Annotated in this window: 56 protein-coding genes (2 of these 56 cut by a window edge); 11 read left to right on the top strand and 45 right to left on the bottom strand. The window is 66.6% G+C overall.

From position 1 onward, the window contains the following. Positions 1–650, top strand: the end of a protein-coding gene (locus QTI66_RS08835; protein ID WP_286558983.1) for a spermine/spermidine synthase domain-containing protein. The gene continues 2,059 nt to the left of window position 1, outside the view; only the last 650 of its 2,709 coding nucleotides appear in the window; the start codon falls outside the window, past its left edge; it ends in the stop codon at positions 648–650. Positions 651–672: 22 nt separating this feature from the next. Here the strand turns inward: QTI66_RS08835 and QTI66_RS08830 are convergent, their stop codons facing one another. After that, a complete protein-coding gene (locus QTI66_RS08830; protein WP_286558982.1) occupies positions 673–1,812 on the bottom strand; it encodes a 3-deoxy-7-phosphoheptulonate synthase in 1,140 nt (379 codons plus the stop codon). Positions 1,813–1,967: 155 nt separating this feature from the next. On the opposite strand from QTI66_RS08830, the gene QTI66_RS08825 reads away from it, so the two are divergent. Further along, positions 1,968–2,888, top strand: coding sequence for an ornithine cyclodeaminase family protein (locus QTI66_RS08825; RefSeq protein WP_286558980.1), 921 nt, complete (start codon positions 1,968–1,970; stop codon positions 2,886–2,888). Between the two features lie 57 nt (positions 2,889–2,945). Here QTI66_RS08825 and QTI66_RS08820 read toward each other — a convergent pair whose 3' ends face one another. Next, positions 2,946–3,572 carry a LysE family translocator gene (locus QTI66_RS08820; RefSeq protein ID WP_286558978.1) on the bottom strand — a complete coding sequence of 209 codons (627 nt, stop codon included), beginning with the start codon at positions 3,570–3,572 and terminating at the stop codon, positions 2,946–2,948. Continuing rightward, positions 3,565–4,722, bottom strand: a complete 1,158-nt coding sequence (gene ydiK, locus QTI66_RS08815) for an AI-2E family transporter YdiK (protein WP_286558977.1) — start codon at positions 4,720–4,722, stop codon at positions 3,565–3,567. Before ydiK ends, QTI66_RS08820 begins: the two co-directional genes overlap by 8 nt. A 59-nt stretch (positions 4,723–4,781) precedes the next feature. Between ydiK and QTI66_RS08810 the strand changes: the two genes are divergently transcribed. After that, positions 4,782–5,429 carry a class I SAM-dependent methyltransferase gene (locus tag QTI66_RS08810; protein WP_286558975.1) on the top strand — a complete coding sequence of 216 codons (648 nt, stop codon included), beginning with the start codon at positions 4,782–4,784 and terminating at the stop codon, positions 5,427–5,429. Between the two features lie 59 nt (positions 5,430–5,488). Here the strand turns inward: QTI66_RS08810 and QTI66_RS08805 are convergent, their stop codons facing one another. The 10 genes from QTI66_RS08805 to QTI66_RS08760 form a co-directional block, all read right to left on the bottom strand. Next, positions 5,489–6,085, bottom strand: a complete 597-nt coding sequence (locus QTI66_RS08805; protein WP_286558974.1) for a GNAT family N-acetyltransferase — start codon at positions 6,083–6,085, stop codon at positions 5,489–5,491. Between the two features lie 161 nt (positions 6,086–6,246). Beyond that, positions 6,247–6,651, bottom strand: coding sequence for an HNH endonuclease (locus QTI66_RS08800; protein ID WP_286558973.1), 405 nt, complete (start codon positions 6,649–6,651; stop codon positions 6,247–6,249). Positions 6,652–6,905: 254 nt separating this feature from the next. After that, on the bottom strand, positions 6,906–7,214 hold the full coding sequence (locus tag QTI66_RS08795) for a DUF1330 domain-containing protein (protein ID WP_286558972.1): 309 nt from the start codon (positions 7,212–7,214) through the stop codon (positions 6,906–6,908). 51 nt (positions 7,215–7,265) lie between these two features. Next, positions 7,266–7,829 carry a GNAT family N-acetyltransferase gene (locus QTI66_RS08790; protein ID WP_286558971.1) on the bottom strand — a complete coding sequence of 188 codons (564 nt, stop codon included), beginning with the start codon at positions 7,827–7,829 and terminating at the stop codon, positions 7,266–7,268. Beyond that, positions 7,826–8,377, bottom strand: coding sequence for a hypothetical protein (locus QTI66_RS08785; protein WP_286558970.1), 552 nt, complete (start codon positions 8,375–8,377; stop codon positions 7,826–7,828). Before QTI66_RS08785 ends, QTI66_RS08790 begins: the two co-directional genes overlap by 4 nt. Further along, positions 8,374–9,015, bottom strand: coding sequence for a styrene oxide isomerase (locus tag QTI66_RS08780; RefSeq protein ID WP_286558969.1), 642 nt, complete (start codon positions 9,013–9,015; stop codon positions 8,374–8,376). Before QTI66_RS08780 ends, QTI66_RS08785 begins: the two co-directional genes overlap by 4 nt. Before the next feature lie 147 nt (positions 9,016–9,162). Next, on the bottom strand, positions 9,163–9,858 hold the full coding sequence (locus QTI66_RS08775) for an aspartate/glutamate racemase family protein (protein ID WP_286558967.1): 696 nt from the start codon (positions 9,856–9,858) through the stop codon (positions 9,163–9,165). Between the two features lie 67 nt (positions 9,859–9,925). Continuing rightward, positions 9,926–11,161, bottom strand: coding sequence for a multidrug efflux MFS transporter (locus tag QTI66_RS08770; protein ID WP_286558966.1), 1,236 nt, complete (start codon positions 11,159–11,161; stop codon positions 9,926–9,928). A gap of 92 nt (positions 11,162–11,253) precedes the next feature. Then, positions 11,254–13,110 (bottom strand): potassium transporter Kup, encoded by a 1,857-nt coding sequence (locus tag QTI66_RS08765; protein WP_286559064.1) that lies wholly within the window; start codon positions 13,108–13,110, stop codon positions 11,254–11,256. Between the two features lie 204 nt (positions 13,111–13,314). Further along, positions 13,315–13,512 (bottom strand): CsbD family protein, encoded by a 198-nt coding sequence (locus QTI66_RS08760; RefSeq protein ID WP_286558965.1) that lies wholly within the window; start codon positions 13,510–13,512, stop codon positions 13,315–13,317. A 156-nt stretch (positions 13,513–13,668) separates the two neighbouring features. Between QTI66_RS08760 and QTI66_RS08755 the strand changes: the two genes are divergently transcribed. Beyond that, complete coding sequence (locus QTI66_RS08755) at positions 13,669–14,169, top strand: hypothetical protein (protein ID WP_286558963.1); 501 nt, start codon at positions 13,669–13,671, stop codon at positions 14,167–14,169. Here QTI66_RS08755 and QTI66_RS08750 read toward each other — a convergent pair. From QTI66_RS08750 to QTI66_RS08650, 21 genes are all read right to left on the bottom strand, one after another. Then, positions 14,162–14,962, bottom strand: a complete 801-nt coding sequence (locus QTI66_RS08750; RefSeq protein ID WP_286558961.1) for a glycosyltransferase family 2 protein — start codon at positions 14,960–14,962, stop codon at positions 14,162–14,164. The genes QTI66_RS08755 and QTI66_RS08750 overlap by 8 nt on opposite strands. Next, positions 14,959–17,853 carry a glycosyltransferase family protein gene (locus QTI66_RS08745; protein WP_286558959.1) on the bottom strand — a complete coding sequence of 965 codons (2,895 nt, stop codon included), beginning with the start codon at positions 17,851–17,853 and terminating at the stop codon, positions 14,959–14,961. Before QTI66_RS08745 ends, QTI66_RS08750 begins: the two co-directional genes overlap by 4 nt. An 81-nt stretch (positions 17,854–17,934) precedes the next feature. Continuing rightward, entirely contained in the window at positions 17,935–21,405 is a 3,471-nt protein-coding gene (locus tag QTI66_RS08740; RefSeq protein WP_286558957.1) for a DUF6519 domain-containing protein, read from the bottom strand. A gap of 15 nt (positions 21,406–21,420) precedes the next feature. Further along, the gene (locus tag QTI66_RS08735; RefSeq protein WP_286558956.1) at positions 21,421–23,724 is read right to left on the bottom strand and encodes a hypothetical protein; all 2,304 of its coding nucleotides are present in this window, start codon (positions 23,722–23,724) and stop codon (positions 21,421–21,423) included. After that, positions 23,721–26,684, bottom strand: a complete 2,964-nt coding sequence (locus QTI66_RS08730; RefSeq protein WP_286558954.1) for a baseplate J/gp47 family protein — start codon at positions 26,682–26,684, stop codon at positions 23,721–23,723. Before QTI66_RS08730 ends, QTI66_RS08735 begins: the two co-directional genes overlap by 4 nt. Before the next feature lie 12 nt (positions 26,685–26,696). Then, positions 26,697–29,192 carry a putative baseplate assembly protein gene (locus QTI66_RS08725; protein WP_286558953.1) on the bottom strand — a complete coding sequence of 832 codons (2,496 nt, stop codon included), beginning with the start codon at positions 29,190–29,192 and terminating at the stop codon, positions 26,697–26,699. Between the two features lie 82 nt (positions 29,193–29,274). Then, on the bottom strand, positions 29,275–29,643 hold the full coding sequence (locus QTI66_RS08720) for a GPW/gp25 family protein (RefSeq protein ID WP_286558952.1): 369 nt from the start codon (positions 29,641–29,643) through the stop codon (positions 29,275–29,277). Between the two features lie 5 nt (positions 29,644–29,648). Then, positions 29,649–29,969 (bottom strand): hypothetical protein, encoded by a 321-nt coding sequence (locus QTI66_RS08715; protein ID WP_286558950.1) that lies wholly within the window; start codon positions 29,967–29,969, stop codon positions 29,649–29,651. Between the two features lie 13 nt (positions 29,970–29,982). Beyond that, the gene (locus QTI66_RS08710) at positions 29,983–30,492 is read right to left on the bottom strand and encodes a phage baseplate assembly protein V (RefSeq protein WP_286558948.1); all 510 of its coding nucleotides are present in this window, start codon (positions 30,490–30,492) and stop codon (positions 29,983–29,985) included. Positions 30,493–30,577: 85 nt separating this feature from the next. Further along, positions 30,578–31,720, bottom strand: coding sequence for a hypothetical protein (locus QTI66_RS08705; protein ID WP_286558946.1), 1,143 nt, complete (start codon positions 31,718–31,720; stop codon positions 30,578–30,580). Continuing rightward, positions 31,710–32,072, bottom strand: coding sequence for a LysM domain-containing protein (locus QTI66_RS08700; protein ID WP_286558944.1), 363 nt, complete (start codon positions 32,070–32,072; stop codon positions 31,710–31,712). Before QTI66_RS08700 ends, QTI66_RS08705 begins: the two co-directional genes overlap by 11 nt. Next, positions 32,072–32,728, bottom strand: coding sequence for a hypothetical protein (locus tag QTI66_RS08695; RefSeq protein ID WP_286558943.1), 657 nt, complete (start codon positions 32,726–32,728; stop codon positions 32,072–32,074). Before QTI66_RS08695 ends, QTI66_RS08700 begins: the two co-directional genes overlap by 1 nt. 18 nt (positions 32,729–32,746) lie before the next feature. Next, positions 32,747–32,974 (bottom strand): hypothetical protein, encoded by a 228-nt coding sequence (locus QTI66_RS08690; RefSeq protein WP_286558941.1) that lies wholly within the window; start codon positions 32,972–32,974, stop codon positions 32,747–32,749. Positions 32,975–32,994: 20 nt separating this feature from the next. Further along, positions 32,995–33,900: a hypothetical protein gene (locus tag QTI66_RS08685; RefSeq protein WP_286558939.1), complete on the bottom strand. Its 906-nt coding sequence runs from the start codon at positions 33,898–33,900 to the stop codon at positions 32,995–32,997. A 34-nt stretch (positions 33,901–33,934) separates the two neighbouring features. Then, complete coding sequence (locus tag QTI66_RS08680; RefSeq protein ID WP_286558938.1) at positions 33,935–34,207, bottom strand: hypothetical protein; 273 nt, start codon at positions 34,205–34,207, stop codon at positions 33,935–33,937. Further along, positions 34,198–36,132 (bottom strand): ATP-binding protein, encoded by a 1,935-nt coding sequence (locus QTI66_RS08675; RefSeq protein ID WP_286558935.1) that lies wholly within the window; start codon positions 36,130–36,132, stop codon positions 34,198–34,200. Before QTI66_RS08675 ends, QTI66_RS08680 begins: the two co-directional genes overlap by 10 nt. Continuing rightward, the gene (locus QTI66_RS08670; RefSeq protein WP_286558933.1) at positions 36,129–37,457 is read right to left on the bottom strand and encodes a Pvc16 family protein; all 1,329 of its coding nucleotides are present in this window, start codon (positions 37,455–37,457) and stop codon (positions 36,129–36,131) included. Before QTI66_RS08670 ends, QTI66_RS08675 begins: the two co-directional genes overlap by 4 nt. Continuing rightward, entirely contained in the window at positions 37,454–38,227 is a 774-nt protein-coding gene (locus tag QTI66_RS08665; RefSeq protein WP_286558931.1) for a hypothetical protein, read from the bottom strand. The genes QTI66_RS08670 and QTI66_RS08665 overlap by 4 nt, the downstream gene beginning before the upstream one ends. Then, entirely contained in the window at positions 38,224–38,937 is a 714-nt protein-coding gene (locus QTI66_RS08660; protein ID WP_286558929.1) for a hypothetical protein, read from the bottom strand. The genes QTI66_RS08665 and QTI66_RS08660 overlap by 4 nt, the downstream gene beginning before the upstream one ends. 12 nt (positions 38,938–38,949) lie before the next feature. Continuing rightward, positions 38,950–39,477 carry a phage tail protein gene (locus tag QTI66_RS08655; RefSeq protein ID WP_286558928.1) on the bottom strand — a complete coding sequence of 176 codons (528 nt, stop codon included), beginning with the start codon at positions 39,475–39,477 and terminating at the stop codon, positions 38,950–38,952. Positions 39,478–39,512: 35 nt separating this feature from the next. Then, positions 39,513–41,147: a phage tail sheath family protein gene (locus QTI66_RS08650; RefSeq protein ID WP_286558927.1), complete on the bottom strand. Its 1,635-nt coding sequence runs from the start codon at positions 41,145–41,147 to the stop codon at positions 39,513–39,515. Between the two features lie 269 nt (positions 41,148–41,416). Between QTI66_RS08650 and QTI66_RS08645 the strand changes: the two genes are divergently transcribed. Next, positions 41,417–42,088, top strand: a complete 672-nt coding sequence (locus QTI66_RS08645; protein WP_286558926.1) for a nitroreductase — start codon at positions 41,417–41,419, stop codon at positions 42,086–42,088. A gap of 3 nt (positions 42,089–42,091) precedes the next feature. Here the strand turns inward: QTI66_RS08645 and dmeF are convergent, their stop codons facing one another. The 7 genes from dmeF to QTI66_RS08610 form a co-directional block, all read right to left on the bottom strand. Beyond that, complete coding sequence (gene dmeF / locus QTI66_RS08640; protein WP_286558925.1) at positions 42,092–43,066, bottom strand: CDF family Co(II)/Ni(II) efflux transporter DmeF; 975 nt, start codon at positions 43,064–43,066, stop codon at positions 42,092–42,094. Positions 43,067–43,147: 81 nt separating this feature from the next. Beyond that, a complete protein-coding gene (locus QTI66_RS08635; RefSeq protein ID WP_286558924.1) occupies positions 43,148–43,567 on the bottom strand; it encodes a VOC family protein in 420 nt (139 codons plus the stop codon). 59 nt (positions 43,568–43,626) lie between these two features. Beyond that, positions 43,627–43,938, bottom strand: coding sequence for a hypothetical protein (locus tag QTI66_RS08630; protein ID WP_286558923.1), 312 nt, complete (start codon positions 43,936–43,938; stop codon positions 43,627–43,629). A 167-nt stretch (positions 43,939–44,105) separates the two neighbouring features. Beyond that, positions 44,106–44,735, bottom strand: coding sequence for a GNAT family N-acetyltransferase (locus QTI66_RS08625; RefSeq protein ID WP_353506184.1), 630 nt, complete (start codon positions 44,733–44,735; stop codon positions 44,106–44,108). Between the two features lie 56 nt (positions 44,736–44,791). Further along, a complete protein-coding gene (locus tag QTI66_RS08620) occupies positions 44,792–45,706 on the bottom strand; it encodes a DMT family transporter (RefSeq protein ID WP_286558921.1) in 915 nt (304 codons plus the stop codon). A gap of 50 nt (positions 45,707–45,756) precedes the next feature. After that, on the bottom strand, positions 45,757–46,443 hold the full coding sequence (locus QTI66_RS08615) for a helix-turn-helix transcriptional regulator (protein WP_286558919.1): 687 nt from the start codon (positions 46,441–46,443) through the stop codon (positions 45,757–45,759). Positions 46,444–46,452: 9 nt separating this feature from the next. Next, complete coding sequence (locus QTI66_RS08610) at positions 46,453–47,532, bottom strand: GlxA family transcriptional regulator (protein ID WP_286558918.1); 1,080 nt, start codon at positions 47,530–47,532, stop codon at positions 46,453–46,455. Between the two features lie 159 nt (positions 47,533–47,691). Between QTI66_RS08610 and QTI66_RS08605 the strand changes: the two genes are divergently transcribed. Further along, positions 47,692–49,017 carry a tetratricopeptide repeat protein gene (locus tag QTI66_RS08605; RefSeq protein WP_286558917.1) on the top strand — a complete coding sequence of 442 codons (1,326 nt, stop codon included), beginning with the start codon at positions 47,692–47,694 and terminating at the stop codon, positions 49,015–49,017. Positions 49,018–49,037: 20 nt separating this feature from the next. Here QTI66_RS08605 and QTI66_RS08600 read toward each other — a convergent pair whose 3' ends face one another. Next, a complete protein-coding gene (locus QTI66_RS08600; protein ID WP_286559061.1) occupies positions 49,038–49,874 on the bottom strand; it encodes a crotonase/enoyl-CoA hydratase family protein in 837 nt (278 codons plus the stop codon). 109 nt (positions 49,875–49,983) lie between these two features. On the opposite strand from QTI66_RS08600, the gene QTI66_RS08595 reads away from it, so the two are divergent. From QTI66_RS08595 to QTI66_RS08575, 5 genes are all read left to right on the top strand, one after another. Then, complete coding sequence (locus QTI66_RS08595) at positions 49,984–50,373, top strand: DUF488 domain-containing protein (RefSeq protein ID WP_286558916.1); 390 nt, start codon at positions 49,984–49,986, stop codon at positions 50,371–50,373. A 15-nt stretch (positions 50,374–50,388) separates the two neighbouring features. Then, positions 50,389–51,303, top strand: coding sequence for a CoA transferase (locus QTI66_RS08590; RefSeq protein WP_286558915.1), 915 nt, complete (start codon positions 50,389–50,391; stop codon positions 51,301–51,303). An 89-nt stretch (positions 51,304–51,392) separates the two neighbouring features. Further along, entirely contained in the window at positions 51,393–51,896 is a 504-nt protein-coding gene (locus QTI66_RS08585; RefSeq protein WP_286558911.1) for a hypothetical protein, read from the top strand. A gap of 24 nt (positions 51,897–51,920) precedes the next feature. Next, positions 51,921–53,327 carry a GAF domain-containing protein gene (locus QTI66_RS08580; RefSeq protein ID WP_286558909.1) on the top strand — a complete coding sequence of 469 codons (1,407 nt, stop codon included), beginning with the start codon at positions 51,921–51,923 and terminating at the stop codon, positions 53,325–53,327. A 184-nt stretch (positions 53,328–53,511) separates the two neighbouring features. Next, positions 53,512–53,910, top strand: coding sequence for a hypothetical protein (locus tag QTI66_RS08575; RefSeq protein ID WP_286558908.1), 399 nt, complete (start codon positions 53,512–53,514; stop codon positions 53,908–53,910). Positions 53,911–53,949: 39 nt separating this feature from the next. On the opposite strand, the gene QTI66_RS08570 is transcribed toward QTI66_RS08575, so the two are convergent. The 3 genes from QTI66_RS08570 to QTI66_RS08560 form a co-directional block, all read right to left on the bottom strand. Then, entirely contained in the window at positions 53,950–54,711 is a 762-nt protein-coding gene (locus tag QTI66_RS08570) for a hemerythrin domain-containing protein (RefSeq protein WP_286558906.1), read from the bottom strand. A gap of 178 nt (positions 54,712–54,889) precedes the next feature. Then, on the bottom strand, positions 54,890–55,798 hold the full coding sequence (locus QTI66_RS08565) for a hypothetical protein (protein WP_286558905.1): 909 nt from the start codon (positions 55,796–55,798) through the stop codon (positions 54,890–54,892). A 25-nt stretch (positions 55,799–55,823) separates the two neighbouring features. Further along, positions 55,824–56,137: the 3' portion of a YgiQ family radical SAM protein gene (locus tag QTI66_RS08560; protein ID WP_286558903.1), read on the bottom strand. The gene runs 2,191 nt beyond the window's last position; 314 of the gene's 2,505 nt are visible here — the last part of the coding sequence; its start codon lies off the right edge, out of view; the stop codon is at positions 55,824–55,826.

Genomic DNA, 56,137 nt, shown 5'->3' with positions numbered 1-56,137 from the left:
CGCACGACGACAACGCGCCCCAGTTGGGCCTGGTCAGCTTTCGCGATGCGAGCATGCTGGAGATCGAACAACTGCGCGATCGGCTGGCCAACGCCAAGCTGCCCCACGAGGGCATCGCGGATGAGTTCGAGTTGCTGGGCAACTTCGTGGCCGGGCCGCAGGCCCTTTTGGAGTTCGCGGCCGATGCGCCCATCAACACGGACAACCGCCCCATCGCCGCGTACCAGGCGTCGCGGCTCGCTTACACCGCCAATGCAGCGCCGCGCGAAAGGCTTCTTGCGCTGCTGCGCGACTTCACGCTGGAACCCGGAGACCTGATCGACGCAGGGCCGGACGCCGAGTGGTCGCAGCGCCTGGCGAGCTACTGGGCAGCGCGCGATCGCCGCATCGCGTTGGGCCCGGCCTTGCAGGCGCCCGCCGATCAACCCATGCCGGCGACGGTACGCGAAGGGTGGACGTCCTTGCTGCGCATCAGTCCCGACTTCCGGCCGGCCTACGACGCGTTGCTGCACGAAGCCAATTCCCTCGGTCGCACGGACCTGGTTGCGGCGAATCAGCTATTGGGGGAATTGGAGCAGCTTCAACCTGCGCGCACCGAGGCACAACGGGCACGCAAGCAACTGGCTCGGGCCGCGCAGCGGATCAACTGACGGCCCGGTTTTTCATGAGCGACTATGAGTTATTCGACGTCCGGCCCTTGACCCGCCGACGCGCCTGCACAGCTGCAGCCAGATCCCGCAGCACCGGCGTCGTCTGCGTGAAGCTGATGCAGGCATCGGTGATCGACACGCCATGCTTGAGCGGCACGCCCGCGACGAGGTCCTGGCGGCCTTCCTCCAGATGGCTCTCGATCATCATGCCGGTGATGCGCCGGTCGCCGCCGGCGATCTGCTGGGCGACCTCGCCCGCCACGATGATCTGCCGCTGGTGCTGCTTGCTGCTGTTGCCGTGGGAGACGTCGATCATCACCTGCTCGCGCAGGCCGTTGACGCGCAGGGCGTCGCAGCTCGCCGTGACGTCGGTGGCGGAATAGTTGGGCGCCTTGCCGCCGCGCAGGATCACGTGGCAGTCGTCGTTGCCGCGCGTCTCGAAAATCGCGGCCATGCCCATCTTCGTCATGCCCATGAAAGCATGCGGAGCGCGCGCCGCCAGAATCGCGTCGGCCGCCACCTTGATGCTGCCATCGGTGCCGTTCTTGAAGCCGATGGGGCAGCTCAGGCCCGAGGCGAGTTGCCGGTGGCTCTGGCTCTCGGTGGTGCGTGCGCCGATGGCGCCCCATGCGATCAGGTCCGCCACGTATTGCGGGCTGAGCAGGTCGAGGAACTCGGTTCCGGTGGGCAGGCCCAGCGTGGTCAACTCCAGCAGCAGGCGGCGCGCGCGCTCCAGCCCTTCGTTGATGGCAAAGCTGCCGTCCAGGTGCGGGTCGTTGATGTAGCCCTTCCAGCCCACGGTCGTGCGCGGCTTCTCGAAATAGGCACGCATGACGATGACCAGGTCGTCCGCCAGTTCATCGGCCACCGCCTTCAGGCGATGCGCGTATTCCAGCGCCTGGTCGTGGTCGTGGATGGAGCACGGCCCCACGACCACCACGAGGCGGTCGTCGCGGCCGTGCAGCACGTCGGCAATCGCGCGGCGGCTGCTTTCCACCAGGGCGAGCGTGTTATCGCGAACGGGCACCCGCTCCTGCAGCAAGGCAGGCGTGATGAGGGGGCGCACGGCGCCGATGCGCACGTCGTCGATGCGGGTGGTGTCCAGGGTGCTGTCGCGCGAGCCAACTTCGGCGTCGTGCAGGGGGTCGTCTAGTTTCGTCATGGGCGGGAGCGTCTGGTGCGCGTTGGAGAAAAGTTCAGCCGGCATTGTCCTCGCTCCCGCATCTCGCCTTCGTGTCAGGGCGTGTCGCCCGCTTTGCGCCCCGCGGCGCATGCGCGACTGCTGTATAAAGCGGCGCCATCCAGCGGGAGATTCAGATGGAAATACTCGACGAGCAAGCAGTGCACAAGCTGCTGAAAATGGAGGCGCTCATCCCCGTGATGGAGCACGCCTTGTCGGCCCTGTCTTCGGGCAGCGCGGTGCAGCCCATGCGCAACGTGCTGCCGGTGTCCGGCCACGGCGGATTCTTCTTCACGATGCCGGCGCTGGCCGAGGGGCATCTGGGCGCCAAGCTGGTTTCCTTCTATCCCAACAACAAGGAAGTGCCGACGCACCACGCGCTGGTGATGCTGTTTCGCCCCGACACGGGCGAGCCGCTGGCCGTGATGGACGGCCGACTGATCACCGAAATGCGCACGGCCGCCGTCTCGGCCGCGGCGACCAAGCGGCTGGCACGCCCGGAAGCCCGAACGCTGGCCATTCTGGGCGCCGGCGTGCAGGCGCAAAGCCACCTGGAAGCGATGCGCCTGGTGCGCCACTTCACCAACATCCGCGTCTGGAGCCCGCACAGCGCGGCAGCCTTTGCGCGCGAGCACGGCGTGACCGCCGCGGCCTCGGCCGAAGAGGCGGTGCGCGGCGCGGACGTCGTGGTGGTGGCGACGACCTCGCGCAAGCCCGTGCTGTCCGGCAAGTGGCTCGCGCCGGGCACGCACATCAACGCGGTCGGCGCGCCCCGCCCCGACTGGCGCGAACTCGACGACGACGCCATGAGCCGCTGCCGCCTGTTCGTCGAATCGCGCGAGGCGGCGTCGCGTGAATCGGGGGACGTGATCGCGTCAGGCAACATCTTTGCGGAAATCGGCGAGGTGATCACCGGTCTGAGCACCGGCCGGCAGGACGCCGAGGAGATCACCCTCTTCAAGTCCGTGGGCGTGGCGGTGGAGGATGTGGCCACCGCGGGATGGGTGTACCGGCAGCACATGGCGCATCGCCCCCAAGGCAGCGCAAAGCGCCATTGAGCCACCGCATCAAGGCCGCACGGTGCCGGCACTCTGGTGCGCCGGTCCCGGCCAATCTCAGGGCCGGCGCTCCAGCGCCAGCTTGACGCCCAGCCCCAGCAGCACCGCGCCGCTGGAACGGTAGAGCCACACCAGCACGCGCGGGCGCGAACGCAGCCAGCCCGACAGCAGCCCCGCCGCGAGCCCGACCGGCCCCTTGACCAGGAACGTGAGAGCCGCAAAGAGCAGCCCCAGCACGAAGATCGACAGCGTGGGATGCGATGCGTCCGCATGCACGAACTGTGGCATGAAGGCGAAGTAGAACACCGCGATCTTGGGGTTGGACACGTTGGACAGCGCCCCGTCCAGGAAAAGCCGCGGCAGCGAACGCGGTGCCGCGGTGCCCGCTTCCAGGCTTGCGCTTCGGGTGCGCAGCAGCCCGATCGCCAGGTAGATGAGGTACACCGCCCCCACCAGCTTGAGCGCCAGGAAGAGCCATTCCGACGTGCGCAGGATCGCGCCAAGCCCCAGGGTCGCCAGCATGGTGTGCCCCACCAGCCCGATGCTGACGCCGGCAGCCGTGACCACGCCCGCCGCCGGCCCCTGCGAGAGCGATCGGGACATGACCAGGATCATGTCCTGCCCCGGCGTGACGATGAGCACCATCGACGCCACGATGAAAAGCAGCCACGACACTTCAATCAAGGAAGCCTCCGGGAAGTTGGGCGCCACCGTCCTTGGGCCGGGCCTTGGTTTCCGGCGGACGCTTGGCCTGGATGATCGGCGTGAGTTGGGGCTCGGGCGCGTCGGGCCGGTCGTCGAGCCATGCATTGATGAGCGTGTACGACACCGCCAGCATCACCGGCCCCACGAAGATCCCCACCAGTCCGAAGCCCAGCAAGCCGCCGATGACGCCGGCAAAGATCAGCAGCAGCGGCAAGTCGGCGCCGCGCTTGATGAGCATGGGCCGCAGGAAGTTGTCCATGGTGCCCACGATGAGCGTCCAGATGCCCAGGAAGATGCCCCAGCCCGTGTCGCCATGCCAGAAGACCCAGATGGCCGCCGGCGCCAGCACCAGGGTCGGGCCGATCTGCACGATGCAAAGCATGAACATCACGGCAGTGAGCAGCGCCGCAAAGGGAACGCCCGCAATGGCCAGCCCGATGCCGCCCACGACGGCCTGGATGATGGCCGTCACGCCCACCCCCAATGCCACGCCACGGATGGCCTTGCCGGCCAGGATGACGGCGTCTTCGCCGCGCGAACCGCCCAGCCGGCGGCCGAAGCGCCGCACTTCCACCGCGGCGTTTTCGCCCTGGGCGTACATGACCCCCGCGATGGCCACCGTCAGCAGGAACTGCAGCGTGAGCGCGCCCACCACGCCGGCCTGCGAGAACAGCCAGGTCGTGACCTGCCTTGCATACGGCGTGACCTTGGCTTCCACGCCGGTGACGCCCGAGGCGACCAGTTCGTCCCACGCCTCGACCAGCTTCGGCCCCACCAGGGGCAGCCCGCCCACCCAGGCCGGAAGCCTGGGCGGCCCCTCGGCCATGAGCGAGCGGAACCACGTGACGACATCGTCCGCGTTCGATGCGATGGTGGAAATGGCCAGCGTGAGCGGCAGCACAAAGACCAGCAGCAGGATCAGCACCATGACGATCACTGCCAGGCTGCGCCGCCCCCAGAGCCGCGCCTCGAACCACAACAGCGCCGGCCAAGTGGCCACCACCACCATCACGGCCCAGATGGTTGCACCCAGAAAGGGCCGCAGGATCCAGAGCGAGGACCCAATCAGCACCGCGATGGTCAACACCCCGAAGGTGATCTTGGTCAGGTCGGAACGAGGTTCGGTCATGATGGTCAAACTATGGACTGAATGCCGCGCAGTGTGCGCGATTTGGCGCAGGATAAGACATGCACCTTTCACAGGATGACCTGGAGCGAATCGCCGCGGGCACGCTCGGCCACTACGACGCCCGCGCCGAGGACTTCTGGGAAGGCACGCGCGACCACGACGTGCGCCAGAACATCGCGTCGCTCCTGCACTGCATCGAGGCCGCGCCGCCCTTCAGGATTCTCGATTTCGGCTGCGGTCCGGGGCGGGATCTGAAGGCATTCACGCAACTGGGGCACATCGCGACAGGGCTGGAAGGCTCGGAACGATTCGCGCAGATGGCGCGCGAATACAGCGGATGCGAGGTGTTGCACCAGGACTTCCTGAAGATGGCCCTGCCCGCCGAACAATTTGACGGCGTGTTTGCGAACGCGGCGCTGTTCCATGTGCCGGGGCAGGAACTGCCGCGCGTCTTGGGCGAGCTGTTCGCGGCGCTGAAGGCGGGCGGTGTGCTGTTCAGTTCGAACCCGCGCGGCGAGGGGCAGGAAGGCTGGCGGGGCGGGCGCTATGGGGCATGGCACGACCTGGAGGCTTGGCGGGGGTACGTGACGGGCGCCGGGTTTGTCGAACTGGCGCACTACTATCGCCCGCCGGGGCTGCCGCGCGAGCAGCAGCCGTGGCTGGCGAGTGTGTGGCGCAAGCCCGGAGCGTTGTCGCCCGGCGATTGACGTGACGCGAGATTCCATTCCCTGCGCCCACGAGTGCGGACTCGAACGGTTTTGCGCGATCAGGCAGTGCCGGGACGCAGCATCACGACGTATTCCGCCCTTGTGGTCGGCTCCAGGTGGGATGCGAGGCGCTCGAACCCCATGCGTTCGTAGAACGGGATATTCGGGGGCGTGAACGTTTCAAGGTAGCAACTGGCGCCGACGCTCTTTGCTTCGGCAAGCGTGCCCGACAGCAGGCGGGCGCCAATGCCCTGGCCCTGCGCTGACGGCAGGACTGCGACGATCGACAGGTACCAGGCCTGGTCGGAAACGACCTGCGCGGCACGTGGGCCCATGAACTCGACGATCCGGTGGTAGTTGCCGTTGCCTCTGGGGCCCAGCACGCTCTTGAGGTAGGCCGCTTTGGCTGCGGACTCGGCGGCATCGACTTCTGGCGATCTCGGCAGAAGCCATGCTGCTGCCCCCACCCGCGGATCCTCGTGCTGCACGTAGCGGCCTGTGCGCTGGGCCTCGGCCAGGGAGTAGGCGAAGTAGAGCCCGAGTGCGTGTTTTCGGGCTTCAATGTCGTCTTCAAAGTCCACGGAGATGGCTTGATAGAACGGATCGTCGAACAGCGACTCGGTCAGGGCCGGTGCGGGTTGTGAAAATGGATTCATTCGCCGAGCCAAGTGAACAGCCGAAAGTCTAAAGGTTCGAGATAGTGCGTGGCTTGGACGTCAGGTTGAACACTGCTTGGGCGATGTCCATGCGGTGCGGCAAACACCTCAATGGATTTTGAGGTTTCGGGTCAATGTATGCGTTCGGCGCAAACGACGGATCAGATGCCGCTGCTGGCTACCTTCTGCGCAAGATACTGCCAGATGGCATGCGCTTTTTGGTTCACCTGCGCGGCCCAAACCGCGTGAGATTTTGCGTCTTGATGGCTGTAGGGAAAGTATTCCGGAGGCGCCACTGCTCCATTCCTCGTGTTTCCGTCCTGGTGTACGCGCATATGGCATTTCTGGCACAACGCGACGCAGTTCAACTCCGTCTTGAGCCAACGGTGCGCTGGATCTGAGGGGTTTCCGCACTGGTTGGGCACGACATGGTGACCATAAACGTAGTCGCCTTCCTCCATTTCTTCAATCAGGCGAGTCGCGCAATGGGCGCACCGTCCGCCTTGACGCATTTGCGCCTTCAAGGATGTGCCACCAATGAAGTCGAATGGTCGCTTGCCCGCCATGGTTTTTCTCCCAACGATCTGGCGATGAATGGCGGATCCTAGATCCCGAGCGGGTTCAGGTCATCATGCCGATTGATGAGCCCTTGGACACTTTAGAGGCGGTTGACGGAAAAACCTGCCGATAACGCGCGCCGTCGGCAACCGGCGGCGCCATCAACTCTGTGAAGCGTTCTCCCGGATTGCGGCGCGCGGCCTTGCCGATGGGCGGACTCTGATGCCACTAAAGCCTCAGGCTACTGCGGCGCAGCGTAGAGCTACGACTCCGGTTGAGGACCTTCGTACCCCTCGATGACGATGAGATCAATGGTTGATACGGGCTGCCGAAGGTGAAGTATTCCTTGGTACTCAGGCGAATTCCAGCAATCGAGCGCCGCCTGATAGGAAGGAAATTCAATCACCGCGTTGCGCGTTCGGCTCGATCCCTCCGGATTCTCGAAACGGCCAGCCCGCACCAAGAACCTGGCGCCGTACTTCTTGAGCGGTGGCCCATTTGCCGCGACGTATTCCTTGTACTTTTCGGGGTCAGCGATATCGACGCGAACGATCCAGTATCCCTTTGGCATGAGTTCTCCTCGGGTTGGGGGGCTGGCGTGATTCTGACGCTTCCAGGCAGGTCACCGCCTTGGGGCAATGTCAGAAAGATTCTTCGTCATGGTGGTGTAGGAATAGGCGTTCCCGTCGAACTTGAACATGTCCGGTACTTCGCCGACCTTTGTGAAGCCGATTTGGGCATACAGGCGAATTGCCGTCTGGTTTGCACTCAGCACCTGTAGATCGATCCACTCCAGCCTGGCGACGTCGACCGCCCAGTACTGCGCGGCTTGAAGCAGCAACAAACCCACGCCTTGCTTGCGATAACGTCGGTCAACGCCGAGGCCGAGCAAGCAACGATGCATTGCGTATTGTTCTTGATGCGCTCTCAGATCAACGTGCCCGACGATCTGGCCGCTTGAAGTTCTTGCGGCCCACGCACGCCTCCATCCTGAGGTGCCAACCGGGATTTCCAGCCCTTTGCGAAACACCGCGGCCCGTTCTGGCGGGAAGACGGACTGAGCTCGAGAAAGCGGTTGGAAGTAACCCGTGGAATTGGCGCCGTTGTCCGACAAGTGATCATTCAAATACGCGATGAAGGAATCAAACTCCTCCGCGCGCAGTTCCTTGATCTCAGGGGCAGTCATTGAGCGTGAGTTGAATTGCCGATCAGCCCAAGGACAAGCTGCACTGCGGCGTCACGCGGAGCATGTTTGAAGAGCACTTGCTGACTGCACCATGGGTAGGGCAAGGCCGAGACCCAGTTCATGACTGACGCTAGAGTTGCGGGTGGCAGCATCGCCATTGTTTCAATGGTGATGGTCAAGGATTTGACCCTGCCCCCGTTCTCTTCAAATGACCAGTCGTAGCGACCGCACCCAACGCGTACTGCACCGCTGCTCTTTTCTGACATGGCGACCAGCCAGATGTTCGAGTGCGAATTCGCGTTGCCTCTTGGGGGCGACCCGATGCACAGCGTATAGATGTTCTCGTAGGTTTGATTGAAGCGACGCACGACCGTTTCGGCAATTCCTTCGCGTCCTGACGATTCGGGCGGAAAGGCGACGGAATCAGTTCGAACGTCCATTCGCAAAGAGGCATCGGCGGCGAACGATGCGTTCAAGAGGTACGGACGATTGCCATCCTTGGCGCGGATGTACGCTTCGATGGCTTGGGCTGGAGAAATTGAGGTCATGGTGTCTGCCAAAGCGTAACACCCGCTGCGAACAGCAGAACAACACACGCCAGCACGGAAAGCCATGCTCCGACAACATTGCCGAAGAGCACCAATTTCTGTAGCCCCTTGCCACCTTGCGATAGTCCGCGATGCCCCGTCACGGCGGCCATGGGCATCGAAACGCAAAACGCATACGACGAGCCAATCAGTCCGCCCGCAATGAGCCAGGCGACGACATGTCCCGTGGAAAACGTCGGGAGGATTGCGGCAACGGCAAACATGAGGATCGCGGCAATGGGAAGACTCTGGTGGGCGATGCGCCAAGAGTTGACAATGTGCGCGGGTGCACATCGATTGATGGCCTTCGCATACGGCGCTCCCAACAGGATGCCGAACAGCAACACGACGGCACCGTGAAAAATCAGATGACGACTGGAACTGAGCATCGGCGCTACTTGGGGCTTAACGAGTTCGTGCAAAAAAACCGTTCCACCGCGAAGGCGCCCGGACCATTCAATTGCCGCACCGGATTCATCGTCTGATCCCTCCCTTGACCTTGTTGTGACGGGGCCAACTCGCGCGGCGTTTCGTTGCCATTTTTTCGGTGTGCGAATCGTCCATGTGGTGATGCCTACTTCGATATAGATCGCACCCATCCTAGCCCCCTCGCCGCCTATTTCAATGCGCTTCCGCGCCCTTTTTGGGCGATGCGACGTTGCGCAACACTTCTTCACTTTTAGGCCGCATTCCCCAATTCAGGCAAACCCCAGACCCCCCGAATACCCCACAAATATCAAGCATCCCTAAACCCCAAGCGCAAACTCCACCGCCGCCGCCGCATGCAGCGCCGTCGAATCCAGCAAAGGCAGCCTGCTGTCCTTCTCCCCAATCAGCAGCGATATCTCCGTACACCCCAACACGATCGCCTGCGCACCACGCCGCGCCAGCGAATCAATCACGCCCTGATAAACACCCCGCGACGCGTCATCAATACGCCCCACGCACAGCTCGTCATAAATGATCCTGTGCACCGCATCGCACTCTCCTTCCTCCGGCACCAACACCGCCAGGCCATGCACCTGCCGCAGCCGTTCCTTCAAAAACTCCTCTTTCATCGTGAAGGCCGTCCCCAGCAATCCCACACAGCGAACGCCCAACGCTCTGGCCGCCGTTCCAACCGGGTCTGCGATGTGAAGAAAGGGCAGCGGCGTCGCCGCCCGCAGTCGATCCGCCACCTTGTGCATCGTGTTCGTGCACAGCACGATGCATTCCGCGCCGCCCGCGTGCAGCCGCCGCGCCGCGTCTTCCAGGATGATCGCGGCGTCGTCCCAGCGGCCTTCGTGCTGCGCGCGCTCGACCGGTCCGAAGTCCACGCTGTACATCAGCACGCTGGCTGATCGAAGGGGCCCGAGCCTGTCCCTCACCGCCTGGTTGATGAGGCGGTAGTACTCGCTGCTCGATTCCCAACTCATTCCCCCGATCAGCCCGATGGTGCGCATGTTCAGTCGTCTTCGCCGACGCCGGCAAAGCCGCCATCATGCGCGCCAACCTGACGCGCTTGTCGCGTCAGTTCGCCCCGACGCTGCGGCTTGCGCGCCAGTTCCACGCCGCGCCCATCGCCATCAGCACGCACGTCGCCAGGAACACCGTGCGCATGCCGAAGTGCCCACCCACGAAGCCGCCCAGCAAGGGCCCAACGACCTGCCCCGCGTACTGCGTCGAGATCGAATAGCCCAGCATGCTGCCGGCCACGTTTTCAGGCACGCTGTGCCGGATGACGCTGGTGATGCATGGCATCAGCCCACCGAGCGCCAGGCCCATCAGGAAGCGCAGGAAGATCAACTGCCAGCCGGCCGTGACAAAGGCCTGCGGCACCAGCAACACAGCCGACACCACGAGGCAGCCGGTGATCACGTTCCAGTGCCCGATGCGGTCCGCCAGCCGCCCCAGCCGCGCGGCCGACAAGATGCTTCCGAGCGCCGCTGCCGACATCACGACACCGGCCATCACCGTCACATGCACCGGGTCGGCCACCAACTGGGCGACGTACACGGTGATGATCGGCTCGATCGACATGTTCGCCACCGTCAGCAACACACCCGTGAGCAGCATCGCGATCACCGGCCCCCTGTGCGGCACGCCCGCCCAGCCGCCCCTGGGCCGGTTCGCCTTCGGCAGCACGGGCCGCTTCTCTTCGCGGATGAGGAACAGCGTCGCGAGAAAGGCCACGAAGATCACCGCGCCCGCGCCGTAGAAAGTCCAGCGGATGCCGATGAGCGGCGGCAGCACGCCACCGATCAGCGGACCCACAAGGCTGCCCGCCATGATGGCCGACGACAGCGTGCCCAGCGCCCACCCGGAACGCTCCTTCGGCGTCTGCGTCGCGACCAGCACGGTCGAGCCGGATGCGTAGCCGCCCAAGAGCCCCACCAGCAAGCGCAGGCCCACCAGTTGCCAGACGTTCTGCGCCAGCCCGATCAAGGCCATCGCGACCGCCATGCCGAGGCTCGCGCGGATGAGCATCAGCTTGCGGCCATAGCGGTCGCCCAGGCGGCCCCACAGGGGCGCGACCAGCGCAGCGGTGAAAAAGGTGGCACCGAATGCCGCGCCCGACCATTGCACGATGGCCGCCGGATCGTGCACGCCAAGCTGCTCGACATACAGCGGCAGGAAGGGCAGCAAGAGCGTCATCGCCACGATGGTGGTGAAGGAGCCAAGCATGCAGACGATGAGGTTGCGCCGCCAGTGTTCGACGGCGGGCGTGGTCTCTGCGATGGCTTGAGCGGACGGCGGGTTCTGCATGGAGGCATCGATTCTCTGCCTCAAAGGCACAAGACCTTCATGCCGTCTCGCGCTGCCCCCCATCGCGGATCGCCAACGGGCGCGGCGCCGCCTCAGATCTCGACGCGCGTTCCCAACTCGATCACGCGGCTGGCCGGCAGCTTGAGGTAGTCCGCCGCATTGCCGATGTTGTGGGCCATGGTCGCGAACAGCTTTTCGCGCCACAGAGGCATGCCCTCGCCAAGCGTCGGCACGACGGTCGCACGGCTCAGGAAATAGGAACTGCGCGCAGGCTCCAGCCGCAAGCCCAGCGGCGCGCAGGCCTCCAGCGCCAGCGGCACGTCGATCTCGTCCTTGAACCCGTACTCGATGGTGACCTGGAAGCAGTCGGGCGCCAGCGGCGTGACGGTGACACGCCTTGCGCTGGGCACATAGGGAATCGACCGGTTGGTCACCGTCACGAACAGCACGCGCTCGTGCAGCACCGCGTTGTGCTCCAGGTTGTTGAGCAGCGCATGCGGCACCACGCCAGGGTCAATCGACATGAAGATGGCCGTGCCGCCCACGCGTACCGGCGAGCGCGCCAGCAGCGAATCCATGAAGGGTTTGAGCGGCGTCGCGCCGGCTCGGGCGCGCGCCTCGTCCAGCATCATCTGGCGACCACGCCCCCAGGTCGCCATCACCGTGAAAATGAGCATGCCGATGAGCAGCGGAAACCAGCCGCCCTGCGTGATCTTCAGCAGGTTGGCCGAGAAGAAGGCCAGGTCGATCACGAAGAAGAAGCCCGTCGCGCCCACGCACAACCACCAGTCGTAGTTCCACGCGTAGCGGACCACATAGAAGGTCAGGCACGTGGTGATGAGCATGGTGCCGGTCACCGCAATGCCATAGGCCGCGCCGAGGTTGGCCGACGAGCCGAAGCCCACCACCGCCAGCAGCACGGCCGCCAGCAGCATCCAGTTGATGGCCGGCACGTAGATCTGCCCCATCTGCGCCTCGGAGGTGTGCATCACTTTCATGCGCGGCAGAAAGCCCAGTTGTATCGCCTGTCGCGTCATCGAATAGGTGCCGGAGATCACGGCCTGCGACGCGATCACCGTGGCAACAGTTGCCAGCACGACCATGGGCACCAGCGCCCACTTGGGGTACATGTGAAAGAAGGGATTGACCAGTGCGTCCGGTTCGCGCAGCAGCAAGGCGCCCTGCCCCAGGTAGTTCAGCGCCAGCGCCGGAAACACCAGCATGAACCACGACCAGCGAATGGGCGCGGCGCCGAAATGCCCCATGTCGGCATACAGCGCCTCGGCCCCCGTGAGCGCGAGCACCACGGAACCCAGTGCAATGAAGGCCAGCCAGCCGTGATGCATGCCAAAGGCCAGTCCGGCGAGCGGATTGAGCGCCTGCAGCACCGCGGGCGTGCCCACCAGATGCATCACCCCGCTGATGGCCAGCACGCCGAACCACGCCACCATCACCGGTCCGAACACGGCGCCAATGCCCGACGTGCCCCACTTCTGCGCGACGAACAGCACCACGAGCACGCCGAGCGTGATCGGCACGACATAGGGCGCGAGACGCGGGGTGGCAATCTCCAGTCCCTCCACCGCGCTCAGCACGGAGATGGCCGGCGTGATGACGCCGTCGCCATAGAAAAGCGCCGCACCGAACACGCCGAACATCAGCAGGCCATGGCGCAGGCGCGGCCGGTCGCGCACGGACGACGACGCGAGCGCCAGCAAGGCCATGATGCCGCCCTCGCCGTGGTTGTTGGCCCGCATGATGAGCGTGACGTACTTGAGCGAGACCACCACCATGAGCGACCAGAAGATCAGCGAGATGACGCCCACGATGTTGGCGGGTTCCAGCGGCAATCCGTTGGCCGGGTCGAACACCGTTTTCATGGTGTAGAGCGGGCTGGTGCCGATGTCGCCGAACACAACGCCGATGGCCGACAACGCCAGGCCGGGCATGCCGCCATGCTGCGGTGCGTGGCCATCCGGAGTCTCGGCAGACGGGTGCGTGGTTGTGCTCATGTTTTCCACCGGGTGTCGCAGCGCCTGGATGACTGCTTTCTTCTTACCAAGTATGCGCCTTCGCCATGAAAAAAGCCCCGACGCGCGGCGCCGGGGCTTTGGGAAGTGGTTTGCCTCGGGGAATCAAGGCAGATGGGGGTTTCATACCTTCTTGCTGGTTTCCTTCAGCGCGTCCTTGGTGGCTTCGCGAACGTCGCCAGCGGTCTTTTGCGCCTGGCCGGCGACCTTGTCGACTGCCCCTTCGACCTGCATCTTTTCGTTGCCCACGGCCTTGCCCACGGTCTGCTTGATGCTGCCCTTGGCCTTTTCGAGCGAACCCTTCACTTGATCTTCATTCATTGCCATTTCCTTGGTTGCGTGGCACCTCGCCACAAAGACAAGATGGGCCTCGCGCCATGCGCCGCTTGTCAGACAGCGCCCCGATTCGAGCGCGCAAATGCCGGACGCGCTGAAACATCGTGTACATCTGCGGCGTTGCCCCGGAGACATACAAAAATGAAACTCATCCTTCGCCTCTACTCCGTCGCCCACGCCTTCATGGCGCTCTTGTTCGCCGGCGCCGGCTTGCTGCTCATCGCCGTGTCGGCCCGCTCGGGCTGGAACGCCTTTGCCGGCGAATGGGACGCCGCCACGGCGGAGGCCATCATCGAGGCGGTCGGCGTGCTGGCCGCGGCTGTCGTCGCGATGCAGATCTCGCAAACCATCGCCGAGGAAGAAGTGATCCGCGACGCCCACATCAGCGCGCCCACGCGGGTGCGGCGCTTCCTGTCGCGCTTCATGGTGGTCATCGTGGTCGCCATCGCGGTGGAGGCGCTGGTCGCCACCTTCAAGGCGCGCGAGGTTCCGGAGTTGCTGCTGCACGCTTCGGCCGTCGTGTGCGCGGTAGGTGTGCTGCTGGCCGGCTGGGGCCTGTTCATCCGCATGAACCGCTATGCGGAAGAGCTGGAACCCGAGGCGATGGAAGAGGCCAAGCGGGAAGACAAGAAGCTCAAGTAGCCACGTCGAGCGCTTCGCGGATCGCGTTGATTCGGCCCGCCCAATCCTGGGCGTGCCGGGCATCCCCGGCGTTGGCGCCGCCCACACAACGCTCACGCTCGTACCAGTCGACGATCTCCTGACGGCCCTGCCCGCGGTACTTCTCTATCTCGAAGTCCAGCATGCCGAACGCCTCGGCGTAGGCCGGCCCTACGACATGAAAGACCTTCATGCCACGGTCGAGCAAGCCGAGCAATCCCCGTTGCGCCAGGCGCCCGCACGCCGCGCTGCCAAGGTTGAAATAAGGCGACGCCGGCAACGACAGCAGCATGGGCAACACCGAGCGGTGGTAGATCGAAAACCACCCGTCGATCGGGCCGATGTAAAGCCCCGCGTCCGCAACGAAAGCGGTGTAAGCCGACATGGGAGGACGGGCGCCCGTGGTGAATTCGTCCTGCCACACATCGGCCACCAGCTGGCGCACTTTGGGGTATCGCTTGAAGATGCGGTCTGCGCGCTGCGCCATGCCGCGCGAGATGCACACCACGTCATCGTCGATCTGCGCCACGAGCGGATACTTCGCGGCACGAAACAGTTGCCTGAAGGCCAGCATGCCGATGTTCTGCGGCGAGCGGCCCACGACGCGCACCGGCACGCCTGCCTTGCTTGCCGATGCGATGTCGGCATCCAGCGCATCGTCCTCGACGTTCAGCCACGCAAGAATCTCGTAAGGCACGCTCGTCTTGTTCGCCAGTTCATGCAGCAACAGCCGCGCGTACGTCGGCCGGTACATGGCGATGCAGTACGAGATCACGATGCCATCAACTGCGGGTACTTCGCGAGCCGGAAGATGAAGCTCTGCCGGTCCACGTGGCGCCAGCGCACGCCGCGGCGCATCAGGGCGTCGATCAAGTACCAGTCCCACGCCATCATGTCGAAGGGCAGGTCATCGCCCAGGTGCAGCTCGAACAACTCGCGTCGGAACATGGGCTGGCCCAGGTCGATGCGCGCCGGACGCGGCACGGGGTGGCTCAGCACAAGTCGCCCGTCATAGCGGCAGGAGCTGTAGGCAAAGCCCAGCGTCGGCTCGGCATCGAGTACGCGAATGAGGTTGTCCGCGTGGTCCGGCGTGTAGCCGTTGTCGTCGGACAGGAAGCACAGATACTCACCCCGCGCCCGCCGCAAGCCCACGGCAGCTGGCGCGATGCCCCAGTCGTTGTGCCGCTCACGCAGGTTGATGAGGCCGATGCGCGCGTCGTCCGCCGCCTCCACGATGTCGGCGACGCGCGCCATGACGTCTTCCGGCGGATGGTCGGCCACGATGATGTGTTCGTAGTTGCGAAAGCGCAGCCGCTTCACCGACGCGATGCAGCGCTCAAGACACTGCGTGCGGTCGTACACGGTGGTGATGATCGACAGGCGCGGCGGCGCCACCTCGATGGCGCGCAGCACATCCGCGGCGTCATCATCAGCCAACTTGAGCGGACGATGTTGCACCCCGACCTCCGGCACCGAGATGCTCAGCTGCCGCACCTGGACCGCCCCGCCCTGTGCGCCGATGAAGGCATGTCCGCGCACAAGCATCGCATCGCGCACCCGGTGCAGCAACTGGTCGTTGCGATAGAGAGAAAGAACGCCCTCGCGGCACACGATGCGCAGGCGAACCCATTCATGGCGCCGGGGCGCTTCGAACTTGCGGAACACGTGGCGGTGGCGCGCAAGATAGGCGCGCCGCTCGTCGATCCACAGGTGATACGAGTTGCTCGACTGGTCCAGCTGATCGGCCTGATGCACCTTGGCGAGCAGGCACGCGCCCGGCGACAGGCAGGCTTCGAAGCTCAGGTCGACGGCATCGAAGCGCGTCTTGCTGGCGAGGCCACGCTCCGCGGCGGCGCCACGCAGCGGGCCGGGTTCGATGAGGATGCCGTTCGTCGTGGCGTCGATGCGCGCGACTTCGCCGAGGTCGAGCCAGTCGTCGTCGAAGGCGCGCGTCGGTGCGGCGGTCTGCGTGATCTGGGGCGCAAGGGTAGGTTGGCTCGGCGGCTCGACGTCGAATGCAGGCCGCGCAACGGGCCGTTCAAGTGCAATTTCCATGACGCTCCTCAATCGCTCGGCATAGGTGGCATCGGCAAGCCGGGCGGCGCAGGCGTGTTGCACCCGTTGCATCTCATCCGGGTTGGAAAGGAATCGCTGGAGCAAGGCGGCGGCCTGCTCCTCGTCGGTGAAAGTGGGCAACTCCGGCACCGCTTCGGTCAGCGCACTGCGCGGCTCGCTGAGCACCAGCGCGCCGCAGGCCAGCGCCTCGGCAATGCGCGGGTTCATCGTCGTGGCGCCCAGCGCCTCGCGGTTGTAGTGATGCCGGTCGCGAAAGACGTTGATGACGATTTGGGTGTCGCGATAGAGCGCGGCCGTTTCTTCCGCTGGGATGTTGGCGCTGAGGCAGATGGCGCCGAGACGTGCCTCGCGCCACGGCCCGCCGACGACGTAGTCGAGCAGGCCGCGTCGCGCGAGGCCGGCAAGAAGGCGCTCTCGCGACGGATTCGCGCCGCCGACGAAGCCCACGCGATAGCGGCGCGCGGCGCTGCCCTTGTCGGGCGGATGGTGCAACGCCGGTGCATAGGCCACCGGCAAGGCATGCGCATGCCGATGGCGCGCAAGAGTCGATGGATCGTTCACGAACACGCAATCGAAGTGCCCGGACCACGCGGCCGTATCGTCCACTTCATAGGGCTCGTCGAGCAGCCACACGGCCGATCGCCACTGCTTGAAGCGATCACCCCAGCGCTGCACAAAGCGCCGGCCATGCACGACGAAAAGAAGATCGGGCCTGAACCGCTCCACTTTCTGCGGCAACTGCGGATCGCTCCAGTCGGCATGCTCGTGCGTTACGCCGAGCGTGTTGGCTGCTTCGCGCAAGCCGGTCTCGAACACCGTGCCGCACGAGAGGAACTTGTAGTGCACAAAGAAGACCCGGCATTCACTCCCTCTCCCTCCGGGAGAGGGTTGGGGTGAGGGCACCGGGCGGTTGATATGGCGAGGCGATGGACAGGCGCGGTGCCCCTCACCCCAGCCCTCTCCCCGGAGGGGCGAGGGAGCAAGACCGGGCGAGGGAGGAAGGCGTCCAGCCCACGTATCAAGATCCACCCGCGGCAGCGAAGTCAACCGGCTCGTCGGGCTCAGATTGACCACCTCCACACCCTCCTTCGCACAAGCCTGCACCAACGCAGCAAACTCGCGCTCAATCTGCGGCAACTGCTTCGCCAGCGGATGCCGCGCATCATCGAAGTCCACCCCGATCACGCCGATGCGCCGCGCCCCCATGTGCCGTGCAAGGTTCACCGCGACATAAGGCGAGTTGTTGCTGTAGTCCAGGCACTCCGGGTCCCCGCCGCCAGTGCCACCACGCCGCCCCAACCGGAAGCGCACCGTACGCGGATGCGCCAATGCCAGCTGCGAAAACACCGCCGACGCCAACGAGCCTTCCACATGCGCGTAACGCTCGGCCGTGAACTGCCGCTTCTCGTTCAGCACCACCAGATAGTCCGGCGTGAAGCACCGCCCCACGTCGTTGACCCCGATGGTCACGAAGCGTTCAGGCCGCCGCAGCAAGGCCAGCGAAGCACCACACCCGCACACGACGATGCTTTCGCCGACGTGCCGATCGCGGTACGCCACGAAGGCAGCGAAAGCGTTGGGCTGCGCCATCACCGCGCTCATTGCGTCACCTTCACACTGCGCGCCGCGCTGTGCGCAACAAGAACGGCCCACCAGCGCATCGGACACTCCTCAGGGCTGGATCACCGCCACGTTGGCCGCCTTGTCGAAGGCCCGCGCGCCGAAGATCAGTGGCAGGTCCCTGCGCGCTTGCAGCATCGTGATATTGCCGCTGGCAATCGCGCGCTCCGCCCCGATCAATCCGTAGGGAACACCCTGCGCCGTCGGCGACGCGGTCCACGTGCAGTTGGACACCACCGCCATGCGGCTCGCAATGAACAGGTTGAGTGACTGCTCGATCGTGTTGCCGGTGATCGTCGCCGTTTCAAACAAGCCCGTCGCTGCGCGCTGCTCGATCAGCCCCGAAATCACGCCAGCGCCTATCGCCAGCAGCGACACCGTGTTGTCGCAGAACTTGAGCTCCTGCGCGCCCGGCTCCAGCCGCGGCGGCGCCGCGCCCGTGGGGTCGTTCAGGATGGAATTGAGCCGCAGCAGAAGTTCGTTGTTCGGCAGGTTGCCGGGGTCGCCATAGAAGCTCAGCACGCCGACGATGCGGTTGTTCAGCATCTGGCAGGTGCCGGTGATGCCCTCCAGCACCACGGCCACTGCGGGGAACACCGTGCGCACGTCGCAATCGACCATGCTCACGCGCTGCGCCGCGGAGATCTGCACCACGGGTTGGGCCTGCGGCGATCTCGGCCGCGCAACCGAGAGCGATTCAAGCCGGATCTCGGCGTTCTCCTTGAAGACGACGGCCGCTTCGGCCGTCGCCGCCATCACCAGGTCGCGGATCTGCACCGACGCAAATCCGCTGAAGGAGATGGGTGCTGCCAGGCGAATCAGCGATGCATGTCCACAGCCGTGCAGGCTCAGGCGACCAGCCCGGTTGGCCGCCTCCGCGTCCAGGCGCTCGATGGCGTGCGTGCCCGGCATGAAGCAGATGCAGGCGGCGCCGTCACCCTCGGCGAGGATGCGCCTGAGCACCTCGCTGTCCAGCCGTTCGAAGTCGCCGCCGCGGCCGATGGTGATGTCGCATCCCGCGCGACCACCGCCTTGCACGGCCGGTGATCCGGTTGCGCAGAAGACAACCTGCTGTCCCGGAAAGGGCTCGCCGTCCGCATTGAGCAGCGTGGCACGCACGCGCTGATAGCGGCTCGGTGCGGTGGAGCCCGGCCCGAGCGTCCAGCGGCATGAGGCCTGGCCTTCGTCATCGGTCGTGGTTTCGAACGCAACGGGTGAGCCGCCCGTGCCGGCACCGACGCGCCCGCCGCCCGTGTCGACATCGAAGCGGATGCGCATGCCCTTCACCGGCACGCTGCCGCGCGCCACGCGCACCGCCAAGGGTTGCGGCAGGAGCGTGTTCGGCAACACGTCCTGCCCGTCTCCGGACACGTACAACAGTTGCTCCATCGCGGTGAGCGGTGGAAAGAGTTCGCGGCAATCGCTGGTGACGGTCAAGGTGCCGTCGGCATCGACTTCGACGATGCCGAGACGGCAGTAAGCGTCGGCAATGCCGGCCGGTGTCTGCGCGACGGGGTCGCCGTCGTCCGTCCGCGGCCATTCGACGTCGGCGGTGATGGTGCGCGCGGGGATCTGCCAGTAGTCGCCGGGCCGGTACACGCCGCCCGCCTCGAAGCGCACCTGCACGCCCTCTTCCAGGTCGATCCACGTGCCTTCTACGATGGGCAGCGCGTTGTCGCCGGCGGTCGTGGGGTGATGGTCCCAACGGCGCAGCACGGGGTGCTTGGCAAGGTCCTGGCCGAGCGGGCCGCCGGGCACGCCGGCGAGCACCAGTTCCAGTTCGTCATCGCCGTCATTGAGGTACTCGAAGAGCACGCCGGCGCGGTTGCCGAGTTCGGCATCGTCGTCGACCAGCTCCAGCCGGTCGTGCACCGACACGTCGAGGTTGGCGTCACGCCCGCGTGCGGCCACGCGCACGACGGTCTGTTGCTGCGCGGTGTCCACGCTGACAGCGGTGACGGCGTAGGCAACCGATCCGTTCTCGCGCGACCACTTGAAGGTGGGGCTCGCGCCACCCGTGTGCACTTCGACGCGATAGAGCTGGTTCTTCAGGCGCCGAAAGCCCGCGGTGGCGGCGATGTCGCACAGGTTGGTCGAGGCCAGTTGCGGTTCGGCACGCGCCGCCATGCGCGGCTTCGCGGCGTTGATGAGATCTTCCCAGTCCGGCACGCTCGAATCGCAATTCCAGTCCGAGGGGCTGGACGACGGCAAGGCCAGCGTGCGCACCTGCGCGATGGTCTTGCCGCGCGTGGCCGTGTCGGGCCCGCCCAGCGCCACCTCGCGGATCTCAGGCGCTTCCAGGCTGGAGATATGGCGCTGCCAGGCGTCGATGTAGACGATGTACTCGCCCGGCGCAAGCCGCTGCGGCGCGCCGCCGTCGGATTGGTGCGCGAAAGAGGCGCGCTCATCCAGCTCACACATCGTGCCGTCGACGTAGTAGCGCCCCGGGCCGATCGAGAGATTGACGGCCGGCAAGGCCACATCCACCACGTCGGGCGATCCACCGCCCAGGCGCAGCGCGGTCGATGCATCGCCCACCGCCCAGGGCGCACTGCCCGTGAAGATCGACAGGCCGCGCAGGGTGGCCCCGGTGCCGGCGTCTTCCAGCGTCCATGTGGCGCCGCCGTCCACGCTGTGCAGCACGGTGCCGCTCTCGCCCACCGCCCAGCCTTCTTCGGCGTCGCGGAAGGCGATGGCATGGAGCGTGTTGGTCACCGGCGTGCTGCCGGCGAGCCATGTCGCGCCACCGTCTTCGCTGCGCAGGATGGTGCCGTTGCTGCCTGCCGCCCATGCCAGCGTGGTGCCGGCCATGGTCAGTGCGCGAAGGTGCGCGTCGGTGCCGCTGTCAACCGTGGTCCACGTCTCGCCGCCGTCCACGGTGGACTCGATGGCGCCCGCCTGCCCGACGGCCAAGCCGTTGAACTCGTCGGTGAAGGCCACGGCGTACAGGCGCGCTGCCTCGGTCTTGGCCAGCGACCAGTTGGCGCCGCCGTCGCTCGTGGCCACGACCACACCGCCATCGCCCACCGCCCACGCATGGGTGGCGTCGAACACCGAGACGCCGCGCAGCGTGGCCAGCGTGCCGGCATCCTGTGCGATCCAGCTCGCGCCCTGGTTGCTGGTCTTGCGCACGGTGCCGCCGTCGCCCACGGCCCAGCCCACGTTGCCGGCGTGGCCGGCCGCGCGCATCTGCGCGGTGGTGTCCAGATCGGTCAGCGCCCAGGTGGCGCCGTTGTTGGTGGTGCGCAGCAGCACGCCGTCTTCGGCGGTGATCCAGGCCACGTTGGCGTTGAGCGCCAGAACCGACAGCGCGTTGGTTTCCGCGGTGAGCGCAAAGCCGGCGTTGTCCATCGGCGCGCCGCACCGGCCGACCACGTCGCGCGCCAGGCGTTCGTCGCGATGGCGGGTGATGTCTGCCTGCTCGTTGAAATCGGCGTCGGTGATGACGCGGCCTTGCTGCATGCGCACCGCGCTGTAGTGCGCGCTGCGCTTGTAGGTGTTGCTGGAGAGGTCGCCTTTCATGGCCGGTCCTTTGCCTCAGGTAGAAAAGAAAAGGCCTGCTTCCAGACCGAAACGCAAGTACTCGTCGAGCGCACCACGCAGGTTGGCTTCGCGCTGCGGCTGCTTGAGGAATTCGAAGGCGCCCATCTCGGCGCCGCTTTCCGCGCCCGTGCGGATCTGCGTGGCGCAACGCAGTTCCAGCTGGCCGAAGCCGGGGTCGCCGTACTGTCGCGACACGAAGAGCGGGCGGATGAGCGCAGCCACTTCGGCGGTGATGGCGTCTTCTTCCGCCTTGGTTGCCACGCGGCCTTCCTGCGCCGCGCTGGCGTGCAATGCGTCGAGCCGCGTCGTCGTTTCCAGTTGCGGCTGGCAGCGGTAGCGGCGCGGCACGGTGGACGATGGCGGCACATAGCAAAAGCGCACGCAGCCCGTCTGCCGGCGCAGGGCCTGCACCGGCTCGCTGAAGATGCAGTCCGACGCCGAGAGGCTGAGCGCCACCACCGCGCCGAAGAAGCTGCTGCGCTCCAGTCCCAGTTCGGTCGCGGGCGCGTCCAGGCTCAGGTCCGGCGAGCCGTTGTCGGTGCCCACGATGCTGTCGGCCACCGCGATACCGCGGATCGGGCCCGGCACCTGGATGGCGGCGCAGATGGACTTGTCCACCGTGAGCGTCAGCCGCTCGTTGCCGCCGGGCTGCACCACGAGCGCCCCGCTGCCGGGAATCAGGCTGCAATGCGCCAGTGCCAGCGTGGCCAACTGGCCCGGCGCGACGATGAGTTGCCCTTCGATCAACAGGCCGTTGATGAAACACGCACCGGCATTGGCGCTGGCGTCGGGCGCGGTGCCGCGCACCGTGACGTCGCCGATGACGTGCGCGCGGATCTGCTGCGCATCGAAGCGCCCCGGCACCCGTTCGACGCTGCCGGGCGGCGCGCCTGCAATCGGCTGCAAGGGCCATTCGCCGGCGACGATCAACAGTTGCGAGCGTTCGGCAATCCCGATCTCGAGCGGCGCTGAGGGGCTGCCCGGCATGTCGGTGTCCGTCAGGCTGTCCATCATCACGATGACGCCGGTGCGTCCGGGCGGTTGAAGGTTCCACGCCTCGACCGCCTCGCGCAGCGATGGGAAGAGCGTGCCGCTGCCATCATCAGGCAACAGGTGCGACACGCCGGCCTGCCACACGCCCGGGTCGAAGAAGCCGCCCACGTCGCCAGCCGCGGAGATCTCGATGGCCACCGACTGGTTGGCCTCGCGCACCGAGGCGCTGCGGTCATAGGGGCCGCCGCCCATGTCGCCGGAGAAACCGTAGCTGCTTTGCACCCACACTTCGCGCACATCCAGCCCGACGGGGAACGCGAGCCTGCCGCGCTCCGGATCGAGCGCCAGCGCGCGCGGCACGGGCGATGCAAGCTGCACATCGTAGGGGATGTTGCAGATGTACATGTCCCGTCGCTGCACTTCCTGCGGCGTGCTTTCACCATCGAGCCGTGCCCATACGCGCAGCACCGGATCGGTGTCGGTCATGAAGCGCGGCGGCGGCGTGTTGACACCCTGGCGCATGCGCTCGAACTCGGCGTGGAGGGCCAGGCGCCGCAGCGCGCCGGGCACGTTGTCTTCTTCCGCCAGATGCGTGATGGTGGTCTCGGTGCGCGGCTGGTTGAAGAGCGGCGAATCGCAACCCGTGGGGTGGATGCTCCACCAGCCGCCCATGTCGCGCGCGCTCGCAAAGTCGGGCGACTCGTCGCCGGGCGCGCCGGCGCCGACGGCGTAGCTGCGCAGGCGCCAGAGGAAGAGGCCGACGTTGGGGATGTTGTAGCGGCCACCCCGCGTGGCGGCGCGGCGCACGTCGGCGGTGTGGCCGAAGCCGTCGAAGGCGGTGTCGACCAGCTCCGCAGTGGCAGCGTTGCGGATGCCCGGCGTGGCGGGCGGCGCGCTTCGCACGTGGTTCATGTGCTGCGTGGTGGCCAGGCGCGTGAAGAACTCCACCGCGCGGGCGGGCCAGCCCGTGGTGTCGCGGGCCAACTGCTCCAGCACCACGGCCGTGCCCTTGCGGCGACGGTACGCGATGGTGTTGGCGACATAGGCGCGCGCACTCACGCCCGCCGACTCCACCGCGCGAATGGGCCGCACGCCGAGCAGGTCGCCGATGTAGGGCACCACCCATTCGTCGCAGGTCTCGATGAACCAGTTGTCGTAGAGGTTGGCGGTGTCGGCCTCGATGCGCTCCAGTTCGCCTTCGATGATGGCGAGCAAGGCGCGCAGCGGTTCGCCTTGCTGCGCGTCGCGCACGCGCTGAACAGCCGGCAAGAGCTTGTAGAGCCGCTCGGGCATCGCAATGCTCATGACGCCATCTCCACCAGCGCGACAGCCGCCGGATTGATCAACAACAACTCGGCCGGGGTGGCCGTGCGCGTGGCCGCGTCCCAACGTGCGCCGAAAGCCGGCACGGCCGTGGGCGCGGTGTTCGCGGGCGGCGGTTCGTCGGTGTAGGGCAGCAGCGAATCGAGATCGACCGCCACCACGCCGGGCACGGTGTGCATCAGCGCCACCACTTCGGCGGCCGTCACCGACTGCCCCAGGCTGCGCGCCTCGAAGCCGAAGCCCGCCAGAAGCGTGGCCTGCACCGCATCGAGCACGTCGGCGGCGATGTAGCGGCCATCGACCAGCACCTTGGCGCCGAGGCTGAAGTAACGCTGCGCATAAGCGCCGGACAGGAAGCGCTGCGACGGATCGCTGGCTCCGCGGATGGCGCCCGCCAGGTTCGTCAGCACATCGCCACCCGGCGCGCCGCCCGTGGCGCCCGCCACCGTGAGGTAGACCAGCGAGGCACCATCGACCCACAGCACGTCGCCACGCGCCTTGCCGATGCCGGGAAAGGCGCGTGCGAAGTCCTCGTAGTCGAGCAGGGAAACCACGCGCTCGAAGGTCAGTAGCGTGAGCGGTGCGTTGCGCCGCGCGTCGGCGAGCTTCTCGGGGCCTTCGGCGCCGGTGGATGGCACGGCATTGGTCACTCCGCGCAGGCCGAGCGGCATCGCGCGCAGCATGGTGATCGCGCCGGCATTCACTTCGCCATCCGGGCCGATGCCGCTGCGGTACTTCGCTGCGACGTTGACCTGCCCCGTGGGAAGGCGCGCACCCTGCACGCCATCGCCAAAGGTGAGTTCCATCTTCGCATCGTCATCGACGCGCGTGGCGTACACCGGCGCATCAGGAGCGACGCCGTAGAGCGAAGGCACTTCGTCCCAACGCACGCCGTTGACGCGCACTTCCAGCGTGCTCTGCACACCGCTGGGCGTTGGCGCGGAGAGGAAGGTCGTCGGCGGCTTCTTCAGGGTGAAGCGCTGGTTGGGCCGCGACGCGTCGCCGTTGCCCAGCACCTCACGCACGCTCTCGCCGTGCGTGGCGTGCACGACGTTGGCGCTGATGCGCAGCGTGGCCCGCTGGTAGGAATAAACGAGGCCGGTGCGCAAGACCAGCGTGCTGCGGCCGTTCGCATGCACCACGTCCGCCAGCACGGCGATCTCGGCCGCATCGACACCCGGCAGGTCGAAGCGCTGGCCGGTCAACGCAATGGGCTGGCCGATGGGCAGGCCCAGCACCATGCGGTCGAGTTCGATGGCCGTGTCGCCCGGGCCGACCGGCGCGTCGATGGGCAGGTCCGCAAAATTCAGCTTGCGGCTGGCCACATAGGCTGTGCTGCTTCGAAACGGGAACTTGGTCGTCGGCTTGGGCGACAACACCTGCCCTGCATCGGTGGCGAGCGTGAGTGCCATCGCGCGGCCCGACAAGCCGTAGTCCGCACGCGAGGATTCGCGCGCATCGAACACGCTGTAGGCCTCGGCCGCCACCTCGGGCGCATCGATGATGACCCAGCCGCCGCGGCGTACCTCGGGCACGGCGCGTTCCAGGAAGACACTGGGCGAGGTGGCACTGCCTTGCGAGTCCGTCCAGATGGTGCGCGGCTCGGTGAGCGTGGTGCTGCCGCTGCTCTTGTCGCCCACGTCCCAGCCTTGCGCATACGCGGTGCCGTTGGTGTTGGTGCTGTTGGGCAGGATGGCCCACTTGGGCGCGTTGCTGCCGAAGAAGCCCATCTTCGTGCGGAAGGCGAAGGCTCCTGCCTCCGGTGCCACCGGTGGGCCGCTCGGTTGCTGCGAGATCGCCTTGACGAGGTTGGCGCCGCTCCAGCCCTGGATGCCGATCATGGCTTGCAGGTCGCGCTCGCGCCAAGCCTGCGCGGTCACCGTGGTCGACAGGGCGCTGCTCACGAAAGGCACGGCCGTGATCTGCGGTCGCGCAAAGCTCAGCACCGGCGTCATCGCATAGGGCACGTACCAGATCGGCGTGGGCGGCGGCAGCGGCGCGACGGGGTCGGGCAGATGCTCGAGGTCGACGCGGATGCGCTTGCGGTCCGTTTCGGCCACCACCTCCACCGCGCGCTGCACCAGCTTGACAAGATCGCTGCCCCGCTTGGCAGTGAACAGCAGCAGGTCGCCGCCCGCGATGCCGCTGGCCGCCTCCGTGAAAAAGACGCGGCTGACTTCGATGGCGTCCACGTTCGCATCGACCGGCAAGCCGGGATCGAGGCGGAACAGGCTCGCGCTCAGCAGCTCCGTGTGCAGGTCCAGCGTGCCCGCGGGAAAACTGCCGACGGGGCCCAGCAGCACCAGCGCCTTGCGCGTGCCGGCGCCGCCGGTGGCGCTCGCCGACGGCACGTCGATGATCGCGAGGTCGGCCGGCCGCACCTGCCGCGCCAGCAAGGCATTCCACTCGGCGCGCGCCACGAGGTCGTTGCTGGTTTCGAAGACCTGCGGCAGCTTGTCTTGCGGCGGCACGCTCTGCACCGGCGTGCCGGCGATGAGCGTGCATACGCCCGGTGCGCCGGGCGCATCCTCCACGATGAAGGACAGGTGCACGCTGGCCGCCACGCCGGGCTTGAGTTCATAGCCGATCGCGCGTGCCAGTTCCAGCACCGAGCGGCGCTCGGTCGCGGTGCGCAGGAAGCCCTCGTTGGCGATGCGCTCCTGATAGAAGGTCAGCACGTCGGCCACGCAGGCGCATGCATCGAGCAGCGCCACCGTGGGATCGTCGCTGCTGCGGGTCAACAGTTGCGCCAGTGGGCGTCCCGATGCAGGGTCGTTGGCGTCCGAACGGGCCAGCGGCAGGCTTTGCACCATCCGCGCATAGAAGCCCTGATGCGTGTCGACGCGATAGCTCAGCGCGGGCAACCCGGGGTCGTTGCGAACCGCATCGGGCTCGCCGAGGTCTTCGCAGCAGTGGCAGGCGTCGAGCGGTGTGGCGTCCATGCTCATGCTCCCTCAGGTTCCCGTGTGCACGTCGAACTTGATGCGGCCGTTCTCGGGCGCATTGGGGTCGTTGTCCAGCCGCGCGATTTCCAGCCGCGCCATCGGGACGCGGCCCGCGTCGATCTCGCCAGCGGCATTGCGGCCGAGCCGCTGGAACTTCGCCGGCGTCACATAGGCCACGCCGGGCACGGCCATGGCGGTGGCGATCACCGCGCTCAGGTACACGCCCTGGCCGAAGCTGAAGTTGTCCGGATGGAAGAATCCGGTGCCGCCCGTCGGCAGGCGCCCCGCCCCGAAAGCCGTGATGAGCCGGCGCTCCACATCGGCGACGAAGTAGCCGGCCTTCGTGCACACATGCAGTTCGATGTCGAGCGAGACGAAGCTGGGCGCATCGATCTCGATGTCGTGGCCCGCCAGCCGATAGCGCTCGATGAAGCGCACCAGATCGGCCTCCAGTTCGGCATCGACCGCGTCGCCGCCGCGCGGATCGACGGTGATGAACATGGTGTACCAGCTGCCCGTCCAGCGGCGCGTGGCGACGGCGCGCTGCACGCGCGCTTCGCGCTGCGTGACTTCGGCGTAATCGGCCGCCGTCACGGCGCGCTCCTGGCGGCGGAAGGCCTGCGGCGCATAGAGCTTGGCAAGCGACATCGGCTGCGGATCGATGCCGCCCTGCGCGGGCAGCGGATTGCGCACGCGGGTGATGCCAAGGCCCACCACATGGCCAATGGCTTCAGCGCCCACGTTGCCCGCCAGTCCGTTGCCCGTGCGCAGGAGCGCGAACAAGCCCTCGCCGGCGAGCGGGGCGCGGCCGTTCACGCCATCGCCGAAGCGCAAGACCGCGTGGCCGTCGTTTTCGGTCTCGACGACGAACTCGCTGGCTTCCGGTCCGCTGCCGAGCAGGTCGCGTTGCGAGCGCCACAGGCGCCGGTCGCCTTCGCTGCGCACGTCGATGGCGGGTCGCACGTCGGCGATGTCGCCTTGCATCGCGGCGCTTGCGCTCGCGCTGGCATCGACCAGCAGGGTTTCATCGGAATCCGCCAGGCGAACGCGTCCCTGCTGCGTGAGGGGCGCGATGGCGGTGCGGTCGAGCGGATAGCGGGCGATGCGGGCAGTGGGAGCGGCCGGCAGCGGTGTGAGCGCATCGACGCGGTTCGAGGTGCGGCCATGGTCGGCCAGCGCCACGTTGCCGCACGCGCCCGCCATTTCATCGACCAGCGCGCCACCGATGCGCTTGGACAGGCACAGTGCAAATGGCAGCGCATCATCCGCGCCCCACGCGATCTCGACAAAGGCCTGGTCCGTGACCGGATCGCGCCGCAGCGAAGGCACGCCACGCACGCCGCCTGACAGCGGCGCCTCCGGATCGACGCGCGTGAGCCGCACCGCATGCCGCTGCTGGCGGTCCGCGTCCACGGCCTCGCCGGTGGCGGTGCTCTTGAGCGATTCGAGGATCAGCACGTCGCCGACGCGAAGCCTCAGGCGGTTGGCTTCATCGTCCTTCAGGAAGGCCTGCGTCGCGCCTTGCGGCAGGCAGCATTCGTCGTCGCTCCACGTGTGGAAGCGCATCGCGTTGTGCGCCGTGTAGAGCGTCAGGTTTTCCAGCAGTTCAAACGGTTGTGCGCCCGCATCGATGGCCGATTGCACAGCGTCCGCGCCGATGCTGACGGGCAGGCCCGGCACGCGCGTGAGCAGCAGCGTGCCGCCGATGCCGGTCGATGGATCGCAGCCCGCCAGGCTCGTGCTGTCGGCGCTGGCGTCGGCTTCGAAGCACACCCACGCGCGTGCGTTGCGGCCGTCGTGGAAGGCGTAGTCCAGCAGGCGCGTGTGGCGCCGCACGGAGACGCGTTGACGGGCCGTGCCGAGATAGGCCTCTGTCGCCACCGCATCCTGGAAGTACGACAGTTCGTCGCCGCGGAAGGCTACCGCTTCGGCCAGCGTCACCCACAGGTCGGCCGGATTGCGCTCGCGCCAGCCGGGCATGAGGGACGAAAGACGATCCAGCACAAGGCGTCGGAAGCTCTGGTAGTCGCGTGCCAGATAGTCGATGGCGGGCGGGCGCGTGGGCTCGGGCGGGCAGCTTGTGTCGATGCGGCAATCGAAGTCGCTCGGGCAATCGACCTTGAAGCTGAACTCGATCTGCGCAAGTGCGGGGTCGATGTCCTGCGGAGGTGCGGCCTCGCCAGCGCTCGCGACAAGGCGCAAGGTGTAGCGCGAGAAGTCGCCCGCCGTGGCCACGTCGACCACGAGCACGTCGTCGTGCCAGCTGATGGCCGTGACCTGCGGATCGCGCACGCGAAAGCCACCGCGGATTTCGACGTTGGAGACTTTGAGCGGCGTGGTGGGCACCACGTCGAGGGGAAAGACGAAGTGGACTTCGAGGCGGCGATGGCCGGGCGCGACTTCGAGGTAGTGGATGCCGTTGAGCAGGCGTGCCGGGCTCGCTTGCGCTGCGTCGCGCAAGGCGTCTACCCGTCCCGGCGCGTGACAGAGGTACTGCCCACTCATTGCGGCCCCCTCGCTCGGCGCTTCGTGTCCTCGCTGTCCCCCGAGGGCGAGCGAACTTGCTTGGGGCGGCCCGTCGCTGCGTTCATGACGGCACCTCCTGCGTAAAACTCGCGGTGCGACTGGCCTGCGTGCGCAAGACGGTGTAGCTCACCTGCACTCGCAGCGTCGAATCTTCATGCGATGCAGTGACCTGATCGATCCGCAGCAGGCTCCCCAGCCATTGCTGCAACGCGCCCTGCACCAGCACCTGCAAGGTGGCGGCCAGTTCGTCGCTGTTGGGCGCGAACACCAGTTGCAGCAGGCCGCAGCCGAAATCCGGCCGGTTGACGCGCTCGCCCGGAACGGTGAAGAGCACCTGCTCGATCAGGTGGCGCACATGCGCGTCGTCGGTCTCGGCCTCCGCGGTGCGGCCACGGCCATCGACGCTGTAGGGAAAGGCGACGTGGGCCATGTGCATCAACTCCCGATCACCCGCATCTGGCTCACCACGGGCAACAAGGGCGTGCCGGTGGGCGTGCAGATGGCCTGGCTGTCCATCAATACGGCCGGCACGCCGCCGACGAAGACGCGCGTGGCCGCCACGACCCACTGCGCCGTGACGCAGGGCCCGTTGCCCGAAGGCGGCACGAAGGCGCAGCCGGCCACCAGATAAGGCGCGGCCATCGTGGCCACGGGCTGGCCCGACACCAGCACGCGCGCATTCGGCGCACTCGGCGTGGCCTGGCCGCCGTGGCTGCACAGCACCGTGGCGCCGAGGTGAAGCAAAGGTCCGGGCATCTTTTTCTCCCTGCTACACGACGGTCAACGCGCCGGCGTTGACGGTGACGGTGGGGCCGGTCATGACGATCGAGGCGCCCTTGCCGTTCTGGATGTAGATGCCCGTGTCGTTGACGATGAGCGTCGCGCCGGTCGCGCTCTTGAGCATGATCCCGCCGGTGGGGCCCGGCAGGTCGCTGATGGTCAGGCCGTTCTGCAGCGGCGTCTGGAAGGTGATGGCCTGCACGCCCGGCGGCGTGGCCTTGGCGAGCACCGGCACTTCCGCCGCGCTGCCCCAGAAGCAGCCGACCCAGATGGGGTAGTCCGGATCGCCCTGCTCGTATTCGATCCACACGCCCGAGCCGATCATGGGCAAGGCGACCATGCCGTTCTGGATGCCGGCCACCGGCACGCAAGGCATGGCCCAAGTGCCGGGGATGACGCCGCCGACGTCGGGCACCTGCACCATCAGCCGGTTCAACTGCATCGGGTCGATGTTGTTGAGCACGAGGCCGCGGTACTTCCCAAAGAATTTCTCACTCATGACATGGCCCCCACGCTCGGCACTGGCGTGTCCTCGCTGCCCCCCGAGGGGGCGTGAACTTGCTTGGGGCGGCCCGGCGCTGCGTTCATACCGGCACCGTCGGAGTAATCGAAATCAACCCGTTGCGCGTCAAGCTGAACGACTGCTTGAACTCGCCATGCCTGAGGGTGCTCGTGACGCTCTCCACGTAGTAGAGCCCGTCATACGCCTGGCCCACGCCGCGCACGCCCACGAGCCCACGTGCCTTCAACATGCGGCCGTAGCGCAGCACGTTCAGGCTCCCCTGCCCCGTCACCGAGTCCTGCGACTTCTTGGCCTCGGCCAGTCCGCGCGAGATGGCCTGCATCGGGTTGAGCTTGGCCGTGTCCTTCAGGATCTTGATGTTGGCAATGGGCGTCGAGAGCACACCCAGCGGCGGCTGCAGCGGGTTGATGTTGGGAATCGGAATCGGAATGGGCACGCGCGTGAACTGGTTCTGGATGAACACGATCGGCAGCACGCCCTTGGTCGGGTCGAAGCTGAAGCTCAGCGCCTCGACATTCGTCATGGCGTCCATGTCCACGTTGAGCGCGGGCTGCGGAATGCCGATCTTGATCTCGGGCCCGAAGTACGCGATGTTGGTGCCCGGCGCCGGGCCCGGCTCGATGTAGAACACATAGCCCACGTCCTGCGCCAACTGCCGGATGTAGGCCAAGTCGGTGCCCTTTTGCGCCGGGATCTTGTCGATGGGAATCGGCACGTCCGGAAACAGGATCGGAATGGGCAGCGGGATGATGCCGAAGGGCGCGTACTTGGCGCACAGCAGCGCCACGCGCGCCTCGATGGGCATGGCGGGAAACGGCAGGCCGCTGAAGTCCTGCATGTCCATGACCTTGCTCACGTCTTCGCCCGTCACGGTGACCGAGCCGCTGCCGCCCGGGCTGCCGGACTGCACCTCGACGTTGGTCATCACGCCATCGAACAGCGGCTGCGGCGTGCCGTTCATGATGACGATGAGCATCACGCGCAGCGGCGGCGTCGCGATCGACGTGCTGTTGCCCGCCGCAATCAGGAAGATGGTGTTGAGCTCGGACTTGCTGCTGAACTTGAAGCTCATCTGGAAGCCGCTGGCCCCGGTGCCGGAGGTGCGCACCTCCACGCTTTCCAGCGCATCGAGCACCACGCGCGGCGCGGGCACCGGAATGATCGGCCCCATCAAGAGGCTCAGCTGAATGCCCTTAGCCAGCATCGCCCACTCCCGGCACGCCTTCGGGCAGCGTGATGTTGAGGGTGGCGCCCACCTGTTGCACCAGCGCCTCGGGCTGCATCGCGCCGTTGGCATCGGCGAGGCGCCACGATTGTTCGGGGTCGCCGAGGTAGCGATAGGCCAGGTTGTCGAGCCGGTCGCCCGCGACGATGGTCACGGCCTGCAGCAGCGCGAAGTTTTCCGGTGGTGGCAGGAAGCGGCGCTTGACGTAGACCACGGTGCGGCCGTCCGGCGTCGTGAGTTGCGTGGTCGCGATGCCGTAATAGCGGCTCGTTGGCGCAAAGCTCGGCGGCGTGAGCGCGTTGGCCTGCATGAAGGCTTGTACCGGGTCCATCAGCCGATCCCTCCGATGCCGAGCGTCGACAGGCTCGCGGGCGCCGCGCCGGATGCGAGGCGCTCCTTGTTCTGCAGGTAGGTCATGAAGAGGCTGCCGCCGCGCGAGTTGAATCCCAGGTCGTCGACCGACAGCGTGCGCAGGCCCAAGCCCACCTTGGCGCGAATCGGATTGAGCGACGGGTCGAAGGCCTCTTCGCTGATGCTGAACTCCGTCACCTTCACCGGCACGATGCGGTTTTTGCCCCACACGAAGAGCACCAGCGGCGCGAGCATGGGCGCGATCTCCAGCGTGCCGCTGTTGGCCTGCTGCTCGACCGAACGCAACTGCGCGGCCGTCGGATACACCAGCGACTCCAGCAGCGACAACTGCGGCTGGATGCCGAACTGCGTGGCGCCCGCGTTCTGGTCCGGAAACTCGAGCTGGTCGATGGCATCGATGTCCGCATCGAACTTGAAGGTCTCAACCGCCGGACCCTTGAAGCGCGAAGGCTCGGTGTGGTGCGCGTCGCTGCCTACCTCCTGCGACACCAGGCTGCGCGTGAGCGTGTTCGCGTTGTATTGCAGCGAGATGATGCGCTGTACCTTGGCCGTGTCCGGATCGACAAGCACCAGCCCGGCCTTGATGAGCTTGGGGGCGTTGGGGAAGCTGCTCACGGCGTGGTCCTCAACCGCTCATGCACCGACGCGAAGCTGCAGCACGTCACCCGTGGCCGCATCGAGTTCCACCTGCGCGTCGTAGTCCGTGCCCAGTTCGTCCGGCGGCGTCTCGTGCACGAAGGTGACGGTGATGCGTCCGCCCGATCGCCTGAGCTCGATGGGCGCGCCGGCCTGGCGCTTCACCTTGCCATCGATGGCCTTGCTGGCGATCTCGATGGCGCGGTCGTCTGTGATGTCGGTCATGTTGTTTGCCTTGCTGCCCTTCATGCGCGCTGGTTCGGGCCGGAGTGATAAAGCTGCGCGCTCGAATTGAGCGGATGGCCGCCCGGAATCGACGTGCCACCCGCCGGCGAGGCGACGTAGTCGTAGATGATTCCGACCACGTTCTTGCTGTTGTGAAAGCGGTCGTCCGCGCCGCTCGGGCCCACGTCGCGCGTGCCGGTGCGGTAGGTCATGGGCGTATGCGTGTGGAACAGGCCCACGGTGAAGGTCGTGCCGCTGTCCGCGGGCTTGGCGCCCGGCTGGGCGGCGCCCGTCTCGTCCGGCCCCACGGTGCGGCCCGTGAATGTCGGGGCGCAGGTGTAGCCGGAGTTGGCCGTGTCGTACTTGATCCAGAAGCCCTGCTCGCGCCGTGCGGTGCGCGTGGTCGCGGCCTTGGTCGCGGTCCATGCGGCGTCCATCGCTGCCGAGACGGTGGCATCGGCGGTGATTTGCGCGTACGTGGGGAAGGTGGGGGTTCCGGCGGCGACGGCTCCCGCTGCAGCACCCGCTGCGGCTGCGGCGGCTGCGCCCGCGGCAGCACCAGCGGCTGCGCCTGCTGCACCCGCTGCTGCGGCAGCCGCGGCGGCGCCGGCCGCGCTGCCGTCGTGCAGCATGTTCATGCTTGGCTCCGCGAGTGCGGACGACGACGTGCTGTCTCCGGTGGGCCTGGCCATAGGCCTCATGGCATACAGATCCGGACGGGCGCTCCACTGCGGCAAGCCGTGACCGCCACCCGTGCCACCTGCGTGCACGCCGATGCTGGAGAAGTCGTACGCGGGCCGCACACCGGCTCCCAGCGCGTGCTCCACATCGCTTGCCCCCGCGCCCGCGCCGCGCCGCACGGGCGGGCTGGTATAGGCGGCGGCGCCCGCATCCCCGGATCGCATCGAGACACCGGTTCGGTTCATGGTTTTCTCCCTGCAGTGACAGCAAATCGTGTGTTCATGGCTTCAGGCTCCTGGCGATGTCCCGCGCCACCTGCCGGCCCAATGCAGACGCCGACATGCCCGGCCCCATGCGCAACGGCGCAGGCGCAAGCCGTGCCACGTCGCCACGCGAGGCGATGCGTGCAGCCAGTTGCGCATCGGCCATGTGCGGGCCGAGTTGCAATGCGAGTTCCTGCTCCAGCGCCGCGGCCACGGCGTGGCGGTCTTCGGGCGGCAGGCCCGACAACACCAGCTTGTCGATGTGCACCACCAGGCGCGTCATACCCACCCCCGCGTTTCGGATTCGGTGATGGGCCGCTCGCGCTTGTTGCCCTCGTTGTGCGCGCCCCGCAGCACGTGCGCCATGCCGACCGCGCAGCCTTCTTCAGCGGCCAGGAAGGCGGCGTGCAGCGCGATGTTGCGGATGTTCCCGCCGGCCAGTTGCAGGCGAGCGAGCTTGGCGTAGTCGAGCGTCTGCAAGGGCGTGGCGGGCGGAAACACCTGGCGCCAGATCGCCTCGCGTTCGGCCTGGTCCGGGAACGGAAACTGCACGATGAAGCGAAGCCGCCGCTGGAAGGCCGGGTCCAGCGATGTCTTGAGGTTGGTCGTGAGGATGGCCAGCCCCTGGTAGGCCTCCATGCGCTGCAGCAGGTAGCTCACCTCGATGTTGGCGTAGCGGTCGTGGCTGTCCTTGACTTCACTGCGCTTGCCGAACAGGGCATCCGCCTCGTCGAAAAGCAGGATGGAGCCACCGCCTTCCGCGCCGTCGAACACGCGGCGCAGGTTCTTCTCGGTCTCGCCGATGTACTTGCTGACCACGGCGGACAGGTCGATGCGGTAGAGGTCGAGGTTCAACTCTTTGGCAAGCACCTCGGCGGCCATGGTCTTGCCGGTGCCGCTCTCGCCGGAGAACAAGGCGCTCACGCCAAGGCCGCGCGCGCTCTTGCCCGCAAAGCCCCACGCCTGGTAGACCTTGAGACGATGGCGCAGATGCGCGGCGATCTGGTGCAGCGTGTCGGTCTGTGCGGCCGGCAGGATGAGGTCGTCCCACGTCGCGGCGGCGTCGATGCGCTGGGCCAACTGATCGAGGCCGGGGCGCATGAGATCGCGGCAGCTGCGCCAGAGCAGCGCATCGGGTTTCGCATCTTGTGCGAGCAAGGGCGCGATCGAAGCGGCTTCGTCGGCGATCTGGCGGGCGCTGAGCCTGAACTGGCTGGCCGTTGCGTCCAGGGCGCCGTCCAGTGCATGCGCCTTGTCGCCCAGGGCCTGCGTCCACAGGCGCCTGCGCTCGGCGGCGTCGGGCTTGTCGACCTTGAAGAGCAGGCAGGCCCGTTCGCATGGCAAGGCCTGCCGTGCTGCTGCCACTAGCACGAGGCCGCCCACGCGATCCACAAAGCGACCGACGTGTGCAGGCACCGGTTCCTCGCTCACCCGCAGGAGCAGCGCGCCGGACAGCAGCGCCGCATCACGGCGCCACAGCACGGCCAGTTGTTCGAGGGCGTTGATGTCCCGTGGCAAGTCTTCGGCATGCAGCGCGTGGAGCGCGACGCCGAGCGTTGCGGCCGCCTGCGCGGCGACGTCGGCCTGTCCGCTGGCATCGTCGCCCACCAGCATCACCACCGGCGGCGCGGCGGCACGTTGACGCAGCGCGGTGACGACGGTGTCGGCGAGCTCGGCGTGGGGCTGGGCCATCACGGTCGGCGCTTGCTGCGCCTGCAGCAGCGGATGCAGGCGCGGGTCGATCTGGTTCACGCCGGCCAGGTAGTGCAGCACGCGCTCGTCCACGCGCACGCGACCGGACACCAGCGCCTCGTCGTCCTGCAACTCGATGAGCCGCCAGCGACGCAAGGGTCGCACGGGCGCCAGCGCGCTCCAGTGGGCATGGGGCAGGCTGGCCAGCGCCAGCGCAAAGCTGGCACCCGCGCGCGATGGCTGCGACGCCGATGCGCCAGCACACAACGCGGCAATGCGCGAATCCATTTCGGCACCTGCCGCCAGCAAGAGCACGTCGCGCTCGAAGGCGCTGAGGCCAAAGCCCGAGGCCACCACGTCGATGGCGGCCGGCGCGTGCATCTCGTTGCGCGCCGCATCGATGGCGGCGCGTGCGCAAGCATCGTCCTCGCCGCCGATCAGGCACTGGATGCGCGCGAACTCTGCTGCCAGCAGCCTCTGGTTTGCATCGCTCCACGCAAGGAATCGGTCCGGCGCGTTCATGTGAACTCCACCGTCTGGTCGAGGAAGGTGGGGCTGGCCGGTGGCGGCGCCGACAGGTCGATGATCGGGCTCTCGATGCCGTCGATGCGAAGGCGCGCCAGGTGCACGCCGACGGGCGCATCGGGAATCAGGAAGTCCAGCTCGGTGGTCGGCAGCGGCGCGGTCTGCGGGAGATATTCGCTTTGCCCCAGCACGAGCACGACGCTCTGGCCGGCGCGCAGCATGGGCAGGAACTGCAGCGTGAAGCTCGCCGCGCCGCTGGCGCTGCGGTTGACCACCGTGGGCAGGTTGCCCATCTGCGGCGCCAATGTCATCGCCACGCTGTTGGTCTGGCGCGGGTCGCTTTCTCCGGAGCGTGTGAGACGCGCGGCGACGCGGTACACGCCCACCGGCAAGTTCGCCGCCTGCGCCGGCGGCAGCACGAACCGGATCAGGCTCTGCGCGCCGTTGGCCGGCGGTGGCAGTGCGGGCAGCACCAGCTCAATCTCGTAGCGGTCATTGAACAGCACGACTTCGCGCCCCGTGCCTTCGAGGTCGTGCCCTTGCAGGTCGATGGTGTCGCCGATGCGCGCCACCGGCTGGCGCGCGGGTGGCGCCAGCGCTGTGAGCATCGGCAGCGGCGGGTCCAGCCCGGGATTGACGACGATGCCGCGATCGCGCCCTGTCGCCGTGTCGACCGGTCCGCGCGAGAGCACCGGCAGCGGCGAGCGCACCGGCTCGCTGGCTTCGATCAGCACCACCGACGCGGTGTACGCCGCACTCGGGCGCATGTTGCTTTGCGTGGCGGTCCACAGGTTGGACATCTCTTCGCTGTTGAGGAACTCGGGCGTGAGCTTGATGAGTTCCACCTGGTTCTCCAGCCCTGAATCGACCAGCGCCCGCAAGGCCGGCGGAAGCACGGTGCCCACGTTGGGCGACGGATCAAGCGCCGCGCGGATGGCGTCGCGCGTGAGCATGGGCATCTCGTGAATCAACTGCATGGCATAGCCCAGCAGGATCTCGGCATGCAGGTCGCCGCCGCTGTACGCCGACACGAGGTAGTGCAGGTTCAGCGCCAGCGGCGGATTGGAAAGCCGCGCACGACCCGAGCCGTCGCGCGAAGGGAAGCCTTCGTTGCGCCAGCCGAGGTTGGGCGAGACCATGTAGAGGAACAAATTGAGCTGCGAGCTTTCGTTGCCGTTGACGGGCACCACGCGGTCGGGCGAGAGTACGCTCACGGTGACGCTTGCGCCGAGCACACCCGCGACGTTGTGGTTGATGAGACCGTCGTTGAGCAGGTCGCGCAGGACGGCGGTCACGCCGGCGATGGCCAGGGCGGTGCTCATGAGCTGCCTCTCCTGCGCGCAAGGTAGGCATCGAGCGTCATCGGTGCGGGGATGGGTGACGGCTTGCGCGCGGCGGGCTGCGCGGGGCGCAGGGCCGTGACTTCGATGCGGCCGATGTGGACGTGGACCTCTGCGCCCTGCCCTTCGGTGGCGGGCGTTCTGGATGCGGCTTGTTGCCACGTGTCGCGTTGTGGGTTCGTGCGAAGGGCTGGTTGCGTTGCCTCGACCGCGGGGCGTGATGGCATCAACGGGGTCGGGCTGCGATGCATCGGCGCGACGGGTGTGGCGTCGGGGTGGTCGGCGGCGCGTTGATGAGGCTTCGCGGGTGCTTGTTGGACTGCGGCGGTTGTTGGCTGCTGCGCAGATGCGGCATCCGTCGATGGTGAATCGTCGATTCGGCCGAACATTGGTACGTGCTGCATCGCGGGCTGAGCGACTGACGGTCGAAGTGCTTGGGGCGCGTTAGGGGCGCGCACGGTCTGCGGTCCAGCGACATCCAACGCGGCGGGCTTGTCCGCTGCGCTGGCGGGCTTGGCAGCAGTCGCACGCTCGGCCGGCGAAGCCTTCGCCACCGGCGGCGCTGCACGACTGCGCGTCACTTCTCTCTGCGCCGCCGCCTTTTCATTCACTGCTGCTTCCACCTCTTGCCCCGCATCCGCGTTGTCATTCCACGGCAGCCCTGCACGCGCATTCGGCAAGCGCGCATCGGAACGCACCAGCACAGCCGTGCCCGATGCGCGTGCGGCCAGTCGATGCAGCAATCCGTTCATGCATCCACCATCGACAGGTAGGCCCCGCGGCGCGTGGGGGTGAGCGCGAGTATTTCTGCTTCGCTCCAGCCGTAGGCGCGCGCCAGCACGTTCACTTCGGCCAGCAGGCTTCGGGCACGTGCATCGATCTCGTCCCACAGCAGGGCCGATGCGTCGAGCTGCGCCGTGCTGTGCTGACCGCAGCTCTGGCATTGCACATCGAGCGCGATGTCGGCGTTGGGGTCGAGGCGCTCCAAGGCTTCCTCGGCCTGCGCCACCCATTCGTCCGGCCAGTCCTGCAACGTTGATGGTTCACCCAACGCCGCGCAGCGCGCCAGCAATTGACGCGCTGCATGCGCAGCATCGAGTTCATCAGCCACCGCAGCCAAGTCGCGCAGCGAAAGTGCACGCAGCCGCGTGCCGTGCAACTCGATGTCCCGCGCAGCTTCGTCATCGTCCGCGGCTTGCAAGACTTCGCTGGCGCGCAACGCGACCGACAAGCGCTCACCGCACGCACCGCAATCCACATGGCTGTGAATCGCCGCGCCAAAGCTCGCCTCGCGCAAGCTCAGCAGTTCCCGCGTGACCACACCCAGCGGCAGGTCGACGACGGTGTCAGGCGGCAGGTCGGGCCGGGCCCAGGCGCACAGCAGTGCGCCGCGATCGAGTGCGTGGCGTTGCGCGCCACTCTCCCAGAGCGCCAGAACATCGGCGGCTCGCAGCGAACGCATGGCGAAGCCCCATCAGTTCGCCGGCTCGGTGAAGCGAGGCTCCGAAGGCTCGACCACGTCGTAGTCGCGCTCCCAGCCTTCGTTTTCGAGCTTGATGGTCTGGATCGCGACGGCGTTGGCGTTGGCGTCCAGGTCAGGCAGCGCCTGGTATTCGGACACCCAGCAGCGATACACCTTGTACGCAATCACGAGCTGCCCGGCTTCGTTATAGACCTCGATGATCAGGTCCTTGCGGAAGTCCTTCAGCGACACCTCGGCACCCAGCCCCGAGCCGTAGTTCCAGACCTTGTTGGCCCACTTCTCGAACTCGGTGTCGTGCGTGACGCCGCGCTCCAGCGTGATGGGTTCGAACTTGGTGCGGCCCGGCAGCTTGCGCGTGCTCGATGGGTCGCCGCCCTCGCGGAACTCCACCATCTCGGTGCTGCGCTTGAGCGCGCCCACCTTCGAGATGCCCGCCACATAGCGGCCGTCCCACTTCACCCGGAATTTGAAGTTCTTGTACGGATCGAAGCGCTGCGCGTTGACGCTGAACTGTGCCATGACCTTGTCCCCTTGATTCTTGTTGGCTGGGTGTTTCAGGTGGCGATCTGGCCAGCCATCTGCTGGATCTGGACCACGACGAATTCGGCAGGCTTGAGCGGCGCAAAGCCGACGATGACGTTCAGGATGCCGAGGTTGATGTCGTTCTGCGTGGTCGTCTGGCTGTCGCACTTGACGAAGTACGCATCGCGCGGCGAGCTTCCCTGGAAGGCGCCCTGGCGGAACAGGCCCTGCATGAAGGCGCCGACGTTCAGCCGCACCTGCGCCCACAGCGGCTCGTCGTTGGGCTCGAAGACGACCCATTGCGTGCCACGGTAAAGGCTTTCTTCCAGGAACAGCGCGAGACGTCGCACCGGCAGGTACTTGTATTCGTCGGCGCTTTCGTCGGCGCCACGCAGCGTGCGCGCGCCCCACACCAGGCGGCCGTTGACGCCGAAGGAGCGCAGGCAGTTGATGCCCAGCGGATTGAGTTGTCCGTTCTCCAGGTCGTTCAGGTTGACCTGCAGGTCCTGCACGCCATCGAGCGTGGCGTCGAGACCTGCCGGCGCCTTCCACACGCCGCGTGCAACGTCGGTGCGTGCGATCACGCCCGCCACGATGCCGCAGGGCACGAAGGTGTCGACGCGGCTGTCGCGCAGCGGATCGACTTGGCGCACGCACGGAAAGTAGAGCGCTGCGTTGCGCGCTGCCGGTCCACTCAGGTTGAGGTCCACGCGCCCGTCGATGGCGTTGTCGATGGCCTGGTCGATGGACGACGCCCACACCGGATCAGGGTCGACCAGCAGCATCGCGCGGCGTTGCACGCACAGCGCCAGCGCTGCCTGGTACACAGCGGCCGAGGTCGGCGTGTAGCTCGAGGGCAGCGCACTCGAATCGCGCGCCAGCGGCGGGATGCACAGCAGGTTGAACAGGTCCGCGCGGTTGAGCGCATACATGCCCGTCTTCGCGGACTGCTCGCCGATCACGTCGTCGTCGTCGATGTCGGAGCCGTCGGCTCCCGAGTCGGCGTCGGCGTCGACCCATGTGATGGTGCGCTGCTGGCCCACCGTCGTCACGTTGGACGCAGGCCGGCTGGAAGGCATCGCGCCCTGCACGCGAACGTAGGCCGACTCGCGCTCGAGCACACGCGGCAGGAAGCGTGGATCGCCATCCACGGTGGAGACCGAGCTGAAGGTCTCGATGACGAACTCGTCGCGCCCCGCCCTCGGGCGATAGCGCACGGTGAGGTTGAAGCGTTGTTCGTTGGTCGAAGGCGGTGAGGTGCGCGGCAAGGAACGGTCGGTGTCGTAGTCAACCGCCGCGCTCAGCCCGTTGCCCCACTCGCCGACGCTGGTGGCTTCAAGCACCAGGTCCGCGGCCGGGCTGCCCGCGCCGGTGAGCGTGATGGTCGCCGCGGTCGCGTCTTCGTGCGCCACGCGAACGATGAGCGCGAGGCTGCCGCCGTTCATGTAGAAGTCGCGCACCGAATAGCTCATGGGGCTCGCCACGTCGAGCCCGCCGAAGCGGCGCTCGAAGTCGGCATAGCTGGTGAGCATGACGGGGTCGTTGGTCGGCCCTGCGGATGCGCGTCCGACGAAGGCCGTGATCGACGTCGCGACCCCGGTGATCGTGCGCACGCCGCTGGGAACTTCCTGGATGTAAACGCCGGGATAAGTCAATGCCGCTGGCATGTGTGCCTCCTGATTTATGACAACTTCGTCACGAATGACGCCGCCCTCTTGATCTGCGCACGCAGTCTGCGCGCGCAGCGTTGTGAATCAAATACGGCAAAAGTAATAGCGAGCGCAGACTTATGTGGGGGGCCATTCGGCAGCACTCGCATGTGTGCGCTGCGTGTGTGTCGTGCTTGTGTTGTGCATGCGCGCTTGCGCGTTCACCCCGCTTTCGAATCCATGAGACATTCGTCGCTCCACTCACATCCGATTGCCCGGAGCACCGCATGCAGGTTCATGAAGCCGTCACAAGCCGGCATTCCATTCGCGCTTTTCTTTCCACGCCCGTGCCCGTCGAAGCGATTCGCAAGGTGCTTGCACTCGCGGCGCGTGCAGCCTCGGGGGGCAACCTTCAGCCGTGGCACATCGACGTGTTGACCGGCGACGCACTCGCGCAGTTCAGGCAGACGATGCAACGCGAGCTGATGGCGGGACCACCCCAGCAGGCGAGCGAATACAACGTCTATCCGCCCGAGCTGCGTTCACCGTGGCGCGACCGGCGCTTCGAAGTGGGCGAAGCGATGTATGGACACCTTGGCATTCCGCGCGACGACAAGGCGGCGCGCAGGCGCTGGTTCGCCAACAACTTCAACTTCTTCGGAGCACCGCTCGCCCTCTTTTGCACGGTCGACAAGAGCATGGGCCCGCCGCAGTGGTCAGACCTCGGCATGTACCTTCAAACGGTGATGCTGCTGCTGCGCGAAGAAGGGCTCGACAGCTGCGCGCAGGAATGCTGGGCGCTGTACCCCGACACGGTTCGACAGGCGCTCAAGCTGCCCGATGAACGCATGCTCTTTTGCGGTATGGCCATTGGCTACCGCGATCCGGCGCATCCCGTGAACGCGCTGGTGTCGATCCGCGCGCCGCAGGAGGAGTGGCTGCGCTTTCACGGGGTGTGACTACTACTGCGCAGCCAATGGCTGAAGCCGATTGACCTCCACCGAGATATGCACCAGTTCTTCATGCACGCGAAGCTGTTGCTTGAAGTAGTCAGGGTCGACGGCATCGGCCGTGGCAAGCGACACGATGCAGGCGTATTGGCCCGCACTCACGCGCCAGACGTGCAGGTCGCACAGCGTCGCCTTGACCGGACTCGCCGCGATGACTTCGCGAATTTCTTCGGCCACCGGCGCATCCATCTCCGCATCGAGCAGGACCTTGCCTGATTCACGGATGAGCCGGTAGGCCCAGACCGCAACCAGCGCGGCGCCGGCGATGCCCATCACCGGGTCGAGCCACGCCGCGCCCAACAGCTTGCCGCCGAACAGCGCAACGATGGCCAGCACGGAAGTGGCGGCATCCGCGATCACGTGGACATAGGCGGATCGGAGATTGAGATCGTGAGGGTGGTGAGCCTCGCCGCCATGCGGATCGTGATGGCTTGCTTGGCCATGGGAATGGGAATGCGCATGCCCGTGGCGGCCTCCGCGAAGGAGCCATGCGCAAGCCAGGTTCACCGCCAAACCCACGATGCCGATGGCAATCGCCTCGTCGTAGTGAATGTCCGCGGGCACGATCAGCCGCTCCACCGACTGGAAGAGCATCAGCGCCGCAACCAGTGCCAGCAAGATGGCGCTGGTGTAGCCGCCGAGGATCTCGATCTTCCAGGTTCCAAAAGCAAACCTGCTGTCCGTGGCGTAGCGGCGCGCTGCCACATAGGCCACAACCGACAAGCCCAGCGCCAGGGCATGCGAGCTCATGTGCCAGCCGTCCGCCAGCAGGGCCATCGAGTTGAACACCCAACCGCCTGCGATCTCCGCGACCATCATGAAGGACGTGAGCACCACGGCCCATTTCGTGTTGCGCTCGGCCAGCGGATTGCCCTCGCTGAAGACGTGTGCGTGCTGCCAGCCGTTATTCATGATCGAGGTCTGCATCCGGTCGCTCCTGCCGTGCTCGCCGCCTTGCGCACTTGCTTCAAATCGCCGTGGGCCGCAGCGCGGTGGCCGCCCTTGAACTCAGGCTTTCTGATCGCCCGAGGGAATGGCGGCGGGGTCCATCCAGAAGGCCTCCCACACGTGGCCGTCGAGGTCGGCAAGATTGCGGTTGTACATGAAGCCAAGGTCTTGCCTGGGGTTGATGTCCGCCGTGCCGCCGTTCGCCGCGGCGGCTTCGTTCATGGCGTCAACCGCCTCGCGGTTGTCGCAGGCCAGGGCAAGCATCACTTCGCTGGACGTCGATGGCGGAATCGGGCGACTCGTGAAAGTGCGCCACTTGTCATGCGTGAGCAGCATGACGTGAATGGCCTCGCTCCACACCATGCACGCAGCCGTGTCATCCGTGAATTGGGCGTTGTTGCTGAAGCCAAGCGCCTTGTAGAAGGCCATCGACGCGGGGAGATCGGCAACGGGCAGGTTCACGAAGATCATGCGGGACATGGAATGGCTCCTTTGGGTTCGGATGGAATGCTGGCGGCGATCTTAGTGCCCGTTTGCAATCAGCGTCTGCGGCCCGGTTGCCTCATGGACTGGCGTCTCATGCTCCGCTCGCGCGCCATGTCCGCGGCAGAAGGCCGGGTGAAGTAGCGCCAGAGCGCACCCACCACCGAAAGGGCGAACAGACCCAGAAGGACGTAGATCACGAGGTCCGTGAGCCATGGGAAGTGGTCTTCGCCACTGCCGCCGCCACCGCCACCGCGGCGGCGAGCATGCGCCGACGTTGCCAGCAGACTCAAGACCGCAAAAGAGGCCACGCATTTCGAGGAAATTGATTGAGAGAATTGGATAGACAGGGCGGTGATGTTTCGCATGCTGCATCGATTGTTGATGCACGTGGCGTGAGTGCACACGCGCTTACGCTTTGAAAGCAGCTTCGTCGATTGCCTGTGTTGTGAAGAAGCCGCTATCGGCTGTTTAGCGTCGTGTTGAAGCAGGCGTCCTCCTGCCGTCCTTGAGGTATTCGACCGTGCACGTATCGTCAAGACCGCGCCGCAAGCCACTCCGCTTGCGACATGCGATACAGCACATGGCGTTGCAGCGGATGGCCATCCGGAACCAGCGGATGGTCGAAATCGTCCGCCGGATTTCTCACCATTCCGATCCTCTCCATCACCGCCTGGGACCGCTTGTTGGCCGGCACCGTCAGGGCCACGATCTCTGCGAGCCCGACGTTCTCAAATCCAAACCGAAGCGCCGCGTGAGCCGCTTCGCTGGCGAAGCCCTGCCCCCAATACGGGCGAGCAAGTCGCCATGCGATTTCCACGCAGGGCGTGAAGTGCGCCTGATAGGGTATGACCGTGATGCCCACGGTTCCGATGAAGTCGGCCAAACCCGGAACCTCCACAGCCCATCGCCCAAAGCCTTCACGCGCGAAGTGCTCACGAAAGCTCCGGATCTGCGCATCGCTTTGCTCACGACTCATCGGCCCGAGAAGAAACTCGGTGACTTCCGCATCAGCGTTGAGCGTTGCAAAGGGCGCCTCATCCTCCGGGCGCCAATCCCGCAGCAGCAACCGCGATGTTCGAAGTTCAGGGAAAGTTGTATGCATCACAGCGTCCGAAAGCCCGCCGATGGTATTCGCGTCAGGGCGCCCACGCGCGTCGATCACCCCTAAGCCCGGCATGCGATGCCCGCTGGGCGCTCTCCGCAAACGAAGCACCCGTTCTAAGACGCCGGCAACACAACGACCGTCGTCCGCATCTCCGCCCGCACCACCACCAGCACCCCCACAATCACCAACATCAAACCAACAAACGCAACCGGCGCAGGCTGCTCGCCCACCACCAGAATCGCCAACGCGAACGCCACGACCGGCTCACCCAAGGCCAGCGTGACACCCGTCGCCGCCGAGATGTGCCGCAGCGCCTGGCTGAACAGCAGGTACGCCACGCCCGCCGTCACGATGCCCACATAGCCCACCGCCCAAAGGTCAGCTGTGGACAACGCAGGCGCCCCACCCTCCATCCACGCCGCGGGCACCGCCAGCAGCGCCGCCACCGAGAACGCACGCAAGGTCACGTCGGCAGCCGAAGCGTTGCGCACGAGTTCCTTGTTCACCAGCGTGTACCCCGCATACGACAACCCTGAAATCAGGCACAGCACGATGCCCGACACGCTCGCCGCAGCGCCGCCCCCACCGCCCGACAGCGTCATCAACACGCCACCGACAACCGCCACGCCCGTTCCCGTCCACCACGCCCCACCTGGCGCCTGGCGCGTGATGGCCGCCTGCAGGATCCCCGCCCACAACGGCCCACTGCCCAGCGCCACGGCCGTGCCCAACGCCACGCCCGTCTGGCGCACGCCGGCAAAGAACGCCAGGTTGTAGACCGCCATGCAAACACCCGCACACAGTACGCCGGCCCACGGCAATCGGACGGCGGCACGCCCATCGTTTCCGCGCGGCTGCGTCGCCCACGCGTAGGCCGCGAAGAACAACGCCGCCACCACCAAGCGCAGCGCGCCGAACCAGCCCGCAGAAAGACTGCCGCCCGCAAAGGTCTGCGCCGTGCCCGTCGTGCCCCACAAGGCGGCGGCGCCCAGCACCATGGCGACGCCCGTTCCAGGATTTGTCTTCATGCCGCCATGGTGGGCCGGCGGCACGCGCAAACTGTCGAGAAACTCTCGTCCTACTTGCGGCCGCGCAAGGACCGCGCGCCCACGCCGCGCTCGCGGCGCAATGCATAGGTCAAGGCACTCGCGCTCGCATAGCCGACCTGCAACGCCACCGCCTCCAGCGACAAGCCCGCGCGCAGCAGACGCTCGGCCTCGTCCAGCCGCCGCTGCCGCACATAGGCAGCCGGCGCCAGCCCCGTGAGTTCGAGAAAACGCGCATGAAAGCGCTGCGGACTCAACTGGCAAAGCGCCGCCAGCCGCGCGGTGCTCCACTGCCCGTGAAGTTCGCCAGCGACGCTCGCGTCCAGCACAGCAAGGTCGATCGGCCGGCGCAGCAGCAGCGTGTCCGCGCCCGCAACTTCGTCGATGGCCGCGGACGCATCGAAGGCGCGACGCCGATCCTTCCAGTGCGGCGGTGGCACGAAGCGCCGCACGCGATCCAGCCCGGCGCGCACCGGACTGTCGATGACCAGCACGCTGGCCGGCGCCTGCGCCAGATAGCCATGCGCCACGCCCGCCGGCACGATGAGCGCACACGACGCATCGACCCACGAGGCCCGCCCGTCCAGTTCCAGCTGCAGGCGACCATTCAAGCCGATCAGCACCTGCGCATGCTCATGCACGTGCGCCCCGTATTCGCCCGCGTAGCGCCGCAGCGATGCGTCGGCTTGCAGGATGGGTCGATGCGGGGAGGAAGACATCGCCGCACTTTACGCAACCGCCATGGCGCGTTCAATGCGCGGGGTCTCACGCCCGAGCTTGCCATGCAGCGAAAGCGCGGCGCGCATGCCACCAAAGCGGCGCCGATACTGTGGCGCCGTCAGGTTCACTTGCCGAAGGAACAGCCTGCCGAAGTAGGCAGGATCGTCGTAGCCCACCTCCTGCGCGACAGCCGCCATCGGCAAGTCGCCGGTCTCCAATAGATGCTTGGCTTCCTCGATGCGCATCGTGTGCACATAGTCGAGCGGCGCCATGCCCGTTGCCGCCTTGAAGCGCCGCTGGAAGGAGCGCGGCGACAGCCCGCTGAGTTCGGTCATCGCCGCCACGGGCGCCGGGTCTGCATAGTGATCGGCGATCCAGGTCTGGCAGCGGCCGATCAGCGCGTCTTCGACCTGCGTCGAACGCGCGACGCGTGCAAAGGGTTGCTGGCCGACCTGGTGCCAGTCGATGAGGATCAGCCTCGCCACCTGCATGGCCGTCTCCACGTCCACGATGCGCGCGATGATGTAGAGCGCCAGGTCCATCCAAGAACTGCCGCCGCCGGCCATCACAAGTCGATGGCCCTCACCCGTGGTGATGAGCGCGCGCTTGGGCTGCACCCGCACCGCCGGATGGCGCTGCTGCATCGCATCGCAGTACGCCCAGTGCGTGGTTGCCTCGTGACCGTCGAGCAGGCCCGCTTCGGCCAGCAGCATGGCACCCGAACATGCGGAGGTCACCAGCGCCCCGTCGGCGTGGCACTGGCGCAGCCACGCGGTTTCCACGCGGAAGTTGCCGACATCCCGGTGGTCCGGCACCAGCAGCGATTCGGGCACGCACACCACTGTCGGCGAGCGGCATTCGGGCATCGCCATGTCGATGCGGATCGGCAGCTTGTTGCAGCCCGTCACCTGCTGGCCGTCCGCGGAGACGATGACCGGATCGAGCACCTCGCTGCCGTAGTGCCCGTTTACCACCCACGACCAGTCGCGGCCCGCGCACTTGAACATTTCGTACATGCCGTAGACAACGGATGCCGAACTCAACGGGGTCGCAACGATGGCGATCTGCGGTAGTGGAGCGTCCTTCATGGCCGATTTGTCAGTGTTGTTGCCGGAATGGCTTCGGGCCTTTTCGGGGGCCGGTCTTAGCCTCGGTGCACCGTCAAAAGCAGGGCGGCGCATTGGAAATGTTAGCGCTGCGGCATTCAACGGCAACTCATTCCACACACACTTTCGAAGGACTTCAAGATGACCCACACGCTCCGCGATGCGCACGGCGAATCGCTTTCGACCACCGACCATGATTCGGTCGCCGCCTACGACAAGACACTGGACCTGCTCAACAGCTACCGCATGGACCCGCTCGCCGTGCTGACGCCCGTGCTGCAACGCGACCCCGGATTTGTCTCCGGGCAATTGTTGATGGCCGGGCTCGCGCTCTCGACCTTCGATGCGCAACTGTTGGGCATGGCCAGGGACTGCGTCGCCGCCGCGGCCGCAAGCCCCCAGCGCGCGAACGAGCGCGAGAAGTCGCTGACGGCCGCACTCGCCGCATGGAGCACGGGTGACGCCCTGCGCGGCAACCAGTTGCTGGGCCGGCACCTGATCGACTATCCGCGCGACATCCTGGCCTTGCAGCTGGCGCACGTGGGCGACCTGCTGCTGGGCCAATCGTTCATGCTGCGCGATCGCATCGCGCGCTCGCTGACGCGCTGGAGTGCCGAAGACAAGGCCTACGGCTACGTTCTCGGTATGTACGCCTTCGGCCTGGAGGAGTGCAACGAGTACGCTCGAGCCGAAGCCGTCGGGCGCCGCGCCTTCGAGCTGCAATCGCACGACGCCTGGGGCGTGCATGCCGTGGCGCACGTGTACGAAATGCAGGGCCGCGTCGGCGAGGGCATCGACTGGCTGGAGGCGACACAACGGCACTGGGCGCGCGACAACGCCATGTCGATACACAACCATTGGCACCTGGCGCTGATGTACCTCCACACCGGCGACACCGATGGCGTTCTGGCCGTGTATGACAAGGCGATTGCGCCGACGCCCGAGACACTCGCGCTCAATCTCGACGATGCCAGCGCGCTGCTGTGGCGGCTGTCGCTGCGCAAGGTGAATGTCGGCAACCGCTGGCAAGCGCTCGCGGCGCGCTGGAAGACGCAGGCCGCTTGGGGTGCCATCGCGTTCAACGACGTGCACGCCATGATGGCGCTGGCCTCGGCCGGCGACGAGGCCACGGCGAGCGAAGGCATGAAGGCGATTGTCGAGTCGGCGCGCCTGAACCGGTCGCATGAATGGGGCGCGGTGGCCCTGCCCGCCGCACGCGCCATCCAGGCGTTTGCGGCCGGACGCTTCGGCCAGGCGACCGAACTGCTGTTGCCGCTGCTGGCCGCCAGTCAGTCGCTGGGCGGCAGCCATGCGCAGCGCGACCTGCTGCACCTCACGGGCATCGAAGCGGCTGCGCGTTCAGGCGACCGGGCGCTGGTGCGTGCGCTCAGCGACGAGCGCGCGGCGCGCAAGGTGCATCACACGACGAAGCCGTCGTCGCGTGTTGCGGAGGCAACCGCCGCGTGAGATGTGTTGAGGCGAGCTGATCAGCGCCGGGCGGCCGCGAACACGGGCGCCCGGCGCTCCATGTTCGCGCGCACGGCTTCGATCTGGTTGGCGCTGCCGATCAGCGCCTTCTGCTCGACCGATTCCTGGAGCAGCAACCCGCCCGCGTCCAGGGCCATGGATGCATTGAGCAGTCGCTTGGCAGCGCGAATCCCATCGGGGTTCTTGGCCGCAATGTCGCTGGCCATCGCCCGCGCGTCGCGCAGCGGGTCGTCCGACAGGCGCGTCGCGAATCCGATGCGTGCAGCTTCTTCTCCCGTGAAGATGCGGCCTGTGTACGTCAGCTCGCGCACGACGTCGGCTCGCGCCAGCTCCCGCATCAGCACCATCCCGCCCATGTCGGGCACGATGCCCCACTTGATCTCCATGACCGACATCTTCGTGTCCGGCGCCACCAGCCGGACGTCGGCGCCCAGCGCAATCTGCAAGCCCCCGCCAAAGGCCGTGCCGTGCACCGCGGCAATGACCGGCACCGGCACTTCGCGCCACACCATCGCGACGTTCTGCGCGGCGTTCGACATGCCGTGCGTGCGCTCGACGAGGTCGCGGGCCGCGACGTCTTGGCCCAGCAGCGCGCCGGCCGGTTTGCTGGTGTCGGCCATACGCCCGAAAGAGGCCATGTCCAGCCCGGCGCAGAAGGCCTTGCCCTGGCCGGAGATGACCACGGCACGCACGTCGCCGTCGGCCTTGAGTCGCTCGCCGGCTTCATTGAGCGCGTCGAACATTCCGGAATCGAGAGCGTTCATCTTGTCCGCGCGCGTCAGCTGAAGCTCGACCACGCCGTCGTCGTGGCGTGTCCATGCGATGCGGTTTTCCATAGTCATTCGCTGTCTCCTTGGATGGCAATTCCCGAGTATCGTTTGCGGTTGCACGCGTTGGCGTCACCAACACGACCGACCGGATTTTCAGAGACAACAGAGACACAAGATGGCCATTCGAATCGTCCGCTTGGGCACTGAGCGCGCGCCCGGCGAGGGCTTGCGCATCGGCACCGTCCGCCGCCCGCCGCGCGGCGTGCCCAAGGCCGAGTTTGCTTCGCAGAACTGGTACGACGTGTGGTACCCCAACCTCGCGCCCTCGGCCGACACCATGAAGCTCGGGCAGGAAGCGCAGACGCCGGCCCAATGGAACGCCTTCACCCGAAAGTACAAGAGCGAGATGGCCGAAGCCGACGCGAGCCGCAGCCTCGACCTGCTGGCCGCCCTCTCGCACGGCAGCGCCATGTCGGTCGGCTGCTACTGCGAGAACGAGGCGCACTGCCACCGATCCATCCTTCGCGCCCTGCTCGCCGAGCGCGGCGCGGCCATTGCGGACTGAACTCCTTCAACTTCCATGTCGACCTCCACCAACGATCCCAACGCGCCCTTGGCCGGCGTGCGCGTGCTGAGCCTTGCCCTCAACCTGCCGGGCCCTGCCGCTCTCATGCGCTGTCGCCAGATGGGCGCCACCTGCACCAAGCTCGAGCCACCGCCGCCCGCCGGCGCGCGCTCGGCCGACCCCATGGGCAGCTACATGCCGGGGGCGTACGCGGCGCTGCACGAAGACGTGGAAGTGGTCCACGCCAACCTCAAGACGCCCGAAGGCCAGGCCGCGCTGCACGCACACCTGGCGCAGACGGATGTGCTCATCACCTCGTTCCGGCCTTCCGCGTCCCGGAAACTCGGCGTCGACTGGGCCAGCCTGCAGGCGCGGCATCCGCAGCTTTCGCTGGTCGAGATCGTCGGCGCCCCCGGCGCGCGGGCCGATGAGCCGGGCCACGACCTCACCTACCTTGCGGAAAGTGGCCTTGTCACGGGACTGGACTTGCCGCCGACGCTGTTCGTCGACATGGCCGGCTCCGTGATGGCGAGCGAAGCCGTGCTGCGGGCGCTGTTGCGCCGGGCCACGACAGGGCTGGGCACGCATGTCGAAGTCGCCCTCTCCGAAGCCGCCAATTACCTTGCCTTGCCGCACACATGGGGCCTGACACAGCCCACCGGCTCGGTCGGCGGCGCTCATGCCGGCTACCGCGTGTACGCCTGCGCCGATGGGCGCGTGGCGGTGGCCGCACTCGAAACGCACTTTGCCGCGAGCCTCTGCGCAGCGGCCGGCGTCGACACCTCGCAAGGCGGCAACGCGATGTTCCGCTCGGCGACGCACGCGGCGGTAAGCGCCTTCTTTCGCGAGCGCACTTGCGAGGAGCTCAACGCGCTGGCCGTGGCGCAGGACATCCCCCTCTACACGATGCCGGACGAAGCCGCGCGCTGACGCGCCGCGTGGAGCGCATGCTCCCGAATCGATAGCACCGGGCGCCCGACCAGTGGGCGCGGCAGGCTATTTGCTTCACAATTTGCGCCATGACGAACGCCGCAGCACGTCCGCTCCTCACGCCCGAGTTCATCGCGATGGTGGACAAGGGCGTGTCCGCCGTGGTGGCTTCGCGCGACGCTGCGCTGCGTCCCAGCCTGATGCGCGCCGTGGGCACCCAGATCACGCCGGACGGCACGGAGATCACGCTGTTCCTCGGGCGCAGCCAGTCGCGCCAACTGCTGCAGGACCTGGCCGCCACGGGCCGCATCGCCGTCGTCTTCAGCCAGCCGACGACGCACCGCACACTGCAGGTCAAGGGCACGGGCATCAATGGGCGCGCCGCCACGGCGCAAGATGCGCCGGCCCTCCAGCGCTATCTCGAATCCATGGAATACGAGATCTGCAGCATCGGCTACGGCGCCCCGACGGTGCGGGCCATGCTGGCCTTCCGGCTGGATGACCTCGTGGCGATCACCTTCACGCCCACCGAAGCCTTCGACCAGACGCCGGGCCCCAAGGCAGGCAGCGTGCTGTCGGCCGCGACGGCCTGACCCCGGACGACGAAGCGCGAACGGATGACACCGCCCACCTTCTCCACGACGCTTCACGCCATCCGCGCCTGTCTCGAAGGCGCGGTGCCGGCCATGATGGCCACCTGTGCGGCCGACGGCACGCCCAACGTGGCCTACATCTCGCAGGTGTTCTACGTGGACGAGCGGCATGTGGCCCTGTCCTACCAGTTCTTCAACAAGACGCGCCAGAACATACTGGCCAACCCCTTCGGCACCGTGCTGGTGATGCACCCCGCCACTGCCGCCTTCTACCGGCTGCATCTGCGCTACCTGCGCACCGAAACGACCGGCGCCCTGTTCGAAGGCATGAAGGCGCAACTCGCGGGCATTGCCTCGCACTCCGGCATGGCGAGCGTGTTTCGCCTGCTGGGCTCCGACGTGTACGAGGTGCAGGCCATCGACAGCGTGCCGGCCGACGGCCTGCTCCCGGCGCCGCCCCCGCGCACCGGGCTGCTGGCAGCTTTGCGCGAGTCGGCCGTGAGGCTCGCGAAATGCAGCGGCACCGACGAGTTGCTGCAGGCAACGCTGGCGGTGCTGAGCGATCACCTCGACGTGCGCCACGCGATGATCCTGATGCTGGACACGTCCACGCAGCGGCTCTACACGGTGGCCAGTTGCGGCTACTCCACCTCGGGCGTGGGCTCGGAAATCGAGATGGGCCACGGCGTGATCGGCGTGGCCGCGCGCGAATGCACGCCGGTGCGCATCAGCCACATGACCAACGCGGCCAGCTACAGCCACGCGGTGCGCACCAGCATGCTGGAGATCGAACCGGGTTTGCTGCTGGAGACGGACATTCCCTTTCCGGGCCTGGCCGAGCCGCACAGCCAGCTGGCGGTGCCCATCGTCTCGGCCGGCCGCGTGATGGGCGTGCTGTTCGTCGAGAGCCCGCAGGACTTGCGCTTTGGCTTCGAGGACGAGGACGTGCTGGTTGCGATGGCGGGCCACCTTGGTGCGGCCCTCGACCTGCTGCAAGCCGCTGCGGAACCGGCGCCGTCCCCGTCGGCCGCATTGGCGACGGCGGAGGTGACTGCAAATGAAAGCACCGAGCCCGCACCATTGCCGCCACCCGTTGCCGGCGGCGCGCCATTGTTATTGCGCCATTTTGGTGCAAATGACAGCGTATTTATCGATGAGAACTATTTAATTAAAGGCGTGGCGGGCGCCATCTTCTGGAAGCTGCTGCGCGAATTCACGCAATTGGGTCGGTGCGAATTCAGCAACCGTGAATTGCGGCTGGACCCGGCCATTCGCCTGCCCGACGTGGCGGACAACCTGGAGGCGCGGTTGGTGCTGCTGCAGCGCCGGCTGGTGGAAAACAGCCCCTACATCCGCATCGAGAAGACAGGGCGCGGGCGCTTCCGGTTGCGCGTTGACCGGCCCTTGAACCTCGCTGAAATCGCTGCCTGAGCCGGAATTAAGTCTTAGGATTTATTGGCTCTGGCTCGCTGGCGGCAGCACCGCCAATTGCATTTAAGCCGAAGGATTTAACTCGACGCAAATCCTGCAATTTCCCTCTGAAAAGTCATTGATTTGTCGTGCGGTAACGCATTGCAACATCCATAATTGCGACCTGCATAGAGGAATTGCCGAAATGACTTCATTGCGAGAAGAATTCAAGCAGGCTGTTCGCGCCCTCGAATCCGCTTATCTGGCGGACAAGATTGCCTACGTCGGGCTCAACCGCCGCAGCAAGGATTTCTGGGCGCTTCAGCCGCCCAAGTCGTGGCCCACCGGCGCCGATTTCGCGCCATGGCTCCACGCCCGCACGCGCCTGCTCACAGCGGAAGCCCGGGTGATCGAGTTGCTTCGCCGGCGCTGCGAGGAGATCAAGGAGCGCCGCAAGCGCCGCTTGGCCCGGCGTTCCGTCGCCTGCGCCCCGTACCTGGAGCAAATCGTCGAAACGGTGCCTGACGACTTGGGCCTCGCGAATTTCTTCACCCTCAAGACGGCCGAAGCGCCGGCCTTGACGCCCTTCCTGCGCGTGCACTGAAAAGGGCTCGCGCAAGAAGGCACGGCACGTTTCGGCAACTCAGCAACCCTGCAACTGTTCCAGATCCGGCTTGGCGCCGGTCGGTATTCCCAGGCTCGCCACCAGCTTGCTCCATTCGCGTCCGCTCAGGTGCGGGCGAACCACGTCGAGGATGGCGGCAAAGGCCGGCGGCGGCGCGTGCGCCTGGATGTCCGACAGCATCAGCGTGCGTTCGGCCGGGTTCATGAAAGGCACGATCCAGCGGATCGCGAACATCATCTCCTCCGGCGGGATCGATGCCACCAGCCGGTTGTGTAGGTCGATGAGTTCGGCATCGGTGTAGCGCGCCCACAGCACGGCGTTGTGCGCCGTCTCTTCCACATGCATGTGCTCGAAGTTGTGCGCGATGAAGAGCGACAGCCGGCGATAAAGCGCCAGCGCGTCGGCGGCGCGCGTCGTCGGGTCGGCTTTCAGGACCACCGACGTGGCGCGGGCCAGCGCGTCGATCTCTTGCTCATGCTCTTCGTGCTCGTGCGCAATCACGCCGCTCGCGCCCGGTGCGCGGGCTTCCAGCGCGGTGTGGATGAATTCGTTTTCGTGCGTGAGGTGCGAGCGGCAGAAGTCGAGCAGTTGCAGCAGGCGCTGCGTGGTCTGCGCCAGTTCGAGCGCATCGTCCACGTCCATGCGCCCGACGGCGGTCAGCGTGTCGGCCATCAGCGCGCGCAGCGCCTTGTGGATGCCGACGTACAGGTCAACACGCGGCATGGCCGCGCTCGCGGCGGCACTCTGGACTTGCTGCAGCTCGCGGGAGTCGTTCTTCATGATGTCACTTCCTTGATTACCGTCAGTGGCGACGGGCGCCCCATGCGCTCATCTGCCATGTGACCCGATCAGCCAGTTCACAGGCCACGGAAGGAAGTCTAGAAATCGGGTCTTGAACGCGCCGCTAAGAATTGCTTACCGGATCCCTAACAAAACCTTAAACGGCACGTTTCCTCCCCTAATGTGAGGAGGCATTTCGCAGTCGGTCCGCGCGCTTGAGCTCGCGGTAGGTCTCGAAGTCGACCTCGTGCAGCTGTCGCGGATAACGCTCGGCCGAGGCATACCAGCGCTCGAAGCGCTGGTCGGCCTGCCGCAGGGGCGGCGCGTGCATGGCGTCGAGGTATGCGTCGGCAGTCAGGAAGTAGCGCACCGCATTGCGCTCGACCAGCCCGCGCAGGCCGCGGATGTAGTCGGGTGCGCCCTTCGCATCTTTTCCGACGACGGTGAAGCCGACCTTGTGGCTGCCAAATGTTGCGAGGTAAGCCTGTGTTGCCATGCGCGCAACCATGTTGTGGTCGTACGAATAACTGAAGTGAAGGAAGGTCTGCGCCGGCTGGATGGACACCGCTTCGAGCAGCACGAAATGGTTGCTCGTGCCCAACGGCCCCTCCGCTGAACGCAACTCCACCGCGAAATAGTCCGGCGTGGCCGCGTTGACGCGAAACTCCAGCGGAAGCACAAAGGCATCTTCCACAGGCTGGTCGTAGTTCCGCACCACGCTGAGCGACAGCTTGTGCTGCCCGCCATCCGACTTGGACAGCACGCACTGCCGGTTGTCGATGTGCAGCAGCATCATGTCGCACCAGTTCGCCGGGACCGACAAGGCTTCGACGACGTCGTCGAGCGAGTGGTTGATGACGGCGTAGACGTCGCCACGCAAGCCGTCGGCCAACTCGGCGGAATCCACGAGGATGGGGCGGCCGAAGGGGTTGTTCGCCAGCTTGGCCTGCATCGCCTTGTGTTGCTTGAGCAGCGCTTCGGCCTTGGGGCTTGGCGCGCTCAGGACGGCCGTGCTCGCGGCGGCCAGGCACAGCGTGAACAGCCAACGCAACCACACAAGACGCGATTGCGGAGGCCGGCGTGTCACGTGTGCTCGCGGAGTGGCTATGTACCTATCGCGCCTTGCGCACCGACGGCTTGGCGCTGGGCCTCGGACGTGCGGCGGGTCCCGACCCGTTGTCGCGCGGCGGCAGGCCGGTGTGCTGCGTCAGCAGGCGGCCTTTGGTGACAGGCGTCGAGCGCACGGTCTCGGCCGCAGCGCTGGAGTTCTTGCGGCGCGCGCTCTGGTAGCTGCCATCGGTCAGCGGCTGCCAGGTCGGGATCAGGTGGTGCTTGCCGTTGCCAATCAGGTCGGCGCGGCCCATGGCCTTGAGCGCTTCGCGCAGCAGCGGCCAGTTGTTGGCGTCGTGGTAGCGCAGGAAGGCCT

The organism is Variovorax brevis (assembly GCF_030317105.1).
GTDB classification, from domain to species: domain Bacteria; phylum Pseudomonadota; class Gammaproteobacteria; order Burkholderiales; family Burkholderiaceae_C; genus Variovorax; species Variovorax brevis.
The sequence above is the reverse complement of the archived record's forward strand: the minus strand, read 5'-3'. Positions and strand labels throughout refer to the sequence as shown.

Excerpts from the sequence above, each read along its gene's own strand:
- QTI66_RS08830 (WP_286558982.1), bottom strand. The coding sequence starts at position 1,812 with ATGACGAAACTAGACGACCCCCTGCACGACGCCGAAGTTGGCTCGCGC.
- QTI66_RS08825 (WP_286558980.1), top strand. The coding sequence starts at position 1,968 with ATGGAAATACTCGACGAGCAAGCAGTGCACAAGCTGCTGAAAATGGAG.
- ydiK (WP_286558977.1), bottom strand. The coding sequence starts at position 4,722 with ATGACCGAACCTCGTTCCGACCTGACCAAGATCACCTTCGGGGTGTTG.
- QTI66_RS08810 (WP_286558975.1), top strand. The coding sequence starts at position 4,782 with ATGCACCTTTCACAGGATGACCTGGAGCGAATCGCCGCGGGCACGCTC.
- QTI66_RS08805 (WP_286558974.1), bottom strand. The coding sequence starts at position 6,085 with ATGAATCCATTTTCACAACCCGCACCGGCCCTGACCGAGTCGCTGTTC.
- QTI66_RS08800 (WP_286558973.1), bottom strand. The coding sequence starts at position 6,651 with ATGGCGGGCAAGCGACCATTCGACTTCATTGGTGGCACATCCTTGAAG.
- QTI66_RS08795 (WP_286558972.1), bottom strand. The coding sequence starts at position 7,214 with ATGCCAAAGGGATACTGGATCGTTCGCGTCGATATCGCTGACCCCGAA.
- QTI66_RS08790 (WP_286558971.1), bottom strand. The coding sequence starts at position 7,829 with ATGACTGCCCCTGAGATCAAGGAACTGCGCGCGGAGGAGTTTGATTCC.
- QTI66_RS08785 (WP_286558970.1), bottom strand. The coding sequence starts at position 8,377 with ATGACCTCAATTTCTCCAGCCCAAGCCATCGAAGCGTACATCCGCGCC.
- QTI66_RS08780 (WP_286558969.1), bottom strand. The coding sequence starts at position 9,015 with ATGGGTGCGATCTATATCGAAGTAGGCATCACCACATGGACGATTCGC.
- QTI66_RS08775 (WP_286558967.1), bottom strand. The coding sequence starts at position 9,858 with ATGCGCACCATCGGGCTGATCGGGGGAATGAGTTGGGAATCGAGCAGC.
- QTI66_RS08770 (WP_286558966.1), bottom strand. The coding sequence starts at position 11,161 with ATGCAGAACCCGCCGTCCGCTCAAGCCATCGCAGAGACCACGCCCGCC.
- QTI66_RS08765 (WP_286559064.1), bottom strand. The coding sequence starts at position 13,110 with ATGCCCGGCCTGGCGTTGTCGGCCATCGGCGTTGTGTTCGGCGACATC.
- QTI66_RS08760 (WP_286558965.1), bottom strand. The coding sequence starts at position 13,512 with ATGAATGAAGATCAAGTGAAGGGTTCGCTCGAAAAGGCCAAGGGCAGC.
- QTI66_RS08755 (WP_286558963.1), top strand. The coding sequence starts at position 13,669 with ATGAAACTCATCCTTCGCCTCTACTCCGTCGCCCACGCCTTCATGGCG.
- QTI66_RS08745 (WP_286558959.1), bottom strand. The coding sequence starts at position 17,853 with ATGGCGCAGCCCAACGCTTTCGCTGCCTTCGTGGCGTACCGCGATCGG.
- QTI66_RS08740 (WP_286558957.1), bottom strand. The coding sequence starts at position 21,405 with ATGAAAGGCGACCTCTCCAGCAACACCTACAAGCGCAGCGCGCACTAC.
- QTI66_RS08735 (WP_286558956.1), bottom strand. The coding sequence starts at position 23,724 with ATGAGCATTGCGATGCCCGAGCGGCTCTACAAGCTCTTGCCGGCTGTT.
- QTI66_RS08730 (WP_286558954.1), bottom strand. The coding sequence starts at position 26,684 with ATGGACGCCACACCGCTCGACGCCTGCCACTGCTGCGAAGACCTCGGC.
- QTI66_RS08725 (WP_286558953.1), bottom strand. The coding sequence starts at position 29,192 with ATGAGTGGGCAGTACCTCTGTCACGCGCCGGGACGGGTAGACGCCTTG.
- QTI66_RS08720 (WP_286558952.1), bottom strand. The coding sequence starts at position 29,643 with ATGGCCCACGTCGCCTTTCCCTACAGCGTCGATGGCCGTGGCCGCACC.
- QTI66_RS08715 (WP_286558950.1), bottom strand. The coding sequence starts at position 29,969 with ATGCCCGGACCTTTGCTTCACCTCGGCGCCACGGTGCTGTGCAGCCAC.
- QTI66_RS08710 (WP_286558948.1), bottom strand. The coding sequence starts at position 30,492 with ATGAGTGAGAAATTCTTTGGGAAGTACCGCGGCCTCGTGCTCAACAAC.
- QTI66_RS08705 (WP_286558946.1), bottom strand. The coding sequence starts at position 31,720 with ATGCTGGCTAAGGGCATTCAGCTGAGCCTCTTGATGGGGCCGATCATT.
- QTI66_RS08700 (WP_286558944.1), bottom strand. The coding sequence starts at position 32,072 with ATGGACCCGGTACAAGCCTTCATGCAGGCCAACGCGCTCACGCCGCCG.
- QTI66_RS08690 (WP_286558941.1), bottom strand. The coding sequence starts at position 32,974 with ATGACCGACATCACAGACGACCGCGCCATCGAGATCGCCAGCAAGGCC.
- QTI66_RS08685 (WP_286558939.1), bottom strand. The coding sequence starts at position 33,900 with ATGAACCGAACCGGTGTCTCGATGCGATCCGGGGATGCGGGCGCCGCC.
- QTI66_RS08675 (WP_286558935.1), bottom strand. The coding sequence starts at position 36,132 with ATGAACGCGCCGGACCGATTCCTTGCGTGGAGCGATGCAAACCAGAGG.
- QTI66_RS08670 (WP_286558933.1), bottom strand. The coding sequence starts at position 37,457 with ATGAGCACCGCCCTGGCCATCGCCGGCGTGACCGCCGTCCTGCGCGAC.
- QTI66_RS08665 (WP_286558931.1), bottom strand. The coding sequence starts at position 38,227 with ATGAACGGATTGCTGCATCGACTGGCCGCACGCGCATCGGGCACGGCT.
- QTI66_RS08660 (WP_286558929.1), bottom strand. The coding sequence starts at position 38,937 with ATGCGTTCGCTGCGAGCCGCCGATGTTCTGGCGCTCTGGGAGAGTGGC.
- QTI66_RS08655 (WP_286558928.1), bottom strand. The coding sequence starts at position 39,477 with ATGGCACAGTTCAGCGTCAACGCGCAGCGCTTCGATCCGTACAAGAAC.
- QTI66_RS08650 (WP_286558927.1), bottom strand. The coding sequence starts at position 41,147 with ATGCCAGCGGCATTGACTTATCCCGGCGTTTACATCCAGGAAGTTCCC.
- QTI66_RS08645 (WP_286558926.1), top strand. The coding sequence starts at position 41,417 with ATGCAGGTTCATGAAGCCGTCACAAGCCGGCATTCCATTCGCGCTTTT.
- dmeF (WP_286558925.1), bottom strand. The coding sequence starts at position 43,066 with ATGCAGACCTCGATCATGAATAACGGCTGGCAGCACGCACACGTCTTC.
- QTI66_RS08635 (WP_286558924.1), bottom strand. The coding sequence starts at position 43,567 with ATGTCCCGCATGATCTTCGTGAACCTGCCCGTTGCCGATCTCCCCGCG.
- QTI66_RS08630 (WP_286558923.1), bottom strand. The coding sequence starts at position 43,938 with ATGCGAAACATCACCGCCCTGTCTATCCAATTCTCTCAATCAATTTCC.
- QTI66_RS08620 (WP_286558921.1), bottom strand. The coding sequence starts at position 45,706 with ATGAAGACAAATCCTGGAACGGGCGTCGCCATGGTGCTGGGCGCCGCC.
- QTI66_RS08615 (WP_286558919.1), bottom strand. The coding sequence starts at position 46,443 with ATGTCTTCCTCCCCGCATCGACCCATCCTGCAAGCCGACGCATCGCTG.
- QTI66_RS08610 (WP_286558918.1), bottom strand. The coding sequence starts at position 47,532 with ATGAAGGACGCTCCACTACCGCAGATCGCCATCGTTGCGACCCCGTTG.
- QTI66_RS08605 (WP_286558917.1), top strand. The coding sequence starts at position 47,692 with ATGACCCACACGCTCCGCGATGCGCACGGCGAATCGCTTTCGACCACC.
- QTI66_RS08600 (WP_286559061.1), bottom strand. The coding sequence starts at position 49,874 with ATGGAAAACCGCATCGCATGGACACGCCACGACGACGGCGTGGTCGAG.
- QTI66_RS08595 (WP_286558916.1), top strand. The coding sequence starts at position 49,984 with ATGGCCATTCGAATCGTCCGCTTGGGCACTGAGCGCGCGCCCGGCGAG.
- QTI66_RS08590 (WP_286558915.1), top strand. The coding sequence starts at position 50,389 with ATGTCGACCTCCACCAACGATCCCAACGCGCCCTTGGCCGGCGTGCGC.
- QTI66_RS08585 (WP_286558911.1), top strand. The coding sequence starts at position 51,393 with ATGACGAACGCCGCAGCACGTCCGCTCCTCACGCCCGAGTTCATCGCG.
- QTI66_RS08580 (WP_286558909.1), top strand. The coding sequence starts at position 51,921 with ATGACACCGCCCACCTTCTCCACGACGCTTCACGCCATCCGCGCCTGT.
- QTI66_RS08575 (WP_286558908.1), top strand. The coding sequence starts at position 53,512 with ATGACTTCATTGCGAGAAGAATTCAAGCAGGCTGTTCGCGCCCTCGAA.
- QTI66_RS08570 (WP_286558906.1), bottom strand. The coding sequence starts at position 54,711 with ATGAAGAACGACTCCCGCGAGCTGCAGCAAGTCCAGAGTGCCGCCGCG.